This is a genomic window from Bradyrhizobium sp. TM233 (assembly GCF_036247965.1).
Taxonomy (GTDB): Bacteria; Pseudomonadota; Alphaproteobacteria; order Rhizobiales; family Xanthobacteraceae; genus Bradyrhizobium; species Bradyrhizobium ottawaense.
Genome location: NZ_BTIG01000034.1, coordinates 1 through 51,301, shown reverse-complemented (window position 1 = coordinate 51,301; position 51,301 = coordinate 1). Strand labels below are relative to the sequence as shown.

57 protein-coding genes, 1 tRNA gene and 2 pseudogenes are annotated in these 51,301 nt (G+C 65.1%); 27 read left to right on the top strand and 33 right to left on the bottom strand.

Features of this window, described 5'->3' with window-relative positions; genetic code table 11:
* From AABA86_RS32835 to AABA86_RS32825, 3 genes are all read left to right on the top strand, one after another.
* A partial coding sequence (locus AABA86_RS32835; protein WP_338307181.1) for a biotin/lipoyl-containing protein occupies positions 1–846 on the top strand: 846 nt, incomplete at its 5' end.
* Positions 847–994: 148 nt separating this feature from the next.
* Positions 995–1,861: an isocitrate lyase/PEP mutase family protein gene (locus AABA86_RS32830; protein ID WP_212253722.1), complete on the top strand. Its 867-nt coding sequence runs from the start codon at positions 995–997 to the stop codon at positions 1,859–1,861.
* The gene (locus AABA86_RS32825; protein WP_212253721.1) at positions 1,858–2,157 is read left to right on the top strand and encodes an acylphosphatase; all 300 of its coding nucleotides are present in this window, start codon (positions 1,858–1,860) and stop codon (positions 2,155–2,157) included. Before AABA86_RS32830 ends, AABA86_RS32825 begins: the two co-directional genes overlap by 4 nt.
* Before the next feature lie 174 nt (positions 2,158–2,331).
* Here AABA86_RS32825 and AABA86_RS32820 read toward each other — a convergent pair whose 3' ends face one another.
* Positions 2,332–3,852 carry a PAS domain-containing sensor histidine kinase gene (locus AABA86_RS32820; RefSeq protein WP_212253720.1) on the bottom strand — a complete coding sequence of 507 codons (1,521 nt, stop codon included), beginning with the start codon at positions 3,850–3,852 and terminating at the stop codon, positions 2,332–2,334.
* Between the two features lie 143 nt (positions 3,853–3,995).
* On the opposite strand from AABA86_RS32820, the gene AABA86_RS32815 reads away from it, so the two are divergent.
* From AABA86_RS32815 to AABA86_RS32805, 3 genes are read left to right on the top strand one after another with little or no spacing between them, the layout of a single operon-like run.
* Entirely contained in the window at positions 3,996–4,553 is a 558-nt protein-coding gene (locus AABA86_RS32815) for a GbsR/MarR family transcriptional regulator (protein ID WP_212253719.1), read from the top strand.
* Positions 4,554–4,569: 16 nt separating this feature from the next.
* Positions 4,570–5,235: a DUF4166 domain-containing protein gene (locus AABA86_RS32810; protein WP_212253718.1), complete on the top strand. Its 666-nt coding sequence runs from the start codon at positions 4,570–4,572 to the stop codon at positions 5,233–5,235.
* Positions 5,232–6,668 carry a TIGR01777 family oxidoreductase gene (locus AABA86_RS32805; RefSeq protein ID WP_338309705.1) on the top strand — a complete coding sequence of 479 codons (1,437 nt, stop codon included), beginning with the start codon at positions 5,232–5,234 and terminating at the stop codon, positions 6,666–6,668. The genes AABA86_RS32810 and AABA86_RS32805 overlap by 4 nt, the downstream gene beginning before the upstream one ends.
* 4 nt (positions 6,669–6,672) lie before the next feature.
* On the opposite strand, the gene AABA86_RS32800 is transcribed toward AABA86_RS32805, so the two are convergent.
* Positions 6,673–7,527 (bottom strand): LysR family transcriptional regulator, encoded by an 855-nt coding sequence (locus AABA86_RS32800; protein ID WP_338309704.1) that lies wholly within the window; start codon positions 7,525–7,527, stop codon positions 6,673–6,675.
* A 113-nt stretch (positions 7,528–7,640) separates the two neighbouring features.
* Here AABA86_RS32800 and AABA86_RS32795 point away from each other — a divergent pair, with 113 nt between their 5' ends.
* On the top strand, positions 7,641–8,072 hold the full coding sequence (locus AABA86_RS32795; RefSeq protein ID WP_212253715.1) for a tautomerase family protein: 432 nt from the start codon (positions 7,641–7,643) through the stop codon (positions 8,070–8,072).
* On the opposite strand, the gene lipB is transcribed toward AABA86_RS32795, so the two are convergent.
* Positions 8,069–8,806, bottom strand: coding sequence for a lipoyl(octanoyl) transferase LipB (gene lipB, locus AABA86_RS32790; protein WP_212253714.1), 738 nt, complete (start codon positions 8,804–8,806; stop codon positions 8,069–8,071). The two genes, AABA86_RS32795 and lipB, sit on opposite strands and share 4 nt — an antisense overlap.
* A 95-nt stretch (positions 8,807–8,901) precedes the next feature.
* Here lipB and AABA86_RS32785 point away from each other — a divergent pair, with 95 nt between their 5' ends.
* Together AABA86_RS32785 and AABA86_RS32780 are read left to right on the top strand one after the other, a co-directional pair.
* Positions 8,902–9,144 (top strand): FliM/FliN family flagellar motor switch protein, encoded by a 243-nt coding sequence (locus AABA86_RS32785; protein ID WP_011088012.1) that lies wholly within the window; start codon positions 8,902–8,904, stop codon positions 9,142–9,144.
* Between the two features lie 199 nt (positions 9,145–9,343).
* Positions 9,344–9,428, top strand: a tRNA-Leu gene (locus AABA86_RS32780).
* Positions 9,429–9,515: 87 nt separating this feature from the next.
* Here the strand turns inward: AABA86_RS32780 and AABA86_RS32775 are convergent.
* From AABA86_RS32775 to AABA86_RS32685, 19 genes are all read right to left on the bottom strand, one after another.
* Positions 9,516–10,142 (bottom strand): hypothetical protein, encoded by a 627-nt coding sequence (locus tag AABA86_RS32775; protein WP_338309703.1) that lies wholly within the window; start codon positions 10,140–10,142, stop codon positions 9,516–9,518.
* A gap of 29 nt (positions 10,143–10,171) precedes the next feature.
* Positions 10,172–10,441, bottom strand: a complete 270-nt coding sequence (locus AABA86_RS32770) for a helix-turn-helix domain-containing protein (RefSeq protein ID WP_338309708.1) — start codon at positions 10,439–10,441, stop codon at positions 10,172–10,174.
* Positions 10,442–10,443: 2 nt separating this feature from the next.
* Positions 10,444–10,758 carry a type II toxin-antitoxin system RelE/ParE family toxin gene (locus tag AABA86_RS32765; RefSeq protein WP_338309702.1) on the bottom strand — a complete coding sequence of 105 codons (315 nt, stop codon included), beginning with the start codon at positions 10,756–10,758 and terminating at the stop codon, positions 10,444–10,446.
* A 202-nt stretch (positions 10,759–10,960) separates the two neighbouring features.
* Positions 10,961–11,146 (bottom strand): hypothetical protein, encoded by a 186-nt coding sequence (locus AABA86_RS32760; RefSeq protein ID WP_212253725.1) that lies wholly within the window; start codon positions 11,144–11,146, stop codon positions 10,961–10,963.
* Positions 11,143–12,357, bottom strand: a complete 1,215-nt coding sequence (zigA, locus tag AABA86_RS32755; RefSeq protein WP_338309701.1) for a zinc metallochaperone GTPase ZigA — start codon at positions 12,355–12,357, stop codon at positions 11,143–11,145. Before zigA ends, AABA86_RS32760 begins: the two co-directional genes overlap by 4 nt.
* A gap of 258 nt (positions 12,358–12,615) precedes the next feature.
* Positions 12,616–13,437, bottom strand: a complete 822-nt coding sequence (locus tag AABA86_RS32750) for a DUF2182 domain-containing protein (RefSeq protein ID WP_338309700.1) — start codon at positions 13,435–13,437, stop codon at positions 12,616–12,618.
* A gap of 50 nt (positions 13,438–13,487) precedes the next feature.
* Complete coding sequence (locus AABA86_RS32745) at positions 13,488–14,117, bottom strand: DUF1326 domain-containing protein (protein ID WP_338309699.1); 630 nt, start codon at positions 14,115–14,117, stop codon at positions 13,488–13,490.
* Positions 14,118–14,348: 231 nt separating this feature from the next.
* Complete coding sequence (locus tag AABA86_RS32740; protein WP_338309698.1) at positions 14,349–15,323, bottom strand: tripartite tricarboxylate transporter substrate-binding protein; 975 nt, start codon at positions 15,321–15,323, stop codon at positions 14,349–14,351.
* Positions 15,324–15,347: 24 nt separating this feature from the next.
* Positions 15,348–16,064 (bottom strand): GntR family transcriptional regulator, encoded by a 717-nt coding sequence (locus AABA86_RS32735; protein WP_212253710.1) that lies wholly within the window; start codon positions 16,062–16,064, stop codon positions 15,348–15,350.
* Positions 16,065–16,087: 23 nt separating this feature from the next.
* On the bottom strand, positions 16,088–16,828 hold the full coding sequence (locus AABA86_RS32730) for an SDR family oxidoreductase (RefSeq protein ID WP_212253709.1): 741 nt from the start codon (positions 16,826–16,828) through the stop codon (positions 16,088–16,090).
* A gap of 22 nt (positions 16,829–16,850) precedes the next feature.
* A complete protein-coding gene (locus tag AABA86_RS32725) occupies positions 16,851–17,621 on the bottom strand; it encodes an SDR family oxidoreductase (protein WP_338309707.1) in 771 nt (256 codons plus the stop codon).
* A gap of 15 nt (positions 17,622–17,636) precedes the next feature.
* On the bottom strand, positions 17,637–18,017 hold the full coding sequence (locus AABA86_RS32720) for a carboxymuconolactone decarboxylase family protein (RefSeq protein WP_028137140.1): 381 nt from the start codon (positions 18,015–18,017) through the stop codon (positions 17,637–17,639).
* A gap of 30 nt (positions 18,018–18,047) precedes the next feature.
* On the bottom strand, positions 18,048–19,286 hold the full coding sequence (locus tag AABA86_RS32715; RefSeq protein ID WP_212253708.1) for an ABC transporter substrate-binding protein: 1,239 nt from the start codon (positions 19,284–19,286) through the stop codon (positions 18,048–18,050).
* A gap of 33 nt (positions 19,287–19,319) precedes the next feature.
* Complete coding sequence (locus AABA86_RS32710; RefSeq protein WP_338309697.1) at positions 19,320–20,555, bottom strand: ABC transporter substrate-binding protein; 1,236 nt, start codon at positions 20,553–20,555, stop codon at positions 19,320–19,322.
* 34 nt (positions 20,556–20,589) lie between these two features.
* Entirely contained in the window at positions 20,590–21,297 is a 708-nt protein-coding gene (locus AABA86_RS32705; RefSeq protein WP_338309696.1) for an ABC transporter ATP-binding protein, read from the bottom strand.
* Positions 21,284–23,056 carry a branched-chain amino acid ABC transporter ATP-binding protein/permease gene (locus AABA86_RS32700; RefSeq protein WP_338309706.1) on the bottom strand — a complete coding sequence of 591 codons (1,773 nt, stop codon included), beginning with the start codon at positions 23,054–23,056 and terminating at the stop codon, positions 21,284–21,286. The genes AABA86_RS32705 and AABA86_RS32700 overlap by 14 nt, the downstream gene beginning before the upstream one ends.
* Positions 23,057–23,058: 2 nt before the next feature.
* The gene (locus AABA86_RS32695) at positions 23,059–23,994 is read right to left on the bottom strand and encodes a branched-chain amino acid ABC transporter permease (protein ID WP_338309695.1); all 936 of its coding nucleotides are present in this window, start codon (positions 23,992–23,994) and stop codon (positions 23,059–23,061) included.
* Between the two features lie 80 nt (positions 23,995–24,074).
* Positions 24,075–25,469, bottom strand: coding sequence for an MmgE/PrpD family protein (locus tag AABA86_RS32690; protein ID WP_338309694.1), 1,395 nt, complete (start codon positions 25,467–25,469; stop codon positions 24,075–24,077).
* A 32-nt stretch (positions 25,470–25,501) separates the two neighbouring features.
* A complete protein-coding gene (locus AABA86_RS32685) occupies positions 25,502–26,461 on the bottom strand; it encodes an NAD(P)-dependent oxidoreductase (protein ID WP_338309693.1) in 960 nt (319 codons plus the stop codon).
* 187 nt (positions 26,462–26,648) lie between these two features.
* Here AABA86_RS32685 and AABA86_RS32680 point away from each other — a divergent pair, with 187 nt between their 5' ends.
* The 4 genes from AABA86_RS32680 to AABA86_RS32665 all read left to right on the top strand — a co-directional run bounded on the left by AABA86_RS32680 (position 26,649) and on the right by AABA86_RS32665 (position 29,952).
* A complete protein-coding gene (locus tag AABA86_RS32680) occupies positions 26,649–27,986 on the top strand; it encodes an MmgE/PrpD family protein (protein ID WP_338309692.1) in 1,338 nt (445 codons plus the stop codon).
* Between the two features lie 43 nt (positions 27,987–28,029).
* Positions 28,030–28,419, top strand: a complete 390-nt coding sequence (locus AABA86_RS32675; protein ID WP_008557256.1) for a carboxymuconolactone decarboxylase family protein — start codon at positions 28,030–28,032, stop codon at positions 28,417–28,419.
* A gap of 8 nt (positions 28,420–28,427) precedes the next feature.
* Complete coding sequence (locus AABA86_RS32670; RefSeq protein ID WP_338309691.1) at positions 28,428–29,234, top strand: N-acyl homoserine lactonase family protein; 807 nt, start codon at positions 28,428–28,430, stop codon at positions 29,232–29,234.
* A gap of 109 nt (positions 29,235–29,343) precedes the next feature.
* A complete protein-coding gene (locus AABA86_RS32665) occupies positions 29,344–29,952 on the top strand; it encodes a cysteine hydrolase family protein (RefSeq protein WP_338309690.1) in 609 nt (202 codons plus the stop codon).
* Positions 29,953–29,961: 9 nt separating this feature from the next.
* Here AABA86_RS32665 and AABA86_RS32660 read toward each other — a convergent pair whose 3' ends face one another.
* The 4 genes from AABA86_RS32660 to AABA86_RS32645 form a co-directional block, all read right to left on the bottom strand.
* On the bottom strand, positions 29,962–31,134 hold the full coding sequence (locus AABA86_RS32660) for a DUF305 domain-containing protein (RefSeq protein ID WP_338309689.1): 1,173 nt from the start codon (positions 31,132–31,134) through the stop codon (positions 29,962–29,964).
* Positions 31,131–31,256 carry a hypothetical protein gene (locus AABA86_RS32655; protein ID WP_338309688.1) on the bottom strand — a complete coding sequence of 42 codons (126 nt, stop codon included), beginning with the start codon at positions 31,254–31,256 and terminating at the stop codon, positions 31,131–31,133. The genes AABA86_RS32660 and AABA86_RS32655 overlap by 4 nt, the downstream gene beginning before the upstream one ends.
* A gap of 219 nt (positions 31,257–31,475) precedes the next feature.
* Positions 31,476–32,009 carry a hypothetical protein gene (locus AABA86_RS32650; protein ID WP_338309687.1) on the bottom strand — a complete coding sequence of 178 codons (534 nt, stop codon included), beginning with the start codon at positions 32,007–32,009 and terminating at the stop codon, positions 31,476–31,478.
* 11 nt (positions 32,010–32,020) lie between these two features.
* On the bottom strand, positions 32,021–33,196 hold the full coding sequence (locus AABA86_RS32645; RefSeq protein ID WP_338309686.1) for a zinc-dependent alcohol dehydrogenase: 1,176 nt from the start codon (positions 33,194–33,196) through the stop codon (positions 32,021–32,023).
* A gap of 173 nt (positions 33,197–33,369) precedes the next feature.
* Between AABA86_RS32645 and AABA86_RS32640 the strand changes: the two genes are divergently transcribed.
* Positions 33,370–34,152 carry an SDR family NAD(P)-dependent oxidoreductase gene (locus AABA86_RS32640; protein ID WP_212253690.1) on the top strand — a complete coding sequence of 261 codons (783 nt, stop codon included), beginning with the start codon at positions 33,370–33,372 and terminating at the stop codon, positions 34,150–34,152.
* A gap of 404 nt (positions 34,153–34,556) precedes the next feature.
* Here AABA86_RS32640 and AABA86_RS32635 read toward each other — a convergent pair.
* A pseudogene (locus AABA86_RS32635) lies at positions 34,557–34,946 on the bottom strand (response regulator); the annotation flags it as partial.
* A gap of 218 nt (positions 34,947–35,164) precedes the next feature.
* Between AABA86_RS32635 and AABA86_RS32630 the strand changes: the two are divergent.
* Positions 35,165–36,333 (top strand): annotated as a pseudogene (locus AABA86_RS32630) (sensor histidine kinase); the annotation flags it as partial.
* The gene (locus tag AABA86_RS32625; protein ID WP_212253688.1) at positions 36,333–37,079 is read left to right on the top strand and encodes a Crp/Fnr family transcriptional regulator; all 747 of its coding nucleotides are present in this window, start codon (positions 36,333–36,335) and stop codon (positions 37,077–37,079) included. The pseudogene AABA86_RS32630 and the gene AABA86_RS32625, both read left to right, overlap by 1 nt.
* Here the strand turns inward: AABA86_RS32625 and AABA86_RS32620 are convergent.
* Together AABA86_RS32620 and AABA86_RS32615 are read right to left on the bottom strand one after the other, a co-directional pair.
* The gene (locus tag AABA86_RS32620; RefSeq protein WP_212253679.1) at positions 37,072–37,275 is read right to left on the bottom strand and encodes a hypothetical protein; all 204 of its coding nucleotides are present in this window, start codon (positions 37,273–37,275) and stop codon (positions 37,072–37,074) included. The genes AABA86_RS32625 and AABA86_RS32620 overlap by 8 nt on opposite strands.
* 432 nt (positions 37,276–37,707) lie before the next feature.
* Positions 37,708–37,992: a hypothetical protein gene (locus tag AABA86_RS32615; protein WP_338309685.1), complete on the bottom strand. Its 285-nt coding sequence runs from the start codon at positions 37,990–37,992 to the stop codon at positions 37,708–37,710.
* Positions 37,993–38,294: 302 nt separating this feature from the next.
* Here AABA86_RS32615 and AABA86_RS32610 point away from each other — a divergent pair, with 302 nt between their 5' ends.
* From AABA86_RS32610 to AABA86_RS32595, 4 genes are all read left to right on the top strand, one after another.
* On the top strand, positions 38,295–38,501 hold the full coding sequence (locus AABA86_RS32610) for a hypothetical protein (protein WP_212253675.1): 207 nt from the start codon (positions 38,295–38,297) through the stop codon (positions 38,499–38,501).
* Between the two features lie 2 nt (positions 38,502–38,503).
* Positions 38,504–38,704 (top strand): hypothetical protein, encoded by a 201-nt coding sequence (locus tag AABA86_RS32605; protein ID WP_338309684.1) that lies wholly within the window; start codon positions 38,504–38,506, stop codon positions 38,702–38,704.
* 93 nt (positions 38,705–38,797) lie between these two features.
* Positions 38,798–39,583, top strand: a complete 786-nt coding sequence (locus AABA86_RS32600; protein WP_338309683.1) for a flavodoxin family protein — start codon at positions 38,798–38,800, stop codon at positions 39,581–39,583.
* Positions 39,580–40,479 (top strand): NAD(P)/FAD-dependent oxidoreductase, encoded by a 900-nt coding sequence (locus AABA86_RS32595; protein WP_338309682.1) that lies wholly within the window; start codon positions 39,580–39,582, stop codon positions 40,477–40,479. Before AABA86_RS32600 ends, AABA86_RS32595 begins: the two co-directional genes overlap by 4 nt.
* An 81-nt stretch (positions 40,480–40,560) precedes the next feature.
* On the opposite strand, the gene AABA86_RS32590 is transcribed toward AABA86_RS32595, so the two are convergent.
* Entirely contained in the window at positions 40,561–41,499 is a 939-nt protein-coding gene (locus AABA86_RS32590; protein ID WP_338309681.1) for a GlxA family transcriptional regulator, read from the bottom strand.
* A gap of 91 nt (positions 41,500–41,590) precedes the next feature.
* On the opposite strand from AABA86_RS32590, the gene AABA86_RS32585 reads away from it, so the two are divergent.
* Together AABA86_RS32585 and AABA86_RS32580 are read left to right on the top strand one after the other, a co-directional pair.
* The gene (locus AABA86_RS32585) at positions 41,591–42,277 is read left to right on the top strand and encodes a DJ-1/PfpI family protein (RefSeq protein ID WP_338309680.1); all 687 of its coding nucleotides are present in this window, start codon (positions 41,591–41,593) and stop codon (positions 42,275–42,277) included.
* A gap of 116 nt (positions 42,278–42,393) precedes the next feature.
* Positions 42,394–43,662, top strand: a complete 1,269-nt coding sequence (locus AABA86_RS32580) for an ABC transporter substrate-binding protein (RefSeq protein ID WP_338309679.1) — start codon at positions 42,394–42,396, stop codon at positions 43,660–43,662.
* A 49-nt stretch (positions 43,663–43,711) separates the two neighbouring features.
* Here AABA86_RS32580 and AABA86_RS32575 read toward each other — a convergent pair whose 3' ends face one another.
* Positions 43,712–43,969 (bottom strand): hypothetical protein, encoded by a 258-nt coding sequence (locus tag AABA86_RS32575; protein WP_063194972.1) that lies wholly within the window; start codon positions 43,967–43,969, stop codon positions 43,712–43,714.
* A gap of 274 nt (positions 43,970–44,243) precedes the next feature.
* Between AABA86_RS32575 and AABA86_RS32570 the strand changes: the two genes are divergently transcribed.
* The gene (locus tag AABA86_RS32570) at positions 44,244–44,618 is read left to right on the top strand and encodes a hypothetical protein (protein WP_018320591.1); all 375 of its coding nucleotides are present in this window, start codon (positions 44,244–44,246) and stop codon (positions 44,616–44,618) included.
* A 3-nt stretch (positions 44,619–44,621) separates the two neighbouring features.
* Here the strand turns inward: AABA86_RS32570 and AABA86_RS32565 are convergent, their stop codons facing one another.
* On the bottom strand, positions 44,622–45,899 hold the full coding sequence (locus AABA86_RS32565; protein WP_212253661.1) for a polysaccharide deacetylase family protein: 1,278 nt from the start codon (positions 45,897–45,899) through the stop codon (positions 44,622–44,624).
* 190 nt (positions 45,900–46,089) lie between these two features.
* Positions 46,090–46,863 carry a polysaccharide deacetylase family protein gene (locus AABA86_RS32560; protein WP_212253659.1) on the bottom strand — a complete coding sequence of 258 codons (774 nt, stop codon included), beginning with the start codon at positions 46,861–46,863 and terminating at the stop codon, positions 46,090–46,092.
* Between the two features lie 115 nt (positions 46,864–46,978).
* Here AABA86_RS32560 and mgtE point away from each other — a divergent pair, with 115 nt between their 5' ends.
* The 4 genes from mgtE (at position 46,979) to AABA86_RS32540 (ending at position 50,974) form a co-directional block, all read left to right on the top strand.
* Positions 46,979–48,400: a magnesium transporter gene (gene mgtE / locus AABA86_RS32555; protein WP_212253657.1), complete on the top strand. Its 1,422-nt coding sequence runs from the start codon at positions 46,979–46,981 to the stop codon at positions 48,398–48,400.
* A 238-nt stretch (positions 48,401–48,638) separates the two neighbouring features.
* A complete protein-coding gene (locus AABA86_RS32550) occupies positions 48,639–48,956 on the top strand; it encodes a helix-turn-helix domain-containing protein (RefSeq protein ID WP_212253723.1) in 318 nt (105 codons plus the stop codon).
* Between the two features lie 166 nt (positions 48,957–49,122).
* On the top strand, positions 49,123–49,941 hold the full coding sequence (locus AABA86_RS32545; RefSeq protein WP_338309678.1) for an aldo/keto reductase: 819 nt from the start codon (positions 49,123–49,125) through the stop codon (positions 49,939–49,941).
* Positions 49,942–49,990: 49 nt separating this feature from the next.
* On the top strand, positions 49,991–50,974 hold the full coding sequence (locus AABA86_RS32540; RefSeq protein ID WP_338309677.1) for a hypothetical protein: 984 nt from the start codon (positions 49,991–49,993) through the stop codon (positions 50,972–50,974).
* Positions 50,975–51,301: the final 327 nt, after the last annotated feature.

Genomic DNA, 51,301 nt, shown 5'->3' with positions numbered 1-51,301 from the left:
ATCGCCAAGCTCGTCACCCATGCGCCTTCGCGCGCGGCCGCGATCGAGGCGCAGGCGACCGCGCTGGATTCGTTCTATGTCGACGGCATCAGGCACAACATCCCGTTCCTGTCGGCGCTGATGCATCATCCGCGCTGGCGCGAGGGCCGGCTGTCGACCGGCTTCATCGCCGAGGAATTCCCCAAGGGCTTTGCGGTGCGCGTGCCCGAAGGTGAGGTCGCCCGGCGGATCGCCGCGGTCGGCGCCGCCATCGATCACGTGCTCGGCGAGCGCAAGCGCCAGATCTCGGGGCAGATGGGCGGCCGCGTCGTGCAGCGCGAGCGCCGCCGCGCGGTCTGGCTCGATCGCCAGGAGATATTGCTGGAGGTCGCGCGCGAGGGCGAGGCGATCGCGATCCGTTTCGTCGATGCCGAAGGCAAGACTGGCAACGCACATCTGCTGGCCTCGCCGTGGAAGCCGGGCGACCCGGTCTGGCAAGGCAGCATCGACGGCCACTTCGTCGCGGTGCAGGCGCGGCCGATTCCCAACGGCATTCGTCTCGCGCATCAGGGCGTCGAGGTCCCGGTCTATGTCTGGACCGAAGCGGAAGCGACTTCGGCCCGGCTGATGCCGGTGACGACGGCCTCCGACACCGGCAAGAAGCTGCTGTGCCCGATGCCCGGCCTCGTGGTCTCGATCGCGGTGACCGAGGGGCAGGAGGTCAAGGCCGGCGAGACGCTCGCGGTGGTCGAAGCCATGAAGATGCAGAATGTGCTGCGCGCCGAGCAGGACGGCACCGTGAAGAAGGTTCACGCCAGCGCCGGTGCGACGCTGGCGGTGGACGCGCTGATCCTGGAGTTTGCGTAAAGCGCTCCGGAGCACGACAGTCGACCCTCACCCTGGGGAGCCGCGCTTGCGCGGCGTCTCGAAGGGCGAGGCCACAGCCGGGCCTGCATCCTTCGAGACGCGCGCAAGAGCGCGCTCCTCAGGATGAGGAATTAAGAGTGAGGCGCCCATGGCCTTTCGTTCCCGCCGCGAGAAACTGCGCCTCATCCTGTCGGGCTCGGCCTGCATCCATCCGGGCTCGGTCTATGACGCGATCTCGATCCGCATCGCCGAGGATCTCGGCTTTCCGCTTGGCATGTTCGGCGGCTCTGTCGCCTCGCTCGCGGTGCTCGGCGACCCCGATATCACGCTGATCACGCTCACCGAGCTTGCCGAGCAGATGCGGCGGATGTCGCGCGCAGCTAGCCTGCCGGTACTGGTCGATGCCGATCACGGCTATGGCAATGCGCTCAATGTCCGCCGCACGGTGCAGGAGCTGGAGACGGCCGGCGCCGCCGGCCTCACCATCGAGGACACGCTGCTGCCGGCCGCCTTCGGCGAGGCGAGGACGCAGCTGATCTCGCTCGAGGAGGGCGTCGGCAAGATGAAAGCGGCGATTGACGGCCGCAGTGATCCTTCGCTGGTCATCATGGGCCGTACGGGAGCGGCCTCGATCACCTCGATCGAGGACGCGATCCGCCGCGCGCAGGCTTATGAGGCTGCCGGTGTCGATGCGCTGTTCTTCACCGGCATCACATCGCGCGCGGAGCTCGAGGCCGTCGCGTCCGCCACGCGCCTGCCGATCGTGCTCGGCGGAGCGCCGCAGGAGCTTACCGCGCTCGACTATCTCGCCAGCCAGCGCGTGCGTATCGCGCTTCAGGGCCACGCGCCGATCGCCGCCGCGACGCAGGCGGTCCACGACACGTTGAAAGCGCTGCGCGAGGGCACGGCGCCGAAGGCGCTGAGAGGTCTGGCATCATCGGACCTGACCAACCGCGTCACGCGCGAGGCCGACGTCAAGGCGCGCAGCGCCGACTTTCTCGGGCTGAAGAAATGAGCCGGGCGATCCTCCAGGTGATGATCCGCGGCCACGTCCAGGGCGTCGGCTACCGGGCCTGGGTCGAGTACCAGGCAACTGCGAGCGGCCTCGAAGGCTGGGTCCGCAATCGCCGCGACGGCTGCGTCGAAGCGCTGTTCGCGGGAGCCCCGAAGCACGTTGCCGACATGGTCGCGCTGTGCCGCCATGGCCCGCCATCCTCGCGCGTGGACAGCGTGACGAGCGAGACCGCCAGCGCCGATGAGCTGAACCTGCGCAGGGCAGGGGAAGCGTTTTCGGTATTGCCGACGGTGTAGGTGCTGTCTGTGCGCCGGCCGCATGGGAAAGGTAAATGCCGAGCAGCTAAGTTGGTCTCGTAGGGTGAGCAAAGGCGCTCTTACGCCGTGCCCACAACGACTTTCGCGATCGTCGTGAGATGGTGGGCACGCTTCGCTTTGCCCGCCCTACGAAGTGTTCACCTCTCGAGAACCTCACCGCGGCAGCTTCGAAATCGCCTCGCTCAGCTCGTGGATTTCATACGGCTTGCGCAGGATCGGGAAATCGCCGCGCACGCCGGCGGCGACGTCGCTGTAGCCGGTGGCGAGCAGGATCGGCAGGCCAGGACGGATCTGACGGAGGCGATGGGCGAGGCTGAGCCCGTCCATCTTGCCGGGCATGACGATGTCCGAGAACACGAAGTCGACGCCGTTATTCTCGATCTCGCGCAAGGCGGCTTCGGCGTCGGCGACCCGGCGGACGTGGTAGCCCAGCTGCTCCAGAAGACCGATGCTGACGAGCGCAACGTCGGGATTGTCCTCGACCAGCAGCACCGTGCCGCTGCCTTGGAAGGATGGTCCTCCAACCGCCTCTCGCGATGGCGTGTCTTCTCCGCGCGGCAACAGGATGGTGAACGTCGTGCCCTTGCCGAGCGCGCTCGCGACCTTCACCGTGCCGCCGGCCTGATGGGCGAAGCCGTGCACCTGGGAAAGGCCGAGGCCGGTGCCCTTTCCGATCGGCTTGGTGGTGAAGAACGGCTCGAAGATCTTGTCGAGAACGTCGGAGGGAATGCCGAGCCCGGTATCGGTGACGTCGATTGCGACGAAGTCGCCGGCGAGAGGCGGCTCGTCCAGCACGACATTGTGCGCGCCGATCGTCACCGTGCCCCCGTCGGGCATCGCGTCGCGGGCATTGATGACGAGGTTGAGCAGCGCGGTCTCGAGCTCGGAGGCATCGGTCTTGACCGGCCAGACGTCGTGGCCGGTGTCGAAGGCCAGGCGTACGGAACTGCCGACGCCCGCATCGAGCACCTCGCGGATTGCCGCGATGCGTTCGGCGAAATCGATCGCCTGCGGATTGACGCTCTGTCGCCGCGCGAAGGTGAGGAGCTGATTGGTGAGCGCCGCGCCGCGCTTGGTGGCGGTCTCGATCGCCGAGATCGCGCGCTGAAGCTTGGCCGCGTCGTCGGCGCCCCGCTTCAGCATGTGCAGGCTGCCGCTGATGATCATCAGGAGGTTGTTGAAGTCGTGGGCGACCCCGCCGGTGAGCTGTCCCAGCGCATCGAACTTCTGGGACTCGGCGAGCTGCTTCTGCATCGCCTCGAGCTTGAGCTGTGTATTGCGGCGTTCTGTGATGTCGCGCGTGATCTTGGCGAAGCCAACCAGCTCGCCGTCCTCGTAGATCGGGTCGATCACGACGCTTGCCCAGAAGAAGGTGCCGTCCTTGCGGACGCGCCAGCCTTCCTCCTCATAGCGGCCCTTTTCCCGCGCGATGCCGAGCGCGCGGGCCGGCTTGCCGTTGGCGCGGTCGGTCTCGGTGTAGAACCGGGAGAAATGCTGGCCGAGGATCTCCCCGGGCGAATAGCCCTTGATGCGCTCGCCGCCGATATTCCAGCTGGTGATGATCCCCTTGGGGTCGAGCATGTAGAGCGCGTAGTCCGCAACTCCCTCAACCAACAGCCGGAAACTGCGCTCGCTCTCGAACAAGTCTCGCTGTTGACTGAACTTTCCGATCATTCCGGGACCCTGCCTCGACGGGAGCAAACGCCACAAGAGGCGGATGGTTCCCTGAAGTTGGGACATTTTTAGGCAGATATTGCGCACCCGTATACGCGACGAGCCGACTTGACAAGGGAACGGTGTTGTCAGATATTTCTGTCATGACAGAAATAACCGGAAAGAAGAAACTCCCATCCGCCGTCGAGCGCTTCATCCTGCATTGGGGCGACATGGGGGACGAGTGGGGCGTCAATCGCTCGGTCAGCCAGATCCACGGGCTGCTCTATCTCGCCGAGGCGCCGATGACGGCGGAGGACATCGCCGACACGCTCGGCATGGCACGCTCGAACGTTTCCAACTCGCTCAAGGAGCTGCTCGCCTGGACCCTGATCCGGCGCGTGCCGATCCTCGGTGACCGCCGCGACCATTACGAGGCCGAGACCGACATCTGGGAGGTCGCCGCCAGAATAGCGGCGCGGCGCAAGGAGCGGGAGCTCGATCCGGCGATCGCGGCGCTCAGGGCCTGCGTGTCCGATGCCGCCGGCGATCCGACCATCCATCCGGTCGCCGCCAAGCGGCTGAAGGAGATGCTCGCCTTCACCGAGCTCGCCGATCACTGGTTCATGCAGATGCTGAAGGTGCCGCGGCCGCGGCTGGTCGCTTTGATGCGGCTTGGCGAGAAGATCGCCAGCCTGCTGCCGCTGGGCAAGGCCAAATAGCGCTGAGGAGGGTGCGATGACGTCGGCAAGGTTATCAGGCTCCAACGCATCGACCTCCGCTCACACCAAACTGCTCGACGACCGCCGCTTCCGCGCGCTGCTGTCGGACGAGGATTGGGGCCGCCTGCCGCTCGCGACCTGGCGGCGTTTCTCCAAGCGCGTCGCGGACGGCGACAGCGTCGTCTATGTCGGCGTGGTCGACGAGATCTCCTTCAGCGAGATCGGCTGGTGGTTCGCGCAGGCAGCAAAGCTGATCGGCGGGCCACTGCCGACCGGCCGCGACACCGGTGTTCCCATGATCGTCACCGTGACCGAGGACGGCACGACCGGCGGTCAGACCTGGACCCGTATCTGTGCGCGCAAGCGCGGCTTTCCGCATGTGATCCATTCCGCCAAGCGTTTTGCCGGTCCGACCGGGCTCGAGGAATATGTCGGCTTCGGCGTCTCGATGGCGCTCCGCACCGCGGTCGAGGACCAGACGCTGACCTTCCGCAGCGCCGGTTATGGGCTCCAGCTCGGACGCCTGTGGATCCCGTTGCCGCGCTGGCTCACGCCGGGCGATCTCACGGTGACGCACCGCGACCTCGGCGACGGCGCATTCCGCTTCACCCTCGATGTCATTCATCCACGTTACGGCGCGCTGATCCACCAGTCCGCCACCTTCAGGGAGGCCGTATCATGACGCCGCTGCTGTGGACGCTCATCGCCATCCAGATCGTGATGGGCGTGTTCGACACCTTCTATCACCACGAATTCACCGAGCGTCTGGCCTGGCGGGTGTCGCAGCGCTTCGAGCTGAAGCTGCACGGTATCCGCAACATGCTCTATGCGCTGCTGTTCCTCGTGCTCGGCTGGCTCGAGGTTCATGGGTTGCTGGCGCTGCTGATCGTCGCGGTGCTGGTCGCCGAGATCGTCATCACCTTGATGGATTTCGTCGAGGAGGATCTGAGCCGGAAACTGCCGCCGAGCGAGCGCATCAATCACACACTGCTCGCGATCAATTACGGCGCCATTCTCGTGCTGCTGCTGCCGGTGCTGACCGATTGGGCGATGCAGCCCTTTGGCGTGACCGTCATGAACCAGGGCCTGCTCAGCATCGCCGCGACCGCCTGCGCGGTTGGCGCCTCGCTCTGCGGCCTCAGGGATTTTGCCGCAATGCGCCGGCTCGGCCGAATGAAGAGCGTGCCGGCGCAGGGACTTGTCGAAAAGCTCCCCGGTCGCAAGACGGTGCTGATCACCGGTGCCACCGGCTTCATCGGCAGCCGCCTCGCGGCGAGCCTCAGCGGCGCCGGGCATCAGGTCATCGCGCTGATCCGCAATCCCGCGAAGGCGGAGATGCTGCCGCCGCCGGTCACGCTGATCACCAGCCTCGATCAGCTCGCCGCGGACACGCCAATCGACGCCATCGTCAATCTCGCCGGCGAGCCGATCGGCAACGGCTTGTGGACCGAGGCGAAGCGCGCGAAGATTCTTGGCTCCCGCATCGGCATGACCGGCGAAATCGTCAAACTGATCGCGCGGCTCGATCGCAAGCCCGAGGTGCTGGTCAGCGGCTCCGCGATCGGCTGGTACGGATTGTGGGCCGACCAGGTGCTGACGGAGTCGGCCAAGTCGCACGCCTGTTTCAGCCACGAGCTCTGCGCGGCCTGGGAGAAGGCGGCGCGGCCGGCGGAGGAGCTTGGCGTGCGCGTCGTCTGTTTGCGCATCGGCCTCGTGCTCAGCACAGAAGGCGGCTTCGTCACGCGCATGCTGACGCCGTTCGAGTTCGGCCTCGGTGGTCCCATCGGCACCGGGCGGCAGTGGATGTCCTGGATCGAGCGCGACGATCTCATTCGCCTGATCGCCTATGTGATGGCAACGCCGGATCTGTCGGGCCCCGTCAATGCCACCGCGCCGATCCCGGTGACCAATGCAAAATTCACCGAGGAGCTTGGCCGCCGCCTGCATCGGCCAGCGATCTTCCGCATTCCCGGCGGCTTGTTGCGCCGGATCGGCGGCGGCTTCGCCGACGAGCTGCTGCTTGGCGGTCAGCGCGTGCTGCCCAACAAGGCGCTGAGCCGCGGCTTTGTGTTCAGGCACGAGACGCTGCGCAGCGCGTTCGAGGCGATTTTGTGAGACATCAGGTGGCCGCGACGCTCCGAAACGTCGCCGCCACCGCGCGTAGCGCCGCAAGCTTGGCGGGATCGCTGACCTTCGAATGTAGCATCACCTTCGAGCTGCCGAGTTTCGGCAGCCTGTGCGCGGGTCCAATGTCGACCAGCCCGGGAGGCGCGATCCGCCGCGCCAGTGGCGCAATCGCAAGTCCCGCGAGCGCAGCTGCGACCACCGCCGTGACGCCGCCGCCGACAAAGCGCTCGCGCCAGGCGAGGCCGGCCTTGTCGAGCGCGCGCACGGCGACGGCGCTGACGCCGCAGGGCGGGGCGAGGGTTGCGAGCGGCAGTGCTTCGCCCTTCGGCAGGGTGAAGCGTCGTGACGCGAACCAGCCGAATTCGTCCTCGGTCAGTTTTTCGCCGCCGCGGCGGCTGCCTTCCTGGCGCACGATCACGGCGTCCAGCTCGCCGGCGTCGTAGGCATCCTGCATCTCGCGCGAGAAGCCGATCGTGACGGCGAGGGTGAGGTTCGACGACATCGCGTGCAGGCGTTCCAGCAGCGGCACCAGCTCGGGGCCTGCCGCGTGATCGGAGATGCCGAGCGAGAGCGATTGCGCGGCCGGGGCCTCGCCCGATAGCGCGCGGTCATGCGCCGCCATCAGCGCGCGGGCGCGATCGAGGAAGCTGGCGCCGTCGGCAGTGAGCCGGACCGCGCGTGGCGAGCGCTCGACGAGGCGTTTTGCCAGCAACGCCTCCAGCCGTTGCAGCTTGAGACTGACAGCGGCTTGTGTCGTGCCCAGCGCCTCGGCAGCACGCGTAAAACTCTGGAGGTCGGCAACCAGCAGGAAGGCCTTGATCGTGGCGATGTCGAGGGTGGTTGTCATTAGGGATCGTTATCACTGGTATCAACAGAGATAAGATACCAAAATGACGAGGGGAGGTCTAGCTTTTCACCAACGCCGCGCAAATCCCGCGCTGCATCTTGAGGAGAGCCATCATGCCCCTGATCACCGTGTCCTACACCTCGTCCCGCCAGTCGCCCTCGCTGAAGGCCGACATCGCGAACGCCGTGTCCGAGCTCACCGCAAAAATCCTGCACAAGGATCCCAAGGTGACTGCCATCATCGTGAAGTCGGTCGAGGCCGGTGACTGGTTCGCCGGCGGCAGGTCGCTCGCCGAGCAGAAGCTCGCCAGCTACTGGATCGACATCCACGTCACCGAAGGCACCAACACCAAGGACGAGAAGGCCGCTTATCTTGCCGCCATGTTCAAGCGCATGGCCGAGATCCTGGGGCCGCTGCATCCCGAGACCTATCTGCATGTCGACGAGGTCAAGGGCGACGCCTACGGTTTTGGCGGCCTCACCCAGGAGCGCCGCTACATCGCCGGCAAGCTCGACGTGTCGCTGGATCGTGCGGAGGCGGCCTAGGCGGCCGCTTCCGGCACCAACGCCTTGGTTGGCCCGAACAGCCCCTCAAACGCCTGCCGAAGTGCGATGTCGACGTCAGCCATGGTCACGAGCTGGCCGAGGTCGACCAGCGAGGTGACGCCATAGCGGGCGTCAGTGACGCCGCAGGGCACGATGCCGGCGAAATGCGACAGCTCCGGCTCGACATTGATGGCGATGCCGTGGAACGAGACCCAGCGCTTCAGCCGCACGCCGATCGCCGCGATCTTGTCCTCGAAACCTTCGCCCTTGTCGGGCCGCCTGACCCAGACGCCGACCCGGTCCTCGCGCCGCTCGCCGCGGACGTTGAAGGCGGCGAGCGTGCGCAGAATCAGCTCCTCCAGGCTCGCGACATAGGCCCGGACATCCGGCCGGCGGCGCTTGAGGTCGAGCATGACATAGGCCACCCGCTGGCCCGGCCCGTGATAGGTGAGCTGTCCGCCGCGCCCGGTGGCGAAGATCGGGAAGCGGGGATCGCGCAGGTCGGCTTCCTTGCCGGAGGTGCCGGAGGTGTAGAGCGGGGGGTGTTCGAGCAGCCACACCAGCTCCGGGGCCTCGCCTGCCGCAATGGCGGCGACCCGGGCTTCCATCTCGGCCACCGCCTGCGGATAGGGCACTGGCGCGTCCGAGATTCGCCACTCCACGGGCTGGCCGTGGGACGCCGAAAACGACGTCAAATCCAGCTCTTGGCGCGGGTTTTGGGGCAAATTAACCATTGGCTAACCATAACGTGGTGATCATTGCAGGCGCAAATGCCAAGTCCTTGTCCGAAGTCCTTGGTCCTTAGTCCCTGGTTGCGGCGGTCCTGACAGTGCCCACTCTCGATAAAGTCACCGTGGATCTCATGGTCGTCCTCGGGACGACCACCATGCCGATCCATCAAGTATTACGTCTTTCCCGCGGCGCCATCATCGAGCTGGACGCAACCGAGGCCGATGAGGTCAAGGTTTTGGCCAATAATCTGCCGGTTGCCTCCGGCGTCGTGCTGGTCGACCGCAACCGGATCGCGGTCGAGGTCAAGCAGATGCTGCCGCGCACGCCGGGCACGCGGTAGCGGCCCGGGGACCCGATAGGGCCCGGGCACCCGGTAGCGGCCTGGACCTGCGGTAAGGGCCGATTCGGGGGAGGCCCAGGAACTTTCCTGCAAAGCTGTGGAATTCAGGGCCTTTGCAGGCTTGTACCCCTCTGATGGATTTGTTAGATCGGCGCCGTTGATCCGGCTGGCCTTCAGGCCTCAAGCCGGCATCCCCAAAGCGCTCGTGGCGGAATTGGTAGACGCGCTGCCTTGAGGTGGCAGTGAGTAAAATCGTGGGGGTTCGAGTCCCTCCGAGCGCACCAAAAATCCAGCATAAGCAATTGCCATTGCTTATCTTTTGTGAAGATCAAGACCTGTCCGCGACTGACATCCTCACAGCGGAGGTCAAGTTACTCCTCTGAGACCCGCACGACTGCACCGTAGCCGACTCGGCGCTCGGTGATGGCTCTTGGCAGTACGGCGGTGATGCGTCGAAAAATGCCACCGATCACCTCAAGGCACTGGTCAAAAGTAGATCCAGTTAGGTGATCAAGTGCCCAGAAGGTGCCAAGAGCATCCGGTTTGCGTGGTGCATTGTACCGGCCCTTCCAGACGACCACCTGCGTGAGCCATCGCAGAAATTCCCGTTCTGCATCAGATGTCGAAAGCGATGCGAGTTCGGCGAGAGAGACGAGGTCATGTTGGCTGACCTGGGCAGCGATCTTCTCGCGTCCAATTAGAGAGGGATCGCGATCGACAATGATCGCCTTCAAACCGTTTTCCAAGGCGTAGCCGTACAGGAGAAAAATTGGAAAAACGTTTGGCTCATCGCACTCGATCTCCGCGTGCTCGACATCACTGTTGTCCAGTTTCTCGGAAGCTACAATCAAGGCGGTCTCGTAGCGTAGAACCAGCGCTCGCTCCTCGCTCGCCAGCATTCCAGCAGATTTGAAGAGGTCGTGCGCTTTGGCGAACCAGAACCGGGGATGTTGGAAGGCCTCAAAGTTCTGCTTGAGAAAATCGTCGAGGGTGTCCATGACCCGTCTGCCCCATCAGGACTTGGCCGTCACGCCGCTTTCTGCAACTTGATCCCGGGGCGCAGCCCAGCGCGTTGCGCAAGCCGGACCAGCATGCTCAGACTGAAACGGTTGATCTTTCCGTTCTTGATCTCCGATATCCGAGCCTGAGTGACGCCGAGTTGTGCCGCCGCCTCGGTCTGCGTCAATCCGGACTTGTTCAGCCATTTGTTGATGCCGGAAAGCAATTTGGCACGCATCTCGAGCTCTGCAGCTTCTTCCGCGGAGAAGAGGTCGTAGAATACTGATCTTGCCATCATCGTCACCTGATCTGTCTAAGTCTTGCTTTGGCGAGGTCGATGTCCCGCTTAGCCGTTGCCTGTGTTTTCTTCTGGAATGCATGCAGCACGTGAACTACGTCGCCGATCGTGGTCAGGTAGATGACCCGGTAAGCGCCTGAGGCCTGACGTATCCTGATCTCGCGAACGCCGGGGCCGACCGACGGCATTGGTTTCCAGTCAGAAGGGTTTTCGCCGATCTGAACCTGAAACAATTGATATCCAGCTTCGCGTCGCACGTCGTTCGGAAAGGCTTCGACATCAGACCGGCTGCTGCCGTGCCATCTCACTTCCTTCATTATCTGACTATGCCAATTCTGGCATAGCCGGTCAATGCGGTTTGGCGTCAGACACTGATCTTGAATGCCGCCGGTGGTACGGTGGGTGCTCGCGGAAAGGCACTTTTAGGCGTGACAAGCATCCTTATTGGATGGTGCGTTCGAACAAGCCCTTGAAGTCTCAGCAAATGCGATCGCCCTCCGAGCGCACCAAGTTCATCTCTCATTGTTGTTTGGGCTGGATTTCGGCGGCCGCCTCGTGCGCCGCCCGTTGATCTGACGGATCACGTACGCAGCCGCCGGCAGGGGCATCCGGCGGGAAGATGCTGTCGTAGATCGCACGCGCCTCGCGGATGAGGCGCTGCCGCTCGAGTTCGGATTTCGAGGCGAAGCGGACGACGTTCGTCATTCGCGTTCCAAAACTTCGTTCGCGCGCCGCCAGACTGGAAACGGGTCTGCGAGCTTCGCCCATTCCGTGACGTTCATGGCCGGCTTACCCGGGACAAGGCAGGCATCCAGGCGTGCGCGGAGCGCGCTCTCGTCCATGCCCGCGCCGATGAACACGATTTCCTGGCGGCGATCGCCATAGATGTCGTTCCAGTTCGCACGCAACCGCTTGCGCCAAAACGGGTCGTCCGGCCAGCGTTCCGCAGGCACGCTGGCCCACCAGAATCCAAGGGCCTCGGTGCGCGTGATCGCGCCGGCCTGGCTGATCTCGCCCAGCCATTGCGGCCGCGTCGCCAGCCAGAAATGTCCTTTGGCGCGAATGACACCGGGCCAGGGCTCTCGCACGAACTTGTCGAACTTTTCGGGATCGAACGGCCGGCGCGCCCGATAGACGAAGCTGGTCACGCCGTATTCCTCCGTCTCCGGCACGTGATCGGCAAAACCGTAGAGTTCCTTGAACCAGAGCGGATGCGCTTGCGCCTTTTCGAAGTCGAACCGGCCGGTGTCGAGAATGCGATCGAAGGCGACCCGGCTGTGGTTGGCTTCGATCAGCTCCGCTTCCGGATTGAGCGCGCGGATGATCTTTCGCGCTGCTTCGCGTTGTGCCGGCGAGGCGTCATCGACCTTGTTGAGCACTATCACGTCGGCAAATTCGATCTGCTCGACGAGCAGATCGACCAGCGTGCGCTTGTCGTTCGCCAGCGCTTCGCCGCGCTGATCCAGGAAATCCGTCGATGAATAATCCCTCAGCAGATTCACCGCGTCGACCACGGTGACCATGGTGTCGAGGCGTGCCACGTCGGAGAGGCTTTCGCCGCCCTCGGAGCGGAAGTCGAAGGTCGCTGCAACCGGCAGCGGCTCGGAAATACCGGTGGATTCGATCAGCAGGTAATCGAAGCGGTTGTCTTCGGCGAGGGCGCGCACCTCCTTCAGCAGGTCGTCGCGCAGCGTGCAACAGATGCACCCGTTGGTCATCTCGACGAGCTTCTCATTAGTCCTGGACAGGTTCGCATCGCCACCACGGACCAGATCCGCATCGATGTTCACCTCGCTCATGTCGTTGACGATCACCGCCACTTTCAGGCCGTGCCGGTTGTTCAGGACGTGGTTCAGCAAAGTGGTCTTTCCAGCCCCGAGGAAGCCGGACAAGACGGTGACGGGGAGTTTTTGCATGGAGATCGAACAGTCTTTTCAAGGGGATAGAGTGACGAGGGGGCATCGGGACCGGATATGTAATGTTATAACATTACATTCGTTGTCGGCGTCGTCGTCAAGCCGTTTTGCGGTTCAACTGAAGTTGCGAACGTTCAAGTGATTGTTCTTTGCCCTGTGGGAGCGATCGGGGCAGGCAAAATGCCGGACAGCGGTGCGCCGGAAGAACGGGCGACGCAGCCCAGCGTAGAAATCGAACTGAACGTCAAGCAGGTTGCATCACTGCGGCAAGTGCACCAGCAGCCAGGCGCCCGCGGCCACACATGCGATGCCGGCAGCGCGCGCGATCCATCGTCCGACCGGCGTCACTTTCTCCAGGAGGACAAGCAGCGCTAAAACCGCAATCCAGAGCACGTTCATCACGCCGCCGACGAACAACAGCGCCATCAAAACCCAGCAGCAGCCGACACAATAGCCTCCGTGCCGAAGTCCCAGCAGCAGGCACCCGCGCAGGTCGCTGCGAAAGCCGCCATGGCGCATCAGGAACAGAAACGGCGACTGGCATTGGGCGAGGCAGACGTCCTTCAGCGGTGTCCATTGATAGACACCCGCCGCGATCAGCACGATGGCGCCGAGCAGGTTGCTTGCGAGCGCCATCCGGGAATCCAGCAGGGCTGCCCGCTCGACCGCCCATTGGAGAACAGTGGCGGCCAGCGAAAAGCCGCACCAGGCAAGGAGATAACCGGCGGCAAACCAGCCGGTCGCAGCGAACGGCTTGCCCTGCGCCTTGCCCTGTCGGCCTACGCGGGCGTACATCAGGATCATGGGCGCGGCCGAGGGAGCCATCATTCCGACCATCATCACCGCCCACATCAGGAGCACGTAGGCGAACTCAAACGTTCGCCACGGCTCGCTCGTCGGCAGCATGATTCCGATCCCGGCCGGGATCATGCGGAATCCGGTCATGTCCATGCCGCCCATGTCCATGTCGTTGGCGAGCCAGAGCACATAGCTCCATGCCAGCGCGACAATGAGGCCGATCGCGCCGCCGACGATCCAGCGATCGCGCCGCAGCACGGTTTCCAGTGGGCTGTCCGTCATTGGCGATCGAAATTGCCGGGCCTGACGCAGGCCGGTTTCGGGAGTTTACATCACGCCTGGTTCGACCAGCGGATCGGCGCATAGAGGCCGTTCCTGCCGGAATTATCCCAGCGCATGCCATGATCGCTGAAGGTGTTGCCGGAGGCGCCGACCGCCATCACCATGGCATCGGGGCTGACCGGATGACCGATGTTCACCCACATTTCGCCGCTCGGATGCATGGTCGGCAACGGATCGACGGACATGTGCAGGATGCCGGGGATTTCCGCGGACCGCGTCTTGCCGTCGATCCGGAACGTGATCGGGACCTTGCGCACCCCCAGGTTCTTGCTGATCAGCGGTGTGAACGCAGCCATCGGACCGCCGGCACCGCCGGTGAAGATCGCAGCCAGGGCCTCGGTCTGCTCATCGCTGGCGCGCTGATCGATATAGGCGGCGATCGACCAATCTCCGTCTGCCATGACCCCAGGTGCGTGGAGGATGACGAGCACGTTCAGCCCATCGAGCGCGATATCGCCATAGCGGCCGCTCTCGATGTGGAAGATCAGCGGTACGTTGCAGAAGCCCTCAGTCGGTCGCGCGGTCAATGGGGGCGCCGCCGATACCAGGCAGGGACACACGATGCTGCAACTGCAATTTTCGAAATAGTCACCGGAAAGGTGCCATGGGACATCCGCCATTGCTCGCTCCCGCTTGGCCGAACCCGATAGATGCTTTCGAATGAGCTACGCAGGGTTGAAAGCTACGCCGCGCGGCGGAGCCCCGCAATGGGGCTCTGCCGATTGACGGAAAAGTGCGATCAGCTGGAACTGCAGCTGAACTCTCAACGCGATCGCCATCCGAGCGGAGCAAAAGCCAATTTCCGCTTTGAAATCACGGATATTTTCTGGACATGTTCCGGAGGGGCGGGCCTACTGCGGCTCGATTCCGGCCGCTTTGATGATCCGTCCCCATTTGCCGATCTCGGCTTTCAGGAACGTCTCGAGCGCTTCCGGGGTCGCGCGCTCGGCCTCGACTGGCGCCATGCTGAGTTCGGCAAAGCGGCTGATCAAGGCCGGGTCCTTCAGCGCCGTCTGCAGTGCGCCGACGAGATGGTCGACGACGGGCTTGGGCGTGCCGCGCGGCGCGTAGAGGCCGTACCAGGTCGTGACATTGAACTCGGGAACGCCGGCTTCGGTCGAGGTCGGCACATCAGGCAGCGTCGCGACACGCGTCTTGCTGGTGATGGCGTAGCCCTTGATCGTCTTCGACTGGATATAGGGCGTCGGCCCCGTCGCGGGATCGCAATAGACGTCGATATGGCCGGCGATGACGTCGTTCAGCGCCGGTCCGCCGCCCTTGTAGTAGATCGGGGTGAGCTTGGTATCCGTGGCGCTCATGAACATCAGGCCGCAGAGCTGTGAGGCCGAGCCGAGACCGACGTTGCCGAAAGTGACCTTGTCACCGGCGTTGCGGATGTGCGCGACCAGCTCGCCGAGATCCTTGGCTGGAAAATTCGGCCGCGCCACCAGGATCATCGGGACGTCGGTGACGAGCCCGATCGGGGCGAAATCGCCGACCGGGTCGAACGGCAGCTTGGCGTAGAGGGCAGGCGCGGTGGCCTGGCCGACATGCATCAGGAGCAGCGTGTAGCCGTCCGCGGCCGCCTTGGCGACGCGGTTGGTGCCGAGCGTGCCACCGGCACCGACGACATTCTCGATGATGATGGACTGTTTCAGCGTCGCGCTCATGGCGCTGCCGAGGATGCGAGCGATGACGTCGCCGGGACCGCCGGCGGAGAACGGCACGATCATCGTGACCGGGCGATTGGGAAAGTCGTCTGCGAGCGCTGCGCCGCAGGGATGAAGCAGGAGAAACAGGATCAGCGATCGTACGAGAAACTTCATCGAACACTCCCTGGCGGCATTGTTCTAGTCGTCGGAAGGCGCCGCCTCCTTGGCTGCCGACGATTTTTCGATCATGTCGAGCGCGGCCACCGCGGCCGCGTTGATGTGGTCGACGCAGCAACGCTCGGCGAGGTCTGCATCGCCGTTCTGGATCGCACGCCAGATCGCGGTGACTTCGCGAAGGCTCTTGTTGATCCGCTTCGGTTGCGACATCGACGTGATCCGCAGCAGCTGGATGCGATCGTGCAGCGGCTTGAGCATGCGCTGGATAAACGCATTGCGGCAGCCGCCGATCAGCGCCGCGTAGAAATCGGTCTTGGCTTCGAGGCATCCGACGAGGTCTTGCTTGGCCGCGGCCGCCTTCAGCCGTGTCAGGGCGTCGCCGATCCGGCGTGCCACTTCGGGGTCGTGAAGCCTGGCGCATTCGCGGCCGGCGAATCCTTCGAGCACCGCGCGTGCGGCGTAGAGCTGCCGGGCCTCTTCGAGGCTGATCGTGGACACCACGGGGCCGCGGTGCGGGACCATATTGACCAGCCCGTCGGCCTCGAGCGCACGCAGCGCTTCGCGGATCGAGGGGCGGCTGACGCCCATCATCTCGCAGAGCTCGCGCTCGACCAGGCGCTGGCCCGGCTTCAGCGTTCCCGACATGATCGCCTCACGCAGCTTCTGCGCCACCATCGCCCGGACGGTCGGGACGTCCTCGATGCGGAGTGTCGACTGCAATTCGCTACGTCTTTCCATGTCCGGGCCTTGGTTGGAATGATTCAATATCGATTTACAGGCAGAATCATCATTTCGGCAATTTGAACGTGGGCGGGCTGGTCGAGCGCGAAGACGATCGAGCGGGCGATATCGGCCGGATCGAGCGCCATCCTGAACTGGTCGAAATAGTCCTTTTCCTTCTGCGTATCGCCGCGGTACCGGGTCAGGATGATGTTGGTCCGGGTCAGGCCGGGTTGCAGCTCGGTCACCCGGATCGCGGTTTCCGCCAGCTCGCCACGGAGGGTCTCGGTGAACATGTGCACGCCTGCCTTGCTGGTGCTGTAGGCGGCCATGTCGGGCACGATCCGGACCGCGTTGATGGAGCTGATGTTGACGATATGGCCGGCGTTGCGCTGGACCATGCCGGGGAGGATCGCACGCGTGACGCGCATCAGGCCGATCAGGTTGGTCTGGATGATGTTGGACCAGTCGTCCGCAGAACCGATGTCGAAGCGCGTCCGGCCGCCGATGTCGTGGCCGGCATTGTTGATGAGAACGTCGACCGGCTTGAAATGATCGGGAATGGCATCCGGCAGGCGATCGACGGCCGTTGCGTCGCTGACGTCGAGCTGGATCGGAAACACCGCATCGCCCGCCGTCGCCGCCAGCTCTTCAAGCGCCTTGGCGTCGCGGTCGACCAGCACGACGCGGCGGCCGCTGTCCAGCAGCGCCTTGGTGATGGCCCGTCCCATGCCGCCGGCGGCACCCGTCAGCACGACGGTCTGGCCCGATTGTTCAGTCATCGCAGCACTCCCATTCCAGTTCTCATGCCACCGACCAGCCGCCGTCGATCGGCAGGCTGGCGCCGGTGATGTCGTTTGCGGCCGGACCGCAGAGGAAGACGACCATGGCGGCGACGGCATCCATTTCGATGAAGCGCTGCGTCGGCTGGCGCTCGCCGAGATAGTCGCGCGTCACGTCGGCGACGGCACGGCCGCTGGTCTCCGCCATCGTCGCGATCTTGTTCAGGATGGCGGGCGTCGGCAGCGTGCCGGGGCAGAGCGTGTTGCAGGTGATGCTGCTGCGCGCCGTCTCGATGGCCACCGCGCGGGTCATGCCTGAAATCGCCGTCTTGGTGGTGACGTAGTCGATGCGGTCCTCGACCGCGCGGGTCGAATAGATCGAGCCCATGTTGATGATCCGGCCCCAGCCGCGCCGCTTCATCGCCGGCAGCGCCAGGCGGATGAGGTGGAACGGCGCCGACAAATTGACCGCCAGCGCCTCGTCCCAGCGCTCGGGCGGAAACTGCTCGATCGCGGAGAAATGCCTGACGACGGCATTGTTGACGAGGATATCGATCGCGCCGCAGCGGTCGAGCAGGTCGGCCATCATGGCCTCGATCGCCTCGCGCCGGGACAGATCGACGCCGGCAGCGACGACCTCGACGTTGAAGCGGGCGCGCAGGTCATCCGCGGCCTGCATCGGCGGGACGAGATCGTGAAGGACGATATTGGCGCCCGCGCCGGCAAGGCCTTCCGCGATGGCGAGACCGAGGCCCGCGGTCGCGCCGGTCACGAGTGCCCATTTGCCCTTCATCGCAGCCACGCTCCGCTACTTCTTGTCGAGCTCGGCGAAGACTTCCTTCGCGTTCCGGAATGCATCGACGCCGGCCGGCACGCCGCAATAGATTGCGACCTGCATGAAGACCTCGCGGATTTCCTCCTTGGTCGCGCCATTGGCGAGCGCGCCGCGGACATGCGTCTTCAGCTCGTGCGGACGGTTGAGTGCGCAGAGCATTGCCAGATTGAGGAAGCTGCGCGTCTTGCGGGTGAGGCCCTCGCGGCCCCAGACGTAACCCCAGCAATATTCCGTGGTCAGATCCTGCATCGGGCGGTTGAACTCGTCGGCGGAGGCGATCGCCTTGTCGACGAACTCGTTGCCGAGCACGCTCTTGCGGATTTCGAGGCCGCGGTCGTAGGTCGCCTTGTCCATTGTGGTCTCCGTTTCTTGTCAGGTCAGGTCTCAGCTCTTGGGCCAGAACGGCTTTGCCAGCGCCAATTCCGGCGGGAACACCGTCACCGGCACGCCGGCCTGCCACTGCACGATCGTCATGCCGGCGCCGACGCGGCGGCCCTTCTCGTCGAACTTGATCTCGCCCAGCGGATAATATTTGGAGGGGCCGCCATCCATGGTGCGCAGCGCTTCGCCGACGGCGACGCGATCGGCCTTGCCGGCCTTCTCCAGCGCGTCCTTGATCACCCACATGTCGCCATAGGTGGAGATCGCATTCTGCGTCATCCACGGCTCCTTGTAGCGGGTCTTCAATTCGGCGATGAGAGCCTCATGGCCCTTGGCGCCCCAGCTGGCGACGCAGGTCAAGACGCCCTGCAGCAGTTCGGGGCTGACGGTCTGCAGCATGTCCGGCTCGGCGATCGCGATGCCGAACGAGATCGTCGGGATCTTGCCCTGGCCGAGGCCGAACTCGTTCATCTTCTCGAGCAGCAGTTTTGCATCCGAGATCACCGTCGGCAGGAAGAACAGCAGATCGGGCTTGGCCGACCGGATCTTCTGCACCAGCGACGTCGCATCCGCCAGCGGCGGGGTGAAGGTCTCGTCGACGATCAGCTGCAACTGGTTCTCCGCCAGCAGGCCCTCGCGCATCGCCTTGGCGGAGGCGATCGAGGCGCCCGTGTTGTCGGTCAGGATCGCGACCGTCTTCGGCCGCTTGCCTGAGGCCGTCTCCGCCAGCTTGATGAGCTGGGGTAACGCCTGCCGTGCCTGCGACCCCGCGGTGGCCGCGGTCTGGAACACGTATTTGAATCCGCGCTCGGTGATGAGGTCGGAGTAGGAGAGGGTGAGCATCGGCAGGTTGGCGCGCTCGGTCACCTCGGTCACCGCGAGGGTGAACGAGGACAGATAGGCGCCGCTGGCCGCAACCAGATCGGTCTCCTGCGCCACCATGCGCTGCGCCGCGTTCTTGGCCTTCTCCGTGGTATCGCCGGAATCGAGCACGACGAGCTTCAGCTTGGCGCCGCCGAGCGCCTTGACGCCGCCTTGCGCGTTGATGTGGTCGATCGCCATCTCGGCGCCTTCGCGCATCACCGTTCCCGGACGGGCATAGAGCCCCGAGATCGGCACCAGCAGGCCGACCTTCACCTCCGACGGCTGCTGCGCCCAAGCAGTCCGGGATGCGATCAGCGTGCCGGAGGCGCCGGCCAGCAGCGTTCGCCGCGATATCGTGATCTTGCTCTTGGCAGTCATGACAGTCTCTCCTCCCCAGGATTTGCGCGACGGCTAGGATTTCTTTGGCCAGAACGGCTGCGCCTGCGCGAGCTCGGGCGGATAAACGGTCACAGGCACGCCCGATTGCCATTGCACGATGACGACGCCGGCGCCGACCCTGCGGCCCTTCTCGTCGAACTTGAGCTGGCCGCCCGGATAATATTTCGACGGGCCGGCATCCATGGTGCGGAAGGCCTGCGCGACCGAATTGCGGTCGGCCTTGCCGGCCTTCTCCAGCGCTTCCTTCATCAGCCACATGTCGCCATAGGTCGAGATGACGTTCTGGGTCATCCAGGGCTCCTTGTATTTGGCCTTGAGCTCGGCGATCAGCGCCTCGTGGCCCTTCGAGCCCCAGTTGGCGACGATGGTCATGATGCCTTGCACCGTCTCCGGGCTCACGCTCTGCAGCATGTCGGGCTCGGCGATGGTGATGCTGAAGGACACCGTCGGGATCTTGCCCTGGCCGAGGCCGAACTCGCTGATCTTCTCGAGGCCAAGCTTGGCGTCCGACACTGCATTCGGCATGAACAGCAGCAGATCGGGCTTGGCGGAGCGGACCTTCTGGATCAGCGGCGTGGCATCCGACAGCGGCGGGGTCCAGACTTCCTCGACCGCGAGCTGAAGGCCCTCCTGCGCGAACAGCTTTTCCTTCAGTGCCTTGGCGGTGGCCACCGACGTTGCGGTGTTGTCCATCAACATCGCGACGGTCTTCGGCTTCTTGCCCGACGCGTTCTCGGCGAGCTTCATCAGCGTCGGCAGGCCGAGCTCGGACTGGCGGCTCGCGGTCGCCGCGGTCTGGAAGATGTATTTGAAGCCGCGGTCGGTCAAAAGGTCCGAATAGGACAGCGTCAGCACCGGCAATTCGGCACGCTCGGTCACCTCGGTCACGGCCAGCGTGAAGGATGAGAGGTAGGAACCGGTGGCGGCGACCAGATCAGGCTCCTGCGCCACCATGCGCTGCGCCGCGTTCTTGGCCTTCTCGGTGGTGTCGCCGCAGTCGATCACGACCAGCTTCAACTTGGCGCCGCCGAGCGCCTTGATGCCGCCCTGCGCGTTGATGTGCTCGATGCCCATCTCGGCGCCCATCTTCATCACCTGGCCGGGGCGGGTGTAGATGCCCGACAGCGGCACGATCAGTCCGACCTTGATCTCGCCAGGAGCCTGCGCGCGCGCAACGCCGGCGAGGCCGACGGCGGCGGCGCCGGAGAGCACGGTGCGGCGACTCAGTCCTTTTGAAGTCTTGTTCATTTTGTTTCTCCCCTGGTCTTTGTTTTTGTGTTGGTCACATGCCGAGATAGGCCTTCCGCACGCGGTCGTCGGCGCGCAGCGTGGCGTTGTTGCCTTCGAGCACGACATGTCCGGCTTCGAGGACATAGCCGTGATCGGCGGATTCCAGCGCCTCCGCGACGCGCTGCTCGACCAGCAGCATGGTCAGCCCGGACTGGCGCCGGATCTCGATCAGGCGCTCGAAGATGAAGTCCGCGGTCGAAGGCGCGAGCCCCATCGAGGGCTCGTCCAGCATCAGAAGCTTCGGCGAGGAGGCGAGGCCGCGGCCGATCGCGAGCATCTGCTGCTGGCCGCCGGACATCGTGCCGGCGAACTGATCGCGGCGCTCCTTCAGCACCGGCAGCCATTCGAAGATGCGCTCGATGTTGGCCTGCCAGTCCCGCCGGCCGCTTTCGGTCATCGCGCCCATTTCCAGATTCTCCATCACGGTCAGGGACGGGAACACCTGGCGTCCCTCCGGGACGTGGGCGATGCCGAGATGGGCGCGCTGCGGCGGCGGCACAGCGAGCAGGTCGACGCCGTCGAACGTGATCGCGCCGCCGCTCGGCTTGACGATGCCGGAGATCGTCTTGAACAGCGTGGTCTTGCCGGCGCCGTTGGGGCCGACGATGGCGACGAACTGGCCGGCGCCGACATCGATCGAGACGTCGTTCAGGACGGGTTTTGCGGAGTAGCCCGCGCTCAAACCTTCAATTCGCAACATGGCCCGCCCACTTCTTGCCGAGATAGGCCTCGACGACACGGCTGTCGCGCGTCACCACTTCCGGCAGGCCTTCGGTGATGACGGCGCCGTGGTCGAGCACGAGGAAACGATCGACGAGGCGTACCATCGCCTGCATGGTGTGCTCGATGATGGCGATGGTGATGCCGTCGCGCGCGAGCTGCTGGATCACGGCCACGACCTCGTCCGCCTCGCCGTGGCCGAGGCCCGCGAGCGTCTCGTCGAGCAGCAGGATGCGCGGTTGGCCGGCGATGGCGCGGGCGAGCTCCATCAGCCGCAGCTCCTTGGTCGAGAGCTCGCCGGCGACACGATCGGCCTCGGCGGAGAGCCCGACGCGGGCGACCGCGTCGGCTGCCAGCTTGCGGGCCTCCGCGTCGGAGCGGGCGCGCACATAGGCGCCGACCACGACATTGTCGAGGATCGACATGCGCAGGAACGGCCGCATCACCTGGAAGGTGCGGCCGATGCCGGCCTCGCAGATCACGTGCGGCCGTTGTCCCGACATGTTGCGGCCGTCGATCAGCACCTCGCCCTGGCTCGGCTTCAGGAAGCCGTTGAGGAGATTGAACAGCGTGGTCTTGCCGGCGCCGTTGGGTCCGATGATGCCGAGGATCTCGTTCTTGTGCAGCTTGAAGCTGACGTCCTGCACGGCCTTGAGGCCGCCGAAGGATCGCGAGAGGCTTTTGACTTCGAGCACGACCTCGCCGGTGGCGGCACGCTGCCGGGAGGTGGGCTTCAGGGCTGTCACGTTGGCAGTCGCCGCTTCCGGGGTATCACCGACCGTCGACTTGGATGCGGTGCGATTGCGCAGAAGATCGCGCAGCTTCCAGAACAGGCCTTCCGGCGCAAGCAGGATGACGCAGACGATGGCAATGCCGAAGATGACGCCCTGAATGCCGGGGATGCGCGCACCGGCCTCGGCGTGCAGGATCTCGGCGAGGGGGATCAGGATCACCGAGCCGATCACCGGGCCCCAGACCGTTCCGACGCCGCCGAACATCGCAACCGTCAGCGCCTGCGCGGACACCAGCATGCCGAACACCGATGCCGGGGTCACGACCAGCAGCACCTGCGCGTAGAACCCGCCGATGGCGGCGGCGATCGCCCCGCTCAGCGTGATCGCGCGCAGCTTCCAGGCCAGCGTGTTGATCCCGGCCGCCTCGGCCGCGGCCTCGTTCTGCTTGATCGCGAGCAGCGCCATGCCGAAGCGCGATCGCTCGATCATTTGTGTCAGCACGATGGTGGCGAGCATGAGCGCCAGCCCCAGCAGCGTGTAGAGGTGGGGATCGGCGAACTGCATGTAGGCGATCGGCGCCTCGCGCTTGATCGGAAGCGTCACCTCCTGGAAGCCGAGCCACTCGAACACGTAGAGAATGGCGAGCGGATAGGCGAGCATCGCCAGCGCGAAATAGTGGCCCTGCAGCCGGAAGGTCGGAAAGCCGATCAGCAGGCCGGCGATGCCGCCGAGCATGGCGGCGACCGGAATCAGCAGCCAGGGCGAGATGTCGAAATAGATCTGCCCGAGCGCAGTCGCGTAGGCACCGATCCCGAAGAACGCGGCGTGGCCGAACGAGATCAGGCCGGTGTAGCCGCTGAGCAGATTCCACGACAGCCCGAACACCGCCCACACCGGCACCAGCGTCAGGATCAGCTGGTAGTAGGAGTTGGTAACGCCGAGCGAAATCCCGGCATAGGCGAGGGTGAACAGCAGGGGAGGCAGCAGGGATCGCATCGGGAGCATGGTCACGTCCTCTCGACCATGCGCCCGAAGAAGCCTTGCGGACGGAAGAAGATGATGAGGAGGAAGACGGCGAAGATTGCCGCGTTCTGCAACTGCGTCGGCAGGATCAGCGTCGACATCTGCTGCACGAGGCCGATCGTCATGCCGCCCCAGAATGCTCCGATGATGCTGCCCATGCCGCCGAGCACGACGCCGGCATACATCACGATGACGTATTCGAGGCCGACGAAGGGATGGAACGGATAGTTGGTCGCGAGCAAGCCGCCGGCAATCGCGGTGATGCCGCAGCCGAGCGCGAAGGCGGTGCGATGCGCGCGGTCGACGTCGATGCCCATATAGGTCGCGGCGGTCGGATTGTCCGCGGCGGCGCGGAGCGATTTGCCGATCCGGGTCCGCGTGATCAGCAGCGAGAGCAGGATCATGATCGCCAGCGAGACGATCATATCGATGCTGCGGGCCTTGTTGAGGAAAATGCTCATGTCGAAGAAGGGGCCGAGCTCCCAGGCCGAGCTCGACAGCGGCGTCCGGATCGAGGCCAGCACCGAGCCGAACACGATGAGGCCGCCGTTCTGCAGGATCAGCGCGATGCCGAGCGTGAGGATGAGCTGGGCGTAATGGCCTTCGCCTTCGAGCGACGCGGTGCGCGTGCCTGAGACGTGCGAGATCAGCGTCCGATGCACGAAATAGCCGAACACGGCGAGCACGGGCCCGGCGAGCAGGATCGCGACGAACGGCCCGACCGTATTGCCAAACAGCGTCTGCACGCCGGCGGCGGTGAAGAGATAGAAGGCAGTGTACATGCCGAGCATCATGAAATCGCCATGGGCGAAGTTGATGACGCGCATGACGCCGAAGATCAGGCCGAGCCCGACGCACATCAGGCCGTAGACGGCGCCGATCAGAAGCCCCGCGGCGAGCGCTTGAAAGAACCCTTCCATCAGCTCCGCCTCCGCGCCGCTGACAATTCCAAGCTGGTCTCCAGATCGACCATGTTTCCCCCAATACTCTCCGGCATTTCTTATGATGCCGATCGTAAAGCCCGTTCCGTTGCGTTCAGACGGCACTGCGCGGCGAGGTCGCCGGCATTGTCGAGCTGCTCGCAATCGTCGATGAGTTGCTCGAGCCGGCGCGCGCGGTCCTCATCGAGGACTGCGGCTGCCGAACTGCGAAATCGTGCGCGAACATCCGCAGGTGTTGCGGCGATGACGTCGGGCAGAGCGTGCCGGATGGTCCGGCCGCCGCGCAGCTGCACGGTGACCTCCGCACCCTGCTTGCCGGGGAAGGCGGCGGTGAAGGCGGGATCTGCCTTGAGATCGGTGACCGCCACCAGGCGGATGATGTCGGCATCATCGAGCTCGGCGTAGTTCTCTTCCTCGATCTCGCCCCGCGCCAGCGTCGCCGCGACGCTGAAGGGAATGCTCATCTTGGCCTGGAGCGCGTTGCGGTAGGGCCCCATGGAATCGCAGCCGGGATAGCGAATCGCAGTGTCGGGCGCGCGGATGACGACGCGCTCGATCTCGTCGACGCTGGCGAGCTCGTGCGAGACACGAAGCGCGGCCTGTGCCGCTGTCTGCGCGAAATTGCAGGCCGGCACCGGCTTGTTGTAGACGGCCATGATCTCGCACTCGCCATTGGGGAAGAGCGCGATGCTGTCGGGCGCGGCCTGGCGGCGATAGGCGGCGAACAGGCCGGCTTCGCCTTCGAGGATGGTCTCCGAGCCGAAGGCGCCGGCCGCGGCAAGGCCAATTGCCCTGATCGCATTGCCGGCTGCAAAGCCCGGATGGAAATACATGTCGGAGCCGCCGGCATGCGGCCACTCGTTGAGTCCGCTGGAGGTATTGGCCGCGATCGCGATCGCGCTGGTCGCCTGGTCCTCGGAGAGGCCGAGCGCGAAACTTCCCGCGAGCGCGGCGCCCAGAGGGGCCACGAGGCCCGTCGGGCGATAGAGGCGTGCGAGGTCCGAGGTCAGCAGCGCGCGGCCGATCCGCGCGCCGGTCTCGTAGCCGATGATGGCGGCCGCGAGCAGCCTGTCCCCGCGCAGCGGCGTCTGTTCCGACAGCGCGAGCAGGGCCGGCCAGATCACGACGCCGTGGTGCGCGATGCTGGCCGCATGCATGTCTTCCCGCACGAGGCCGTGCCCCATGACGGCATTGGCGAAGGCTGCATCGGCCGGCGAGGAGAGCTGCGAGGTCCCGATGATCGTTGCGCTGCCGCCGGCCTGCGCAATCGCAACGGCCTGGCAGCTCCAGGGATGATGGCCCGCCTCGAAGGCGCAGGACAGGAAGTCGAGCAGGCAGAGTTTTGCCTTGGCGATAACGTCCGGCCCGAAATCACCAATATCCAGCGCAAGCACGCTCCGCGCCATCTGGCGCGCGAGCGGGACCTTGCCTGATACGGTCGGGTCGATCGTCATCGCGGGTCGCTCTCCCTGAAAGGCTGGCGCGATCAGCCGCGCATCTCGACCCCGGCCCACTCCTCGAGCACCTTGGCGATCGAGGTGAAGTCGGACGAGGCGCCGTACTTGGCGTTGGTGATCGCGAGCATCTGCCGCACCACCGCGCCGCAGACCATCGGCACGCCCATGGCCTCGGCCTCGTCCACGCAAAGACGGACGTCCTTGTAGGAGAGGCCGGTGGCGAAGCCGAAATCGAAGGTGCCGGGCAGCACCGCGCGGGGAAATTTGTCTTCGGAGGCGCTGTTGCGGCCGCTGCTGGCGTTGATGATGTCGATCAGCACCTTGGCATTGACACCGCCCTTGACGCCCATCGCGACGGCTTCCGACGTAATGACGAGCGCCGCAGCCGCCATCAGATTATTGGCGAGCTTGGCGGTCTGCGCCACGCCGGGCTTGTCGCCGGTGTAGAACAGCTTGCCGAAGTTCTTCAGGATCGGTTGCACGGTCTCGTAGGTCGCCTGCGGGCAGGACACCATCACCGCCAGCGTGCCGTTGACGGCGCCCTTGATGCCGCCGCTCACGGGCGCATCGACCAGCGTCATCCCCTTGGCCTTCAAGCCTTCGGCGACGAGCTTCGCTGCGCCAGGACCCGACGTCGAGAGATCGATGACGATCTTGGCACGGTTGCCGCTGCTGATGCCGTCCTGGCCGAGCGCAACGGCCTTGACGATGTCGGGGGTCGGCAAGCTCGCAAGCACGATGTCGGAACGTGAGGCGACATCGGCCGGCGAGCTGGCGAGGAGCGCGCCGCGCTTGACCAGCGGCTGAGTTGCCTCGGCCTGCGTGTCGTAGACGACGAGCGAATAGCCCGCGTCCATCAATCGTCCCGCCATGGGACCGCCCATGCGGCCCGTGCCGATTACGCCGAGAATCTCTCCCGCCATCGTCTGCTCCCTGTCGCGCGATCCCGTGACGGGCGCGCCTTCTTGATCTCGTTGGTCAATCGTCATCGCCGGCCGGCCGTCTCGGCCGCCGTCGTCGTGGCAGCGGGGACCCCGCGCCAACGGGCCGGATTGTTATGATTGTCAGACAAGCTGTCAAGCATAACATTTTGGGGTCGACAGTTTGCCGCGGATCGGCATAAGGTCCGGGAAAACGAGGAAGACGCTCCGCGTGCCGCCAGTCCCAATTCCGAGTGTGAGCAAGACGCTCGCCGATTTCGTCGCTGCCTCGTCATGGACGGACGTCGAGGCGCAGAGCCTTGAGGCACGACGGTCGATCCTCAATTTCTTCGCGACCGCGCTCGGGTCCGCACGCGATCCGGTGGTCACCGCCGCGATGCGGACGTTGTCGCCGTTCAGCGGTGCCGCGACATCGACGGTCATCGGCCATTCGGAGCCAATGGATGCGTTGTGTGCGTCATTTCTTAATGCGATCTCGGCGAATCTGCTCGATTTCGACGACACCCATCCCGAGACGATCATTCATCCGGCCGCGCCGGTTGCCGCGCCCGTGCTGGCGCTCGCGGAGACGCACAGGATGACGGGCCGTGAGGTGCTGACGGCGTTCATTCTCGGCGTCGATGTGGAGTGCCGCATCGGCAATGCGGTTTCGCCGCGCCACTACGCGCGCGGCTGGCACATCACTTCGACCTGCGGGATTTTTGGCGCGGCGGCGGCTTGCGCGAAACTACTAGGACTGCCCGCGGAGGGGATCGCAAACGCGGTTGGACTTGCGGCCAGCCAGTCGGCGGGCAATGTCGAGAACCTGCCCAGTGCCGCCAAGAATGTCAGCGTCGGCAACGCTGCGCGGAACGGGTTGTTCGCCGCGCTGCTGGCGCAGCAGGGCTATGAGGCGGCGCCGCGGGCCATCGAGGGCCCGCTCGGCTGGGCGCGTACCATGGGCGACGAGCCCGATATCGCTCGCCTGCTCGACGGTCTCGGCAAGACCTGGGAAATCGCGAAGAATACCTACAAGCCGTATCCTGCCGGAATCGTCTTTCACGCGGTGATCGATGCCTGTCTTCTGTTGCGCGAGCGGATCGCCGGACGCGTCGACCAGATCGAGCAGGTGGTGGTGCAGGGCTCGACCTTGCTGCTCGCCCGCGGCGACCGCCCCGTCGACAACGCGCGCGATGCGCGCGTCAGCATTCATCATTGCGCGGCGTGCGGTCTCTTGCTCGGCGCGGCCGGCGTGACCGAGTTCGAGCAGGAGACCGTCGTTCGGCCCGACATCGCGCAGCTGCGGCAGAAGGTGAAGGCGGAGCTCGACCGCGAGATGCCCGACGGCGCCGCGCGCGTCAGCTTGCGTCTGGCCTCCGGCGATGTGCTCACGGAAACCGTCACGTCGCCGCGCGGCAGCCAGGCTGCGCCGCTGTCAGACAGCGACATCGAAGCGAAGTTGCGCGACGGCATACGCACAGGTCGAAGCGATTGGGATGCGGACCGCGTCATCGACGCCGTTTGGCGGCTCGAGGCGGCGGATGACGTCGGCAATCTCCTGCAATCGCTACGGCCACCAATGGCCTCGCGCTGAACAACCACCAACCAGCAACTCTCAAGACCTGAAAGGGACGATCATGAGCAAGACCGAACTGTTCGAAAAGGGCCTCAAAGTTCGCAAAGAGGTGCTCGGCGAGGACTACGTCAACAAGTCGATTGCCGGAGCCGACGAGTTCACGCGCACCATGGCCGAATGGTCGACCGAATTCTGCTGGGGTGCCCTGTGGACGCGGCCCGGCGTCGACCGGCGCACGCGCTCGATCGTCAATCTGGCGATGCTCGGCGCGCTGAACCGGCCGCACGAGCTGAAGCTGCACGTCAAGGGCGCCCTGAAGAACGGGCTGACCAAGGAGGAGATCAAGGAGATCCTGCTCCAGGTCGCCGTCTATTGCGGCGTTCCCGCCGGCATCGACGCTTTCCGCAATGCGCGCGAGGCGTTCAACGAGGTCGACGCGGCAGGCTCCTGAGCTAATCAATGGCTGACCCGGACTACGAGCTCTTCGCCATCCGCTACGCGACACGGGATGCGCAGCGGAGCGAGCACTTCATCGGCGGCGACCCGCATGACGGGCCGATGCCAATGGACTATTTCATGTGGCTGGCGCGGGGAGGCGGGCGCACCTTCGTCATCGACACCGGGTTCAACGCGGAGATTGCCAGGCAGCGCAGGCGGAGTTTCCTGCGCTGCCCGGTGGAGACACTTGCCGCGTTCGATGTCGACGTCGGCAGCGTCAGGGATGTGATCCTCACGCATCTGCATTACGACCACGCCGGCAATTTCGACCGGTTTCCGGGCGCGCGATTTCATCTCCAGGAGCGCGAGCTCGCCTACGCCACCGGTCGCTACATGCAATATCCGCGGCTGTCGCATTCCTTCGAGGTCGAGGATATCTGCGGGATCGTGCGGCTGAACTACGCGCGCCGGGTGCTGTTCTACGATGGCGATGCCGAGATCGCGCCCGGCCTGACGGTGCACGCGGCCGGGGGCCACTCCGCCGGCCTTCAGTTCGTCCGCGTCAACACACGCCGCGGCCCCGTCGTGCTCGCCTCCGACGTCAGTCATTTCTACGAGAACATGACCAGCGAGCGTCCGTTCACGACGGCGTTTCATGTCGGCGACATGCTGGTGGGCTTCGACAAGCTGCGCGCCGCGGCACCTGATGCGGACCACATCGTCCCCGGCCATGATCCGCTCGTCATGAAGCTCTACCCGGCGCCAAGCCCGGAGCTGATTGGGATTGCGGTTCGCCTCGACGTGGCGCCGGCCGCAACGCCGGCGTAGCCGCGCCTCGCGAGTTCCAAGTCTGCCTCTGCACCGCGGCGGTTCGGAACCAAAGCCTTCGCCTTCGCATTCGCAATTGATCGCCGAATGCGCTTGATGGTGGAGGACGATGAGGGACAGCACGTCGGAAGTGGCCGACATCAGGGAGGCCGTTCACCTCTGCATCGACATGCAGAACATCTTCGCCCCCGGCGGTCTGTGGGCGACGCCGTGGATGGAACGGGTCCTGCCGGCGATCGTCTCGATCGTTTCGCGCCACCAGGCCAGAACCATCTTCACGCGCTTTATCACGCCGCAGGATCCGGAAGATCGTCCCGGCCAGTGGCAGAGCTATTTTCATCGTTGGAGCCAGGCAACGCGCAAGCATCTGCCGCGATCCGCGCTCGAGCTCGTGCCCGCGCTCGGCAAGTTCGTTCCGCCGGCGACCGTCATCGACAAGCCGGCCTATTCCGCGTTCAGCAATCCCGTCCTCGCGGGCCGGCTGATCGACAGGAACGTCGGCACGGTCGTGATCTCGGGCGCTGAGACGGACGTCTGCGTGCTCTCGACGGTCCTGAGCGCGGTCGATCTCGGCTTCAGGGTCGTCATCGTCGAGGACGCTTTGTGCAGCTCGTCCGACGTCGGGCACGACGCGCTCATGACGATGTACCGCACCCGCTTTCACGGTCAGGTCGACCTGGTGACAACGGAAGAATTGGCCGAGTTCTGGCGGGAGTAGGGGATCAGCTCAATTGACGTTGTCGCCGAGCATGTTGCGGACGGCCGTGGCGACGGCCGAAATGCCGCTCGCATCGTGCATCAGCGCGATCTCGCCCTGCTGGGCGTGGCGAATGGCATGCGCCATGACGCGCAGGCGCGGGTCTCCGCCACTGTGCCACATCCGGTCGGCCATCCTGACCGCGCCCATGTGATGCTTGCTCATGGTCTCGACGAACACCGCATCGAACCGGTCCGCCGGCGCGGCCTTGACCTGTCGCATCTCGGCCTGCGTCAAGAAGCCCGGCATGGCGGCACGCTCTTCCGTGCTGCAGTCGGGCATCTCCGTGTCGAACCAGCTCAGCCACCAGTTCTCGAAAATCCTGATCTCGCCGGCCTGGCTCGCGACCATCAGCATCGCGAGCATGCGCAGATGCGGGTCCTGGGCGCGCTCCGCGGCGATCCGGGCCAGCTCGATGCCCTGGGCATGATGCGCTGTCATGTGACGGATGTAGGTCTGGTCCGCATCCCTGTCGCGGCCCATCCACGGCGGCTCGTAGCCGTGGCTGCCGAACAGCGCGATCGCGCCGAGCAGCGCCATCACGACCAGCGCACCGGTGATCCAGGCGTTGGTGAAGCGGATGTCGCGCTCGGCTGCAGCGCCGCGCCTCCAGCGCAACCGGGCGAACAGAGGATACATCAGGGCCGAGGTGCCATGAACGAGCAGGCCGATCCAATAGGGCTGCTGCAGCGTGAACAGCGGCTGCCGGAACGGAAACAGCGGCACCAGCACGAACCATTCCGTGGCTGACGAGAACGCGGCCCAGGGCAGCGCGAGTAGCAGGATGGTCGCCGGCCGCAAGTCGGCGGTCCAGCGTCCGAGCACGCCGAAGAACACCAGCGCCCAGGAAAAATCCGCCCATTGATGAAAGGCGATCCCGGTCAGGATCGCGCTCCATGACGGCTCCGCGGAGATCGCCCAGTCGCGCGCAGGAATGGCGGCAACCGTCATCCAGTCGACTGCGGCATCGCGGCCGATGCGGGCGGCGAAGAGCTGGCTGACGATGGTCGAGAAGGTGCTGCTGATCAGGCCGAGCGCGGCGGCGGCAATCCAGCGCGAACGTCGTCGTCCCCCCGTGCCCCGCGACAGGCCGTCGTCAGCGCGCGCTGCATTGGCAAGTGCTGGTCGCGGCTCTGCGTTCACGTCAGCCGCTTGAGCTTCTTCAGCGGGTTGAGCTCGCTCGGCTTGTCCTGTTCGTGATGGCCGCGCTTGGCCTCGGCCTTGCCGTCATCGTGCAGATCCCGGAGTCCCTTCGTCTTGCCCATGGCTTGTCTCCAAGCGGCTTGTCTCCAAGGCGGTTTTCTCCAAAGCGACCTGCCTCCAGACTCACGCCGCTGACCCCGGCGCCTGAAGGGGCGGTGAACGCCGGGGTCGCGGTTTCGTGCAGTCTGCCTCCGGCAGGGGGACGTCGGAGGCGTTGATCAGACGCTCTGGCGCGCGGATGGTTCCTCGCGGCCCTCAGCGCGGATCGCGTCATGCCTTGGTCATGCTTTGGCGGGCGCTGCGATCTGCCTGGCCGCGGTTCGGGCGCTCTCGATGCCCTTGGGGAAGCCGCTGCGGTTCGGATACAGCTTGCGCCGTGCGTCGCGCGGCGGGCGCCTCGGCTTGGTGTCCTGCGCGGCCCGGTAGTCGAGCATGGCGATGCCGCCGACCATCAAGAGCGCCAGCGCGATATTGCCCTTCCTGGGATTGTCGGCCGTCAACCCCGACAACAGCGCGGCGGCATCGAGACCGTCGCCGCCGACGCGGGCCCACAGGCCGGCGTTCTTGTCGACCGACAGCGACATGATCCCGGCCAGGATCTCGCGCACGCCGAAGGCGCGGACCAGCGTCTCATTGCCTTCCATGCCCAGCGTTTCCGTGACGCGTCTCGGCGCGAAGAATTCGACGACGCCAAGACCGATGCTGAACCAGCCGAGCGCGCGGGCGAGCTGATCTTCCGGCCGCTTCAGGCTCGGTCCGCCCTCGATAATCGTCGGGTCGCCCTTGGTGCGGACGATGTTGGAGAAATGAAACATGGCTTGCTCCTTCAGGGCCTCAGCACGACCTTGACGCAGGAGTCGCGCTTGTCGCGAAACACCTGGTACATCTCCGGTCCTCGTTCGAGCGGGACGGTGTGGGTGATGACGAAGGAGGGATCGATCTCACCCTCCTCGATGCGCCGGAGCAGATCGTCGGTCCAGCGGTTGACGTGGGTCTGGCCGGTCCGCATCGTCAGGCCCTTGTTCATGAAGGCGCCCATCGGGAGCATGTCGGACAGGCCGCTGTACACGCCCGGCACCGAGATGATGCCGCCGGGGCGGCAGACATAGATCATTTCGCGCAGCACATGCGGCCTATCACTCTCCGCCATCACCATCTGCTTGGCGCGGTCGAGCAGCGTGTCGGGCAGGGAGGCCATCACATGTGATTCCATGCCGACGCAGTCGATGCACTTTTCCGGTCCCCTGCCGTCGGTGAGCTCGTTCAGCCCCTCCACCACGCTTTCGGTTTCGAAGTTGATGGTGGTGGCGCCGCCGGCTTCCGCCATGCTGAGCCGCTCGGGCAGGCAGTCGATCGCAATCACCTGGTTGGCGCCGAGCAGGATGGCGCTGCGGATCGCCATCTGCCCCACGGGACCGCAGCCCCAGATCGCGACCGTGTCGGTCGGCTCGATGTCGCATTGCACGGCGGCCTGCCATCCGGTCGGGAAGATGTCGCTGAGGAACAGCAGCTGCTCGTCGGGAATGCCGGACGGCACCTTGATGTGGGTGGCATCGGCAAAGGGCACGCGGAGATATTCGGCCTGGCCGCCGGGATAGCCGCCGGTCAGATGCGTGTAGCCGAACAGGCCCGCCGTCGCGTGTCCGAACACCTTGTCGGCGAGATGGCGCTTGCGATTGGTGGTCTCGCACACGGAAAAATTGCCGCGCTTGCACTGGTCGCATTCGCCGCAGATGATCGTGAAGGGCACGACGATGCGATCGCCCTTCTTCAGCTTGCCTTCGACGCCGGAGCCGACCTCGACCACTTCGCCCATGGTCTCGTGGCCCATGATGTCACCAGGCAGCATGCCCGGAATGAAATTGTGGAAGAGATGCAGGTCGGAGCCGCAGATCGCGCAGCTGGTGACCTTGATGATGGCATCGCGCGGGTCCTGGATCTCCGGGTCGGTGACGGTGTCGCACCTGATGTCCCCCTTGCCGTGCCAAACCAGCGCCTTCATCTTCCATTCTCCCGACTGAACCAGTTTGGCATCTAAGTCGAGGGGTGAACGATGGTTGCTACGCCGCGCGCAAATTCCTCGCACAGCACCGGCTGGCGCAAATCGCGACGCGGATAGGAACGAGAGCGCAAGGCAGTGATTGGGCGTGATCAACGTCAAGCGAGGACACGCTCATGCCCGCCAATCAACTCGCCGTCGTCACCGGCGCTTCCACCGGTATCGGCCTGGAACTCGCAAGGTGCTGCGCCCAGGCAGGTTTCAACCTAGTCATCGCGGCTGACGAGCCGATGATCGAGCGGGTGGCGGTCGATCTGCGCAGGCTCGGCGTCAGCGTGGAGGCCGTTGAAGCCGATCTCGCCACCACCGATGGCGTCGACAGGCTCTGCGCCGCGGTCGGCGACCGGCCGATCGATGCGCTGCTGGCCAATGCCGGCGTCGGCCTCGGCAAGGCGTTCCTCGATCAGGACTTTGCCAGGATCAAGCATCTGGTCGACACCAACATCACCGGCACGCTCTATCTGATCCATCGCGCCGGCAACGAGATGCTGCGGCGCAAGTCAGGGCGAATCCTGATCACGGGCTCCATCGCCGGCTTCACGCCCGGCAGTTTCCAGGCGGCCTATAACGCCAGCAAGGCGTTCCTGGACTCATTCTCCTTCGCGCTGCGCGAGGAGCTGCGCGACAGCGGCGTCACCGTCACCTGCCTGATGCCGGGCGCCACCGAGACCGAGTTCTTCCGCCGCGCCGGGATGATGGATACCAAGGTCGGCACCGAGGAGAAGGACGGCGCCTACGACGTCGCCAAGGCCGGTTTCGATGCGATGCTGCGCGGCGAGTCCGATGTCGTCACGGGGCTGAAGAATAAGATCCAGACCAAGGTCGCCAACGTCACGCCGAACGAGATGCTGGCCAGGCAGCATCGCAAGATGGCCGAGCCGGGCACGGCGAAGTCGTAGAGCGAGGTCGTCGCAATTTCTGCGGCGCTGCGCGGCTGAACGGGCGGACCGGCAAAAGCAGGAAAGCCGATTCACATAGCCTAATGCGCGGCGGCCCCGAAGCGGTCACATTGTGTGGGCTGGAAAGGGGGCTGCGATGGCGATGGACCGCATCGAACGGGCCTTTGTCGCGACTGCGATCACGGGTTTTCTCGTGATGACGGTGGCCGTCGCCTGGATGATGATGAGCTGACGCGGAAAGGCTTGCCGTCTTGCGCGTCGCGCTACCTTACGCCGCGGTCGTCTTGTGCCTGGCAGTGACCGTCTGGCTCGCCTTCGCGCATCTGTTCTGATCCGCGCCTGGTTGCGGGTTCGCTCAGCGCAGCCGGTTCAGGCGATGATTGCTGCGGCCATGCCGGTTGACCGTCGAGGAGGCTCGCCAAATTCTGGACCATGGCCCCGACATCGATCGGCTTCTCCCAGATCGGCACGTCCTGGAATTCCGGCTCGATGCTGATCCTGTCGTAGCCCGTGGTGAACACGAAGGGCACCTGGCGTGCCCTGAGCTCCCGGGCGACCGGAAAGATCGGCTTTGCACGGATGTTCACGTCGAGCACCGCGGCATCCAGAACGCCGCCATCGTGCAGCATCTCGATTGCATCCTCGATATGGCCGACGGGACCGGCGATCTCCGCGCCGAGCGCGCGCAGCGCCTTGCCGATGTCATCGGCAAGAAAATATTCGTCCTCGACGACGAGGATGCGGCGTCCCGTCAGCGGCGCGCGTTGACGAGACGACGAGGGTAATACGGACATGATCCCTCCCGCGAGCCTGCCAACCGATGGGAAACCAAGGGTCGGGGCCGGCGTGCTACCAACGAGGGAGGCCAAGGCGGGTTCCAAGGGCAAACGCGACTCCTTCGTCATTTGCCTTTGATCCGTTGGGAGAATACCGATTTCTGCTATTGGTAGGAGCCGGTGCACGCCGGGCATGTCGAGCGTCCCGAGCGAACTGCACGCCCCAGACGAACTTCCAGGCTACTTTCGAGGAGTTCGAGAGCAGCCCTGAGCAGCTGAAACCGTCCACGAGGAAGACCAGTCTCTCAACGAGGAGTTACATTTGGCCCACGAGGAGCTCGGAACCTCGCCTGAGGAGTTGCAGTCGGTCAACGAGGAGCTGACCACCGTCAACGGCGAGCTGACGCACCGTGTCGAGGAGTTGACGCGCGCCACCCGCGATCTCAGGAATTTCCTGGAGAGCACGCGCATCGCGACCGTCTTTCTCGACCATGATCTTTGCGTGATGAACTTCACGCCGGCGATTACCCAGGTCCTGCATCTCGTCGAGACCGACACGGGCCGGCCCATCGCTCACATCAAGGCGCGCATCCCGATCGAGGATCTCTACGACGACATCCGCCGCGTGCTGCGTACGCTTGCGAGCGCCGAGCGCGAGCTGAGCGCGTCGGACAGCAGCACGCGCTACATCGTGCGCATCCTGCCTTATCGCAGCATCGACGATGTCATCGCCGGCGTCGTCATCACTTTCATCGACGTTCCGGCGATCACCCGCGCCGAGGAGCGGCAGCGCCTGCTGCTGGCCGAGCTGCAGCACCGAGTCCGTAATACGCTTGGCGTGGTGCGCTCCATCGCCCGCCGTTCGGCCGAATCCGCCACCACTGTCGAGGAATATGCTTCCCATCTCGACGGACGGCTCAACGCATTTGCCCGCACCCAGGCGCTGGTGACACGCGATCCGGAGGGCGGTGTCGACCTGGAATATCTCGTGGTCGAGGAGCTTCTCGCCTATAATGCCCGCGAGGGCGAGCAGATGCGGGTCTCAGGTCCCAAGGTGCGCTTCCAGCCCAAGGTCGCCGAAACGTTCGCGCTCGCGATCCACGAGCTAGCGACGAACGCGCTGAAATATGGCGCCTTGAGCCAGCCGAGCGGACATGTTGAAATCTCCTGGCGCCTCGATGAAGGCGCCCAGCCCGCGGAGCTGGTGTTCAAATGGCGGGAGTGCGGAGGGCCTCAGGTCAAGCCGCCGCTTCGAAAGGGTTTTGGCACGGAGCTTCTGGAGCGCACGCTCGCGTTCGAGTTCAAGGGGCAGACCACCCTGGCATTCGACCCCGCGGGGCTGCAATGCACGATCGCCATTCCGCGGAGCAAGCGCACGTTCCACACACCGGCGGTGGCTGATTGATGCCCTTGTCGACCTCCGATCGCAGCCTTGTGGAGCTGGTCATTCGCCGGCTGAACGTGCTGCGGCCGTTGTCGACGGAGGCCCGTGCGTCGCTCGAATATGCGTTGCTCGAAGGTCTCGAGCGCGCCGGGGCGAGTGAAGACCTGATTTCGGAGGGCGATCCCGTCGATAGCGTCCGGGTGGTGCTATCGGGCTGGCTCTGCCGCTACAAGACGCTCGAGGACGGCCGGCGCCAGATCGTCAATTTCATCTTTCCGGGCGAGAGCTGCGACGCGCACGCGTTCTTGCTCCCCGCGATGGACCATTCCATCGCGACAATGACGCCAGTGGTCTACGCCGAGATCAAGCGCGCGCGTTTCGAGAGTCTGACGATGGGCGATCGCTCGCTCGCCGAAGCGTTCTGGAGCGAGACCCTCGTCAACAACGCCATCCAGCGCGAATGGGCCATCAACCTTGGTCGCCGCACGGCCCTGGAGCGGGTGGCGCATCTGTTTTGCGAGATATTCGAGCGGCTTCGTCCCGTCGGGATGGTCGACGGCAATTCCTGCGTCATGCCGGTCACGCAGATGGACCTTGCCGACGCTACCGGGCTGTCGGTGGTGCACCTTAACCGGACCGTGCAGGAGCTGCGTGCGTCGGGCTTGATCGTGCTGCGCGATCGGACTCTGACCGTCAACGATCTCGACGCGCTCAAGGCAGCGGCGTTGTTCGCGCCGAACTATCTGCAACTCTATCGACTCACTTGATCAGAGTGGGACGGCTGGTTTGGCCGAGGCTTTCGGTGCGCCCGGGATTGGCTGGCTCGGGCCCCTGAGCCGTGTTGGATTCGGCGCGCTTGCGATACTCCTCCGCCATTTCCAGCAGCGCAGTTCGCGTTGCGGGTGAGGAGCTGAGAGCGGCCTGGCTCTCGCAGGTTTTCTGCAGCCGGCGATAGTTGTCCATTTGCACCAATCCCAGGCGGTCCTACCACGTTCCTAAATTAGCAGATTTGGCCACCGACTAATTTAACCCATGTTACGCAAGCGGGCTTGTCTTGCAGATCCCCTTCCTGCTTCTGGCCCCGGCACGCAGCCGTTCCGCTTCTGGAACGTTGTGGGAGCCTCGCCTACGCGCGATGACCTCAATCGGTGAGCACGCAACGGAGCGCTCCGACCCAGTGATCAGGGAGAACGCCCGTTGACGCGGCGTCGAGTGAAGCAAACGGATCCGCTGGTGATACGTCTGACCGCCGAAGCGGAGCGGCTGCTGCACCGCCGGGAACGGGTTAGATGTCGGCGCGTACCGATGCGCTGGTGTCGTGGGCAGAAACCGGAAAAATGAGCGCCACGTCCATCGTCCCCGTTGTGTCCGGTTGTCACCCGGCGGTGCCTTCCTTCAACGACGTTTCGCGGCTTTGGTTCGCCGGTTGTAGGGCGAGCGGTTGACCGGCCTCAGCGAAATCCCTTCACGATGGGCCTTGCTGCGAATGGCCGCGACCGGCCGCTGAAGCTTGAGGCTCATCACGCCGGTCGGCGTGTTTCCCTTCGCGAGCTGCTTCAGCTTGCTCACATCCGAGGGCGTCCAGGGCTGGCGCGCGCGGCGCTTATACGCGGGATTTGCCTTGCGCGGTCCCTTGCGGCCGATCGGTGAGCCCGGCCGCTTCCGTGTTGCTTTTGCCATGATGATCCTCCTTCAAGTCCTTCATGAACAGGCGAATCCGCAATTCGGTTCCGGCGCAGTCGATTGTCGTGACGAACGGCACGCGAGAACGAGTGACGATGCCGTGCGGCCGTCCTCGCGCAAAATCGCGCAGCGTTAACTTTTTGAAATGCCGGAACCCGCCGTCGCGGCCGAAGCTAAGAACATTGCCCGGCCGGGCCGCCCCCAACCGGCAAGCCACTCGAGCGACAAGAGAACCTGGGCCCCGGCGCCCGATCCCGGCCGGGGCCGATTTCCGTCCAACCGAATAGCCGTGAAGTCCAATGACCGCCAAACGCAACCGCAACAAACAGACGCGATCGCTCCAGGAGCGATTGGCCGCATTTGCCGAAAACGCCCGCGAGCGCGCGCGCAGCCTGCCGCCTGGCAGTGAGCGCGAGATGCTGCTGCAGCGCGCCGAGCAAAACGAAGTGACCGCGAACCTGACGGACTGGTTGAGTGCGCCGGTCTACCCAAGGCGCGGAGGATGATCATGCCGAGCATCAAGCACTATCGCGCGTTCCAGATCGATCCGGACGGGCATGTGTTCGGATGCATCAATCTCGTCTGCGACAATGACGAGGAGGCCAAGAGCGAGGCCGCTTCGCTCGTGCTGGTCCACCGCATCGAGCTGTGGCGGCTGGACCAGCGGATCGCGCAATTCGAGTCGCCGGCCAGGGTCGTGCGCCAGTAGGGCCGTCGGAACAGAGCCGTCGCGACGGAGCAATGGGAACCGCACGCTGTGCCCCGGGTTGGTCGGGCGATACCGACTTCATCGGGAGCCAGCATGACGGAAGCCGACGTTCGCAAAGGAATGCCGTCCGTCAAGCTGTCGCGCGAGGAGTTCGAGCGCCGCTACAAGCGTCAGTTCATCGATCCCGCCTTTGCCCCGCTGCAGCGCGAGCTCGATGCCGTCGTCGGCGCAGGTTTCTCCGATCCCGACTACGACATTGCCGTCGACTGGCTCGATGCGCGCGCGAAAATCCTGGCAGCGCAGCGTCGGCATGACGACGCGCAGGAGACGCCGCGCATTCTCGTCATCAACGGCTCGGCCCGCAGCGAGCACACCTGTCCCGGCGAGATGTCCAAGACCTGGCGTCTGGTCGAGCTGGCTGAACCGGTCTTCGTCGAGATGGGATTTGCCGTGGACATCCTCGATCTCTCTCGCCTGGCTTCGGAATTCGGCAAGACCATTCATCCCTGCAAATCCTGCGTCTCGACCGCGATGCCGCTCTGCCACTGGCCGTGCAGCTGCTATCCGAACTATTCGCTGGGGCAGACCGGCGACTGGATGAACGAGATCTATCCGATGTGGGTCGCGGCCCACGGCATCCTGATCGTGACCCCGGTGAATTGGTACCACGTGCCTTCCGGGCTCAAGGCGATGATGGACCGCATGGTCTGCGCCGACGGCGGCAATCCCGATCCGACCTCGACGCAGGGCAAGAAGGCCGACGCGGCCAAGGCGATGGAGCTGAACGCGGCGCGCGCGCTCGGCAACGCAGTCCGGCTGGCTAGGAGCGGGTGCCTTCAGGAGCCCGGTACCGGGTTGCAGGACCCGAATCCCAAATGACCGGCGCGCGGTTTGATTGCCTGGTCGTCGGCGGCGGCCCCGCCGGGCTGATGGCCGCGATCTATCTGGCACGCTTCCGCCGCAGCGTCTGCGTCGTGGACACTGGCGCCAGCCGTGCCGCGCTGATCCCCCGCAGCCACAATGTTCCCGGCTTCGTCCACGGGCTATCAGGTTCTGACTTGATCGCGCGCATGTCGGCGCAGTTGGGCGAGCTCGCCGTCGCGCGCGTGGAGGCCGAGGTCACCGCCTTGCAGCGGCGCGGCAACGGCTTTCAGGCGATCTGGAACGGCGGCGCGCTTGAGGCCACCACCGTCATCCTCGCCAGCGGCATCGTCGACAGCCATCCGCCGTTCGAGCAATGGCGCACCGCGGTCGCGGACGGACTGTTGCGCTATTGTCCCGTCTGCGACGCCTTCGAGGCGATCGGCCGCCGCATCGGTGTCGTCGGCCCGCTTGGCCGGGCCGCCGGCAAGGCGCTGTTCCTGCGCGGCTACTCGCGCGAGGTGACGCTGCTCGCAACCGGACAGGATGACGAGGAGAGCGCGACAGCGGAGCTGGAAGAGGCCGGCGTCGACATCGTGTTCGCGCCCGACCTGCGCTTGCGGCGGAGGGTGGGGGGCCTCGAGGCCGTCTTGGCCGATGGCCGCACGATGCAGTTCGACACGGTCTATCCGGCGATGGGTGCCGAGGTGCGTTCGCAGCTCGCGGTCTCGCTGGGCGCCGAGCATAATGGGGAGGGCTATCTGAAGGTCGACGACCATCAGCGCACCTCGGTTGACGGCCTTTACGGCATCGGCGACGTCGTCACCGACCTGCATCAGATCTCGGTCGCATTCGGCCACGCCGCGCTTGCCGCCTGCACGATCCACCACAGCCTCCCGCGGCGCCTGGCGTGACCGGGAACGAAGGGCGCGGCTTCGCCTTGGTCGAGCGGGACGCGCGACATCGACGCGCGATGCCGGCCTGAAGGCCGCTTCTCACGCGCTTCGCGCCGCGCGTCGCAGCGACTGCGGCGGCTGACCGAATGCGCGGATGAAGGCCCTGCGCATCCGCTCGGGGTCGCGAAAGCCGGTGGATTGAGCGACGCGCTCGATGGCCTCTCCGGAGGACTGCACCCGCTCGCGCGCCACCTCGACCCGCAAGCGCTCGACCGCCTTGGTCGGCGTGGATCCGGTCTCGGCGGTGAAGGAGCGGACGAAATGCCGTGCGCTCAATCCGGCGCGTTCGGCCAGCGCCTCGACCGTGAGATGCGCATCCAGATTCTCGCGCACCCATGAAAGAAGGCTGCCGAAGCGGCCGTTCGGCGTCTTGAGCTCGAGCAAGCTCGAGAACTGCGATTGTCCGCCGCTGCGGCGATGATAGAGCACCAGCTGCCGCGCCGTCGCTTGCGAGACCTCCTCGCCATGGTCCTGCGCGATCATGGCGAGCGCGAGATCAATCCCGGCCGTGATGCCGGCCGACGTCCACACCCGATCGTCGCGGATGAAGATCTGGTCCGGTTCGAGCCTCACCTTCGGATAGCGTCCGATGAAATCGCGGGTGCAGGACCAGTGCGTGGTCGCGCAGCGGCCGTCCAGCAGTCCTGCCTGTGCGAGAAGATAGGCGCCGTTGCAAACGCTGGCGATGCGCACGCCGCGGCTCGCCAGTCGCTGAATGAACGCGATCGTCGTCTTGCAGCGCGCGGCGGCTTCCACGCCCTCGCCACCGGCCACGAACAGCGTCGTGACCGAGCTTGCCGATCGCAGATGGCGCGCCAGCATCTCGATGCCCGACGAGCTGCGCACGGCACCCGCCTTCGTTGCGACCGTGATCACGCGCGGCGCATCCGGCGTGTGACGCCTGGCAATCTCGAACACCGAGATCGGACCGGCCGCGTCCAGCAACTGGAATTCGGGAAAGATCAGGAAGCCGATCATGGGCGTGTCCAGAATTGAGGGAATTAAGCCATTTCGACCGGAAGGCCAACATGGCAGGCTGCAACCGTCAAGCGCGTTGTCGAGGTTGGACATGTCGGGCCCGTTGCAGATCGGTCTTCTGGTTTTTCCGCGCGTCACCCAGCTCGATCTCACCGGTCCCGCCCAGGTCTTCTCCAGCCTGCCCGACGTGACGGTGCATCTGGTCTGGAAACGCATCGAGCCGGTGCCGAGCGATTCCGTGATCGCGCTGACGCCGACCGTCACCTTCGCCGATTGCCCGCAGCTCGACGTGATCTGCGTTCCCGGCGGCTACGGCACCGACGAGCTGATGCTGGACGAGGACGTTCTCGCCTTTCTGCGAAAGCAGGAGAGCGGCGCGACATACGTGACCTCGGTCTGCACCGGCTCGCTCGTGCTCGGCGCCGCGGGTCTGTTGAAGGGATATCGCGCGGCCACGCATTGGACCGCGAGGGATGCATTGCCGTACTTCGGAGCCGAGCTGTCGCTGGAGAGGGTCTGCATCGACCGCAATCGCATGACGGGCGGCGGCATCACCGCCGGCATCGACTTCGCGCTCACCCTGGTGTCGATGTTGCGAGGCCGTGCCGCGGCCGAGATGATCCAGCTGCGCATGGAGTACAATCCCGCACCGCCCTTTGCAGCCGGCTCGCCGGACACGGCGCCGGCGGCGATCGTCGCTGCCATGAAGGAACGGGTTGCACCGGCACAGGCGCGGCGGCTGGAGTTCGTCAGGAAGGCCGTCGAGCGGCAGGGATAGCGCGGCAGCTTCGACCGGCCGTGTGCCGCGTGGATCGGCGCTCGGTGCGCGGTCGGCGAGGGAACATCGATCGATCATCGCCGACATGCCGTCGGGATGCTGAAGCGGAGGGGGCAATGGCGCCTTGTCGTGTTGGAGAATTGCTATCGTCGCGCAGCCGGCTTTGCCGCTTGAGCTTCGGCCTCATCCTGGCGTTGGGTCCGGCAGTGCTCGCCGAACGGAGCGCGGCTGCCGATTTCTCCGGTGGCGTGGTCAGGATCGGCATCATCAATGACCAGGCCGGACCGTTGTCGGACCTGGCCGGGCCCGGCTCCGTCGTCGCCGCGCGGATGGCCGTGGACGATTTTCAACGTGCAACGCCGGGGCTGAAGGCCGAGATCGTCGTCGCCGACCATCAGAACAAGCCGGATATCGGCGCCCAGATCGTCCGCAAATGGTTCGACGTGGATGGCGTGGACATGGTGGCCGACGTCGGAAACTCCGCGGTCGCGCTTGCCATCCAGTCGATCGCGCGCGACAAGAACAGGATCGTGATCTATTCGGCGGTCGGCACCACCGAGATCGGCGGCAAGCAATGTTCGCGCACCGGCCTGATGTGGCTGCACGACAATTACAATCTGGTCGCCGGATCGGTCCGAAGGCTGGTGTCGCAAGGCTATGACAGCTGGTTCTTCATCGCGTCGGACTACGCGTTCGGACGCAATATGGTCGAGGTGTCCCAGCGCGTGCTGGCGGCTGCGGGCGCCAAGTCGCTCGGCGCGGTGTTTCATCCGCTGGGAAATGCCGATTACGGCTCCTTCCTGCTGCAGGCCCAGGCTTCCAAAGCCAAGGTGGTTGCGTTCGCCAATGCCGGCGAGCAGCTCGTGACCTCGATGAAGCAATGGAACGAGTTCGGAATGAATGCGGGGCCGCAGAAGGCCGTCGCCGAGCTGATGTTCCTGACCGATGTGCACGCCATGGGGGCCGAAACGGCCAAGGGGCTGACGACCGTCACCGCCTGGTATTGGGCGCTCAACGAAGAAACGCGCGCGTTCGCCCAGAGGTTCTACAAGCTTCACAACGCCATGCCGACCGCGCCGCAGGCCGCCGTCTACTCCGCCGTGTCGCAATATTTGAAGGCCGCTTCTGCGGCGGGAACGGACGAGACCAACGCCGTGCTGGAGCAGATGCGTGCGATGCCGGTCGACGATTTCTATGCGCGCGGCGCGCGGCTGCGCGCCGACAACAAGCTGGTGCACGATTTCTATCTCGTCGAGGTCAAGAAGCCCTCGGACGTGAAGACGCCGTGGGACTATTACAACGTCGTCGAGAAGATTCCTGCCGAGGACGCCTTTCTGCCGCTGAGCGACAGCGAATGCCCGTTGCTCAAGACGTCACGAAACTAGCGTTTCACGTCAAGACTTCGCGCAAAAGAGGGGCGGGCGGCCGGCCGCTTCAGCCATATTCCTCGCCGATGCCGTATTCCCGGTAGATCTCCAGCGGGTCGAGGTCGGGAAACAGGCGGCACTTGGCCTGGGCGAGGTGCAGGCTCACCGCCGCCGGCTCCTTGCCGTTCGCCAGCATCTTGCGGATGTCGTCCATATGCGCGTTCGGCTGGTGCTTCGGTTCGAGCTGCTCCAGCGCGACCAGGGCGGTCGCGAGGGCCTCGGTCAGAACCCAGTCGTCGTGGCCGGTGATTCCCTTCTTCGGCATCGGCAGACCCCAGATGTGGCGGCAGCGCATAGTCTAACGCGACTTCCGCCAAACCGCCATTGAGCCGTAGCTGGCGCGCTGCGTCAGGGCAGGGCCGACGACCACCGTGCGGCTTGCATTATGGCGGCGTGTGGCTAAAAGGCGGCGACTTGCAGTATCTTTGTTGAAACAAAGTTGGCGTAGACGGGCCGTCACAACCCAGCTCCCGGTCTGGGTCCCGATCCCGAATTTCGCAGCACGATCCGGCTGCGCACCCCTCAAGGCTCGAGCCAGCATGGTTTTTCTCAGCTTCGTCTACCGCTTCATCACCAACTTCGCGTTCATGGCGGTGGTCTATTTCAGCCTGAATTTCATGGAGAAGTATCCGAACCGGGCGATCCTGGCGATCCTGGTGCTGATCTATGCCGCGATGCGTGCGGTCTCGACGCTGCGCGCGTTCTACTTCTTCCAGAAGATCGAGAAGCTGGAAGCCGAGACGAGGCGCCTTCAGGGCCCGATCAACGACGGCTCCGGGGGAACGAATGCGCGCAAGCAGGTGGTCGCCGACGTGGCCCGGCTGCGCCGCGACGGCGAGCTCAAGTCCTATATGGACCTGTTCTTCCTCGCGCTGATCGTGCTGCTCTGCGTCGCCGCCATCATGCGGCAATAAAGGCTAAGCGCGCTTCTTCAGGCTGGCGATGCGGGTCGAGCGGGGCGTCGCGCTTTTGGCCTGCGCGGCAGGCTTCGGTGCGGCCGGTGCCGCATGCGCGGTGTGCCGAGCCTGGGACTTGGCCGTCTTGCCCTTTGCGGCCTTGCCTTTGGCCGCATGCGGCGTCTCGGCCGCCATGGCCAGCCGCGTCGCGGCGCGCCGCGACAACGTCGTCGACAGCAGCACCTCGACCGAACCTTCAGGGATCGCAAACAGGGCGCGGCTGGGCACGGGCAGGGCGGATGCGACGTCCATCTGACCCTTGGTCCGGCGCGGTAGCAGCGGCTGATGCTCGCTCTGCGCATTGAGGTCGGCGAGCGAGGGCGCCGGAAGCGTCCTGGTCTGCGTGAACACGAAGCGCGGAACGGAAGGCCAGCGCGCGATCGGCACGGTCTCGGTCGGCGGATGCAGCAGCCATTCCACCGGCGTGGTCGGCGTCGCCGGCCGCTCGGCGGTCGCCGGCACCACGTGCACGATGCGATAGCCGCGCGCCTTGAGGTCGCGGATGATTTTTGGCAGCGCCGCGACCGTCCGCGCCTGGATGTCGTGCAGCAGCAAAATGCCCTTGCCCTTGGCCTCGAGCCGCTGGATCGCGAGCTGATAGACGCGGTCGGAGGACACATGGCGCCAGTCGTCGGCCGGGAAGTCGGCGCTCCAGACCTGGATGCCGCGCGAGATCAGATGATGCTCGACGCCTTCGGCGCGCATCAGGCCGGGAATACGGAAGAACGGCGCCAGCTTGGACGGATCGGTCATCGCGGCCGAGGTCCACTCGATGCCGCCGTTGATCTCGGCCTCGGCCTTCTCGATCGGCATCCGGTCGAAGGTCAGCGGATGGTTCATGCTGTGGGTGCCGACGGTGTGGCCCGCCGCCACCAGCTTGCGCACGCCTTCCGGGTTGGCCTTGGCCTGGCTGCCGATGATGAAGAAGGTCGCCTTGATGCACTCGTCGTCGAGCATCTTGAGGACCTGGTTGGAATATTTCGGCAGCGGACCGTCGTCGAAGGTCAGGACGACCTCATGATCCCTCAGCGGCAGCGTCTCGCGGTACTGCATGGTGCCGATCAGCGGATGCTCGTGCGGATCGACCACGAGGGTGCGGGACGTCCCGAGCGCGTCCGGATGGCCCGGACAGTCGGCCGCAAGCGCCGCCGGCGATCCGATGGTCGAACATCCAAGGAATCCGCCGAGGCACAGGACGATCCACGATCGCGTCCGCAAGACAACGCTACTTCCGATCATGAACCCGGTCTGCCCTCATGTGCGATTGCCGCCATAGTAGGTCGGAGACATCAGGAAACGGTTCAGGGGCTAAGAGGCCTTCAAGAGCCTGTCCCGTCACAAAGTCCTCATCCATTTGCATGGGGTAGCATGAACAGAGTGTTAATAGGGCTCAAATCACCCCATTTTGCGCCGGCGTGACATTCCGGCATCAGCGCGCATCGGCATTCTTCTGCGGCGCGCCAGCCGGCACGACGTGGACCACCCGATAGCCGTTCTCCCTCAGATACCGCAGGAAGGCCGGCATGATCGCGGCGGTGCGCGCCTTGGGGTCGTGGAAGAGGATGATGCCCTTGCCGCTGGCTGCGAGCCGCTCCGTGACCAGCTTCAGTTCCTGCTCCGGCGTCATCTCGTTCCAGTCGCTCGCCCACAGATCGGCCCCGAACACGACGATGCCGCGCGATTGCAGCAAATCGAGCTCGGCTTGCGTGGCCTCGAAGTAGGGGAAACGGAAGAACGGCGTCGAGGGGGTCGTCGTCGAGGTGCCGTGCAGTGCCATCTCGTCGGCGGCGATGCCGCGGTCGATCTCGCCCTTGGCCTTGTCGAACGGGATCCGCGCCATGAACGGGTGCGAAAAGGTGTGGTGGCCGATGGTGTGGCCCTCGCGGGCGATGCGCTTGACCACGTCGGGATGCTGGCTGGCGTGCAGGCCGATCAGGAAGAAGGTCGCGCGCACGCATTCCTGCGCCAGCGCCGCCAGCACCTTCGACGTCGTCGGCGGGTTCGGCCCGTCGTCGAAGGTCAGCACGACCTCGTGATCGGCGAGCGGCAGCGTCTGCGGAAAGCTCTTCAAGCCGACGCGCGGCGTGGTCTTCGCGTCGACGCTCAGAACCCGCGAGGTGCCGAGCGCGTCCTTGCGCGGACACTCGGCGGCCACGGCCGAAGCGATGCCGATCAAGGCCGCGAGGGCCGTGCCTGATGACATCGAGGTCCACCTCAGTCGAAGCATCTTTGTCATTGCGCTCGGAGTTGCCTTGTGGGTATTGCCTGACCGTCAGCCCAGACCATTCGTTCCAACCTGTCAAACGGCGAGGCGCGCCATGGATGAACATATGGACGTTGCCCGATCCGCCGCGGATTCGGTACTCGACCACGTGCCGATGCGCAATGAAGACGGCGATATCAGGCACGAATTCGTCGAGGAGATCGCTCATGCGATCGAGGCCGGCGACAGCGCCTCGCTGCGCGCCTGCGTCGCCGAGCTGCACGAGGCCGATCTCGGTGATCTCATCGGCGCTCTGGAGCCCGACGACCGCGTCCGTCTGGTCGAGCTGACCGGGCGCGACTTCGACTTCTCCGCGCTGAACGAGGTCGACGAGGCCGTCCGCGAGGAGATTCTCGACGAGCTGCCGCCGGAGACGGTCGCCGAGGGCGTCCGCGAGCTCGAATCCGACGACGCGGTCGAGCTGCTGGAAGCCCTCGACCAGGCCGAGCAGGAGGAAATCCTCGAAAAGCTGCCGCTCAAGGAGCGTGTCGCGCTCGAACGCAGCCTGCTGTATCCCGAGAATTCCGCTGGCCGCCGGATGCAGACCGAGTTCATCGCGGTGCCCCAGGATTTCACCGTGGGTCAGGCGATCGACTACATGCGCGAGACGCCGGATCTGCCCGACCGCTTCTACGAGATCTACGTCGTCGACAAGGACCAGCACTGGCAGGGCGCGGTGCCGCTCGACGTGCTGCTGCGCGCGCGCCGGCCGGTGCCGCTCGCCGAGCTCACCGACGAGGACCGCCGCCGCGTCTCCGTCCTGGAGGACCAGGAGGAAGTCGCGCGCATGTTCGGCAAGTACAATCTCGTCGCAGCTCCCGTGCTCGACACCCAGGACCGCCTCGTCGGCGTCATCACCGTAGACGACGTCGTCGACGTCATCGAGGAGGAGGCGGAGGAGGACCTCAAGGCGCTCGGCGGCGTCACCAGCGACGAAGAATTGTCCGACACTGTGTTCACCATTGCGCGCGCGCGGTTCAACTGGCTGCTGGTCAATCTCGCGACCGCTTTCCTGGCGTCCTCCGTGCTCGGCCTGTTCGAGGGGCAGCTGGAGAAGATGGTCGCGCTCGCCGTGCTGGCGCCGATCGTGGCGAGCCAGGGCGGCAATGCCGCGACCCAGACCATGACGGTCGCGGTGCGCGCGCTGGCGACGCGCGAGCTCGGCTCTTCCAACGCCTGGCGCGTGGTGATGCGCGAAGGCATGGTCGGCCTCGTCAACGGGCTCGCCTTTGCCGTGATCACGGGGATTGCGGCGGTGGCCTGGTTCAAGATCCCGGGCCTCGGCATCGTCATCGGGCTTGCGATGATCTGCAACCTCATCGCCGGTGCGCTCGGCGGCATCCTGATCCCGATGGCGCTCGAACGCGTCAGGGCCGACCCGGCGGTGGCGTCGGGCACGTTCGTCACCACCGTGACGGATGTGGTCGGGTTCTTCTCCTTCCTCGGGATTGCGACGCTCTGGTTCGGGTTGCGGTAGGGGCGGTTTCTCCTCGTCATTGCGAGGAGCTCTTGCCCTCACTCTGTGTCCCGGGCGCGCTGCAACGCCCTTCGCGTTGCTGCGCAGAACCGGGACCCAGAAGGTGGCATTCTCCGCGGCGAGATGGGCCCCGGCTCAGCAGCGCATCACTTCGTGCTGCGCAGCGTCCGGGGCACGAGACCGTCATCTTTAATCCGAACTTAAGCGACCTGCCGCATCATCGTCCGCGCTTGGGGGACTGGACATGCGGTTGCGGCTGAAGGCGGACGGACGGGTCGTTGAGTTGCGGGACGGACAGGAATTTCCGGTCCAGCCGTCTCCGGTCGAGCCCACGACCACCGCCGCGCCGGCCGACGCCAACCCGCTCGCGGTGCGCGATTTGCGCCGCCGCGCCTGCCTGACCCAGATGGAGTTCGCCGCCAAGCTCGGCGTTCCCGTCGAGACCATCCGCAACTGGGAGCAGGGCAAGCGTGCTCCGCGCGGACCGGCCCGTGCGCTGCTCGCGGTGATCGCGCACGCCCCGGATACGGTGTTCCAGGCGCTCGCCAAAGCCTGACCAAGGCCTGACGTCGAGGGCTGCCGGGCCCTGACGCGAACCTCCTGTTAGCATTGCGCCAAATATCCCGCTGGACTGCCGCCGCCTTCCGTTGGCAGCGTCATGGGCCGGGTCCATAATGACACCTGATGACGTCAGGGGCTGCCGCAACGGAAGAGGAGTCCTCATGCTGTTCGTCGAGGCCAATGGCGCACGGATCCCGGCGATCGGGCTCGGGACCTGGGAGCTGAGCGGAAGACCTGCCGCGCGCGTGGTCGAGCAGGCGCTGCGGTTCGGCTATCGCCACATCGACACCGCGCAGGTCTACGACAATGAACGCGAGGTCGGCGACGGCTTGCGCGCCTCGGGCGTGCGCCGGGACGACATCTTCCTCACCACCAAGGTCTGGACCAACCATTTCGCGCCCCACGATCTCGAGCGCTCGGTCAAGGAGAGCCTGGCCCGGTTGCGGCTTCCTAGCGTCGATCTGTTGCTGCTGCACTGGCCCAATTCGCACGTGCCGCTGGCGGAAACGCTGGGCGCGCTGTCGCATGCGAAGACGATGGGCCTGACCCGCCACATCGGCGTCTCCAATTTCACGGTGGCGCTGATCGAGCAGGCGGTCGCACTCTCGCCGGAGCCGCTGGTCTGCAACCAGGTCGAATACCACCCTTATCTCGACCAGGCGAAGGTGAGGGCGGCCTGCGACCAGCATGGCCTTGCGCTCGTCGCCTACAGCCCGATCGCCAAGGGACGCATCAAGTCCGACCAGACGCTGGCCGAGATTGGACGCGCCCACCGCAAGTCGCCGGCGCAGGTCTGCCTGCGCTGGCTGGTGCAACAGAATGTCGCTGCGATCCCGCGCACCTCGCGCATCGAACGCCTGTCCGAGAACATCGAGATCTTCGATTTCGAGCTGTCGGAGGACGAGATGAGCCGGATCGCCGCACTCGCCAGTCCGAAGGGGCGCCTGACCGACTTCGGCTTCGCGCCGAAATGGGATTGAGAGGGGGCTGGGGTATGCTAGGACCGCGACGGCAACCCAAGATCGGTCGATGGAACTGCGGAAGATCATACGGACGGACATTGCGGCGTCAGCAATCGCGCATCTGACGCTGGTGGCGCTGATCATCGTGATCAGCGAGGTCCATCCATTCCACGCTACGCCGCCCGAGACCGTGACCGTCGACATCGTCACGCCGGAGCAGGTGAAGGAGGAGATCAGGGAGCAGGAGACCAAGGAGGCGGCCAAGGAGAAGCCGCCGGAGCCGACGCCCGATCTGAAACTGCCGAAGCTCGATTTCACCGACAAATCCGAAGCGGCGGGCAAGCCCGCGGCCAAGCAGCAGGCCGCAGCACCGTCGCCGCAGCCGACGCCATCTGAACCGCAGCAGAAGCAGCCGCAACCCTCGCCGGCGCCGAAGCAGCGTGAGGCCAACGTGCAGCCGCAGCCCCAACAACCGCAGCCTCAACAGCCACAGCCGTCGCAACAGCCGCCGCTGCAACCACAGCAACAACCGCCGCCCCAGGCGATGCCCCAGCCATCGATGCAGCCGCCGCCGCAAGCGATGCAGCAACCGGAGGCCGCGCCGCCGCCGGCCTATCAAGCCGCGCAGCCTGATGTCACCGTCAAATACGGCGTCATGCTGGGCCTGCCGCCGGAATTGCCGCCGGAACTGCCGAAAGATGCCCCCAAGGACGATGGCGGCGATGCCAAGGATTCAATCGCAGCCAAGCTGCCGCAGGAAGTCATCGCCGCGCTTCGCCGCCATTTGCGCAGCTGTGCGAAATTGCCGGCCGGACTGAGCCCCACCGACGCCGTTCACATCAAGCTGCGCACGGTGTTCGCGACCGACGGCACGCTGGCGCGCGAGCCGATCCTGATCGAGGCTCCGCCGTCCGCGAAAGGCGTGGCGCTCGTGAAGTCCGCAATGAGCGCGCTCCAGAACTGTCAACCTTACAAGATGCTGCCGGCAAACCTGTACGGGGAATGGAAGATCATGGACCTGCCGTTCAGCCCGCGGGATTTCGGGGGCTAGCGCTCCATCCGGGCTACGGGACCGTGCCTGTGTCGCCCTCTGTCAATCCATGCGCACAAAAATATTCCGCTTTACCGAAATTCGGTTTCGGCGTATGTATCGCTCATCCCGGCTTGACCTTGAGGGGCGATCGCGCGTCGTCACGTTTCGCGAGCCGGGCTTGCGGTGGACGCGGCAGCGTCGTGTGCGAGATGGTAGCGGGCAGGGCGGGTAGTCCCTGTGAGCCCGAAACCGCGTGCGGACGAGCGACGCTGAACGCGTACGGCAAAACCGTGTGGTCCTGGCCGTCGTTGCTACGGTCAAGTCTTGCGAAGGTGCGAGCGAGCC

Excerpts from the sequence above, each read along its gene's own strand:
- AABA86_RS32800 (WP_338309704.1), bottom strand. The coding sequence starts at position 7,527 with ATGACAACCACCCTCGACATCGCCACGATCAAGGCCTTCCTGCTGGTT.
- AABA86_RS32560 (WP_212253659.1), bottom strand. The coding sequence starts at position 46,863 with ATGTCATCAGGCACGGCCCTCGCGGCCTTGATCGGCATCGCTTCGGCC.
- AABA86_RS32695 (WP_338309695.1), bottom strand. The coding sequence starts at position 23,994 with ATGGAAGGGTTCTTTCAAGCGCTCGCCGCGGGGCTTCTGATCGGCGCC.
- AABA86_RS32665 (WP_338309690.1), top strand. The coding sequence starts at position 29,344 with ATGAGGGACAGCACGTCGGAAGTGGCCGACATCAGGGAGGCCGTTCAC.
- AABA86_RS32595 (WP_338309682.1), top strand. The coding sequence starts at position 39,580 with ATGACCGGCGCGCGGTTTGATTGCCTGGTCGTCGGCGGCGGCCCCGCC.
- AABA86_RS32830 (WP_212253722.1), top strand. The coding sequence starts at position 995 with ATGGCCTTTCGTTCCCGCCGCGAGAAACTGCGCCTCATCCTGTCGGGC.
- AABA86_RS32545 (WP_338309678.1), top strand. The coding sequence starts at position 49,123 with ATGCTGTTCGTCGAGGCCAATGGCGCACGGATCCCGGCGATCGGGCTC.
- AABA86_RS32815 (WP_212253719.1), top strand. The coding sequence starts at position 3,996 with ATGACAGAAATAACCGGAAAGAAGAAACTCCCATCCGCCGTCGAGCGC.
- AABA86_RS32670 (WP_338309691.1), top strand. The coding sequence starts at position 28,428 with ATGGCTGACCCGGACTACGAGCTCTTCGCCATCCGCTACGCGACACGG.
- AABA86_RS32625 (WP_212253688.1), top strand. The coding sequence starts at position 36,333 with ATGCCCTTGTCGACCTCCGATCGCAGCCTTGTGGAGCTGGTCATTCGC.
- AABA86_RS32620 (WP_212253679.1), bottom strand. The coding sequence starts at position 37,275 with ATGGACAACTATCGCCGGCTGCAGAAAACCTGCGAGAGCCAGGCCGCT.
- AABA86_RS32750 (WP_338309700.1), bottom strand. The coding sequence starts at position 13,437 with ATGACGGACAGCCCACTGGAAACCGTGCTGCGGCGCGATCGCTGGATC.
- AABA86_RS32675 (WP_008557256.1), top strand. The coding sequence starts at position 28,030 with ATGAGCAAGACCGAACTGTTCGAAAAGGGCCTCAAAGTTCGCAAAGAG.
- AABA86_RS32820 (WP_212253720.1), bottom strand. The coding sequence starts at position 3,852 with ATGATCGGAAAGTTCAGTCAACAGCGAGACTTGTTCGAGAGCGAGCGC.
- AABA86_RS32645 (WP_338309686.1), bottom strand. The coding sequence starts at position 33,196 with ATGAAGGCGCTGGTTTGGCACGGCAAGGGGGACATCAGGTGCGACACC.
- AABA86_RS32640 (WP_212253690.1), top strand. The coding sequence starts at position 33,370 with ATGCCCGCCAATCAACTCGCCGTCGTCACCGGCGCTTCCACCGGTATC.
- AABA86_RS32745 (WP_338309699.1), bottom strand. The coding sequence starts at position 14,117 with ATGGCGGATGTCCCATGGCACCTTTCCGGTGACTATTTCGAAAATTGC.
- AABA86_RS32825 (WP_212253721.1), top strand. The coding sequence starts at position 1,858 with ATGAGCCGGGCGATCCTCCAGGTGATGATCCGCGGCCACGTCCAGGGC.
- AABA86_RS32725 (WP_338309707.1), bottom strand. The coding sequence starts at position 17,621 with ATGAAGGGCAAATGGGCACTCGTGACCGGCGCGACCGCGGGCCTCGGT.
- AABA86_RS32765 (WP_338309702.1), bottom strand. The coding sequence starts at position 10,758 with ATGAAGGAAGTGAGATGGCACGGCAGCAGCCGGTCTGATGTCGAAGCC.
- AABA86_RS32705 (WP_338309696.1), bottom strand. The coding sequence starts at position 21,297 with ATGTTGCGAATTGAAGGTTTGAGCGCGGGCTACTCCGCAAAACCCGTC.
- AABA86_RS32690 (WP_338309694.1), bottom strand. The coding sequence starts at position 25,469 with ATGACGATCGACCCGACCGTATCAGGCAAGGTCCCGCTCGCGCGCCAG.
- AABA86_RS32700 (WP_338309706.1), bottom strand. The coding sequence starts at position 23,056 with ATGCTCCCGATGCGATCCCTGCTGCCTCCCCTGCTGTTCACCCTCGCC.
- AABA86_RS32740 (WP_338309698.1), bottom strand. The coding sequence starts at position 15,323 with ATGAAGTTTCTCGTACGATCGCTGATCCTGTTTCTCCTGCTTCATCCC.
- AABA86_RS32650 (WP_338309687.1), bottom strand. The coding sequence starts at position 32,009 with ATGTTTCATTTCTCCAACATCGTCCGCACCAAGGGCGACCCGACGATT.
- lipB (WP_212253714.1), bottom strand. The coding sequence starts at position 8,806 with ATGGTTAATTTGCCCCAAAACCCGCGCCAAGAGCTGGATTTGACGTCG.
- AABA86_RS32600 (WP_338309683.1), top strand. The coding sequence starts at position 38,798 with ATGACGGAAGCCGACGTTCGCAAAGGAATGCCGTCCGTCAAGCTGTCG.
- AABA86_RS32760 (WP_212253725.1), bottom strand. The coding sequence starts at position 11,146 with ATGACGAACGTCGTCCGCTTCGCCTCGAAATCCGAACTCGAGCGGCAG.
- AABA86_RS32735 (WP_212253710.1), bottom strand. The coding sequence starts at position 16,064 with ATGGAAAGACGTAGCGAATTGCAGTCGACACTCCGCATCGAGGACGTC.
- AABA86_RS32570 (WP_018320591.1), top strand. The coding sequence starts at position 44,244 with ATGGTTTTTCTCAGCTTCGTCTACCGCTTCATCACCAACTTCGCGTTC.
- AABA86_RS32565 (WP_212253661.1), bottom strand. The coding sequence starts at position 45,899 with ATGATCGGAAGTAGCGTTGTCTTGCGGACGCGATCGTGGATCGTCCTG.
- AABA86_RS32715 (WP_212253708.1), bottom strand. The coding sequence starts at position 19,286 with ATGACTGCCAAGAGCAAGATCACGATATCGCGGCGAACGCTGCTGGCC.
- AABA86_RS32775 (WP_338309703.1), bottom strand. The coding sequence starts at position 10,142 with ATGGACACCCTCGACGATTTTCTCAAGCAGAACTTTGAGGCCTTCCAA.
- AABA86_RS32615 (WP_338309685.1), bottom strand. The coding sequence starts at position 37,992 with ATGGCAAAAGCAACACGGAAGCGGCCGGGCTCACCGATCGGCCGCAAG.
- AABA86_RS32580 (WP_338309679.1), top strand. The coding sequence starts at position 42,394 with ATGGCGCCTTGTCGTGTTGGAGAATTGCTATCGTCGCGCAGCCGGCTT.
- AABA86_RS32730 (WP_212253709.1), bottom strand. The coding sequence starts at position 16,828 with ATGACTGAACAATCGGGCCAGACCGTCGTGCTGACGGGTGCCGCCGGC.
- AABA86_RS32540 (WP_338309677.1), top strand. The coding sequence starts at position 49,991 with ATGGAACTGCGGAAGATCATACGGACGGACATTGCGGCGTCAGCAATC.
- AABA86_RS32810 (WP_212253718.1), top strand. The coding sequence starts at position 4,570 with ATGACGTCGGCAAGGTTATCAGGCTCCAACGCATCGACCTCCGCTCAC.
- zigA (WP_338309701.1), bottom strand. The coding sequence starts at position 12,357 with ATGCAAAAACTCCCCGTCACCGTCTTGTCCGGCTTCCTCGGGGCTGGA.
- AABA86_RS32720 (WP_028137140.1), bottom strand. The coding sequence starts at position 18,017 with ATGGACAAGGCGACCTACGACCGCGGCCTCGAAATCCGCAAGAGCGTG.
- AABA86_RS32710 (WP_338309697.1), bottom strand. The coding sequence starts at position 20,555 with ATGAACAAGACTTCAAAAGGACTGAGTCGCCGCACCGTGCTCTCCGGC.
- AABA86_RS32795 (WP_212253715.1), top strand. The coding sequence starts at position 7,641 with ATGCCCCTGATCACCGTGTCCTACACCTCGTCCCGCCAGTCGCCCTCG.
- AABA86_RS32590 (WP_338309681.1), bottom strand. The coding sequence starts at position 41,499 with ATGATCGGCTTCCTGATCTTTCCCGAATTCCAGTTGCTGGACGCGGCC.
- AABA86_RS32805 (WP_338309705.1), top strand. The coding sequence starts at position 5,232 with ATGACGCCGCTGCTGTGGACGCTCATCGCCATCCAGATCGTGATGGGC.
- AABA86_RS32685 (WP_338309693.1), bottom strand. The coding sequence starts at position 26,461 with ATGACGATTGACCAACGAGATCAAGAAGGCGCGCCCGTCACGGGATCG.
- AABA86_RS32575 (WP_063194972.1), bottom strand. The coding sequence starts at position 43,969 with ATGCCGAAGAAGGGAATCACCGGCCACGACGACTGGGTTCTGACCGAG.
- mgtE (WP_212253657.1), top strand. The coding sequence starts at position 46,979 with ATGGATGAACATATGGACGTTGCCCGATCCGCCGCGGATTCGGTACTC.
- AABA86_RS32610 (WP_212253675.1), top strand. The coding sequence starts at position 38,295 with ATGACCGCCAAACGCAACCGCAACAAACAGACGCGATCGCTCCAGGAG.
- AABA86_RS32655 (WP_338309688.1), bottom strand. The coding sequence starts at position 31,256 with ATGGGCAAGACGAAGGGACTCCGGGATCTGCACGATGACGGCAAGGCC.
- AABA86_RS32585 (WP_338309680.1), top strand. The coding sequence starts at position 41,591 with ATGTCGGGCCCGTTGCAGATCGGTCTTCTGGTTTTTCCGCGCGTCACC.
- AABA86_RS32770 (WP_338309708.1), bottom strand. The coding sequence starts at position 10,441 with ATGATGGCAAGATCAGTATTCTACGACCTCTTCTCCGCGGAAGAAGCT.
- AABA86_RS32605 (WP_338309684.1), top strand. The coding sequence starts at position 38,504 with ATGCCGAGCATCAAGCACTATCGCGCGTTCCAGATCGATCCGGACGGG.